General features: G+C 51.9%; 55 protein-coding genes (2 of these 55 only partly in view). 21 read left to right on the top strand and 34 right to left on the bottom strand.

The genetic code is table 11. The features are described from left to right. The 5 genes from G549_RS0112715 to G549_RS0112695 all read right to left on the bottom strand — a co-directional run. Positions 1-1,054, bottom strand: the 5' portion of a protein-coding gene (locus G549_RS0112715; protein ID WP_027835346.1) for a serine hydrolase domain-containing protein. The gene continues 119 nt to the left of window position 1, outside the view; 1,054 of the gene's 1,173 nt are visible here — the first part of the coding sequence; the start codon lies at positions 1,052-1,054; its stop codon lies beyond the left edge, outside the window. A 67-nt stretch (positions 1,055-1,121) separates the two neighbouring features. Further along, positions 1,122-1,430: an ArsR/SmtB family transcription factor gene (locus G549_RS20240; RefSeq protein WP_169449649.1), complete on the bottom strand. Its 309-nt coding sequence runs from the start codon at positions 1,428-1,430 to the stop codon at positions 1,122-1,124. After that, positions 1,427-1,846 carry a helix-turn-helix domain-containing protein gene (locus G549_RS0112705; RefSeq protein ID WP_027835345.1) on the bottom strand — a complete coding sequence of 140 codons (420 nt, stop codon included), beginning with the start codon at positions 1,844-1,846 and terminating at the stop codon, positions 1,427-1,429. Before G549_RS0112705 ends, G549_RS20240 begins: the two co-directional genes overlap by 4 nt. 51 nt (positions 1,847-1,897) lie before the next feature. Beyond that, positions 1,898-2,533, bottom strand: coding sequence for a Pr6Pr family membrane protein (locus G549_RS20235; RefSeq protein WP_156905553.1), 636 nt, complete (start codon positions 2,531-2,533; stop codon positions 1,898-1,900). A 257-nt stretch (positions 2,534-2,790) separates the two neighbouring features. Then, the gene (locus G549_RS0112695; RefSeq protein ID WP_027835344.1) at positions 2,791-4,317 is read right to left on the bottom strand and encodes a cryptochrome/photolyase family protein; all 1,527 of its coding nucleotides are present in this window, start codon (positions 4,315-4,317) and stop codon (positions 2,791-2,793) included. Between the two features lie 176 nt (positions 4,318-4,493). Here G549_RS0112695 and G549_RS0112690 point away from each other — a divergent pair, with 176 nt between their 5' ends. Genes G549_RS0112690 through folD form a run of 5 tightly spaced genes read left to right on the top strand, consistent with a single transcriptional unit; the run spans position 4,494 to position 9,453 of the window. Then, entirely contained in the window at positions 4,494-6,170 is a 1,677-nt protein-coding gene (locus tag G549_RS0112690) for a formate--tetrahydrofolate ligase (RefSeq protein ID WP_027835343.1), read from the top strand. 8 nt (positions 6,171-6,178) lie between these two features. Further along, entirely contained in the window at positions 6,179-6,883 is a 705-nt protein-coding gene (locus G549_RS21460) for a 5-oxoprolinase subunit B family protein (protein WP_051213773.1), read from the top strand. Beyond that, the gene (locus G549_RS0112680; RefSeq protein WP_027835342.1) at positions 6,876-7,778 is read left to right on the top strand and encodes a 5-oxoprolinase subunit C family protein; all 903 of its coding nucleotides are present in this window, start codon (positions 6,876-6,878) and stop codon (positions 7,776-7,778) included. Before G549_RS21460 ends, G549_RS0112680 begins: the two co-directional genes overlap by 8 nt. Further along, positions 7,775-8,551, top strand: a complete 777-nt coding sequence (locus G549_RS0112675) for a 5-oxoprolinase subunit PxpA (RefSeq protein WP_027835341.1) — start codon at positions 7,775-7,777, stop codon at positions 8,549-8,551. The genes G549_RS0112680 and G549_RS0112675 overlap by 4 nt, the downstream gene beginning before the upstream one ends. Then, positions 8,551-9,453, top strand: coding sequence for a bifunctional methylenetetrahydrofolate dehydrogenase/methenyltetrahydrofolate cyclohydrolase FolD (gene folD / locus G549_RS0112670; RefSeq protein WP_027835340.1), 903 nt, complete (start codon positions 8,551-8,553; stop codon positions 9,451-9,453). Before G549_RS0112675 ends, folD begins: the two co-directional genes overlap by 1 nt. A gap of 35 nt (positions 9,454-9,488) precedes the next feature. On the opposite strand, the gene G549_RS0112665 is transcribed toward folD, so the two are convergent. Next, positions 9,489-9,863: a hypothetical protein gene (locus G549_RS0112665; protein ID WP_246778376.1), complete on the bottom strand. Its 375-nt coding sequence runs from the start codon at positions 9,861-9,863 to the stop codon at positions 9,489-9,491. Positions 9,864-9,940: 77 nt separating this feature from the next. Between G549_RS0112665 and G549_RS0112660 the strand changes: the two genes are divergently transcribed. Further along, a complete protein-coding gene (locus tag G549_RS0112660; RefSeq protein ID WP_027835338.1) occupies positions 9,941-10,519 on the top strand; it encodes a TetR/AcrR family transcriptional regulator in 579 nt (192 codons plus the stop codon). Here the strand turns inward: G549_RS0112660 and G549_RS0112655 are convergent. The 6 genes from G549_RS0112655 to bmt are packed head-to-tail and all read right to left on the bottom strand — an operon-like array spanning position 10,516 to position 16,129. Next, positions 10,516-12,549 carry an ASKHA domain-containing protein gene (locus G549_RS0112655; protein WP_027835337.1) on the bottom strand — a complete coding sequence of 678 codons (2,034 nt, stop codon included), beginning with the start codon at positions 12,547-12,549 and terminating at the stop codon, positions 10,516-10,518. The genes G549_RS0112660 and G549_RS0112655 overlap by 4 nt on opposite strands. Before the next feature lie 8 nt (positions 12,550-12,557). After that, a complete protein-coding gene (locus G549_RS0112650) occupies positions 12,558-13,475 on the bottom strand; it encodes a methyltetrahydrofolate--corrinoid methyltransferase (protein ID WP_027835336.1) in 918 nt (305 codons plus the stop codon). A 9-nt stretch (positions 13,476-13,484) separates the two neighbouring features. Next, positions 13,485-13,781, bottom strand: coding sequence for a virulence factor (locus tag G549_RS0112645; protein ID WP_027835335.1), 297 nt, complete (start codon positions 13,779-13,781; stop codon positions 13,485-13,487). A 1-nt stretch (position 13,782) separates the two neighbouring features. Continuing rightward, positions 13,783-14,400: a DUF1638 domain-containing protein gene (locus G549_RS20225; RefSeq protein WP_051213771.1), complete on the bottom strand. Its 618-nt coding sequence runs from the start codon at positions 14,398-14,400 to the stop codon at positions 13,783-13,785. 16 nt (positions 14,401-14,416) lie between these two features. Continuing rightward, positions 14,417-15,103, bottom strand: a complete 687-nt coding sequence (locus G549_RS0112635) for a corrinoid protein (RefSeq protein WP_027835334.1) — start codon at positions 15,101-15,103, stop codon at positions 14,417-14,419. A gap of 27 nt (positions 15,104-15,130) precedes the next feature. Further along, entirely contained in the window at positions 15,131-16,129 is a 999-nt protein-coding gene (gene bmt, locus G549_RS0112630; protein ID WP_036222593.1) for a betaine--homocysteine S-methyltransferase, read from the bottom strand. Positions 16,130-16,367: 238 nt separating this feature from the next. On the opposite strand from bmt, the gene G549_RS21455 reads away from it, so the two are divergent. The 7 genes from G549_RS21455 to G549_RS0112595 are packed head-to-tail and all read left to right on the top strand — an operon-like array spanning position 16,368 to position 23,604. Next, positions 16,368-17,495 (top strand): septal ring lytic transglycosylase RlpA family protein, encoded by a 1,128-nt coding sequence (locus G549_RS21455; RefSeq protein WP_051213769.1) that lies wholly within the window; start codon positions 16,368-16,370, stop codon positions 17,493-17,495. A gap of 59 nt (positions 17,496-17,554) precedes the next feature. After that, positions 17,555-18,721, top strand: coding sequence for a D-alanyl-D-alanine carboxypeptidase family protein (locus G549_RS0112620; protein WP_027835332.1), 1,167 nt, complete (start codon positions 17,555-17,557; stop codon positions 18,719-18,721). Between the two features lie 9 nt (positions 18,722-18,730). Then, entirely contained in the window at positions 18,731-19,387 is a 657-nt protein-coding gene (gene tmk, locus G549_RS0112615; protein WP_027835331.1) for a dTMP kinase, read from the top strand. Next, positions 19,388-20,437, top strand: coding sequence for an AAA family ATPase (locus G549_RS21450; protein WP_051213767.1), 1,050 nt, complete (start codon positions 19,388-19,390; stop codon positions 20,435-20,437). 21 nt (positions 20,438-20,458) lie between these two features. After that, positions 20,459-22,009, top strand: coding sequence for a methionine--tRNA ligase (metG, locus tag G549_RS0112605; protein ID WP_027835330.1), 1,551 nt, complete (start codon positions 20,459-20,461; stop codon positions 22,007-22,009). Further along, complete coding sequence (locus tag G549_RS0112600; RefSeq protein ID WP_027835329.1) at positions 22,010-22,786, top strand: TatD family hydrolase; 777 nt, start codon at positions 22,010-22,012, stop codon at positions 22,784-22,786. It begins immediately after the preceding gene. Then, a complete protein-coding gene (locus tag G549_RS0112595) occupies positions 22,783-23,604 on the top strand; it encodes an MBL fold metallo-hydrolase (protein ID WP_027835328.1) in 822 nt (273 codons plus the stop codon). Before G549_RS0112600 ends, G549_RS0112595 begins: the two co-directional genes overlap by 4 nt. On the opposite strand, the gene G549_RS20210 is transcribed toward G549_RS0112595, so the two are convergent. The 3 genes from G549_RS20210 to G549_RS0112575 all read right to left on the bottom strand — a co-directional run bounded on the left by G549_RS20210 (position 23,597) and on the right by G549_RS0112575 (position 28,176). Next, positions 23,597-23,983, bottom strand: a complete 387-nt coding sequence (locus G549_RS20210) for a GNAT family N-acetyltransferase (RefSeq protein WP_051213765.1) — start codon at positions 23,981-23,983, stop codon at positions 23,597-23,599. The genes G549_RS0112595 and G549_RS20210 overlap by 8 nt on opposite strands. After that, positions 23,952-24,332 (bottom strand): hypothetical protein, encoded by a 381-nt coding sequence (locus G549_RS0112585; RefSeq protein WP_027835327.1) that lies wholly within the window; start codon positions 24,330-24,332, stop codon positions 23,952-23,954. The genes G549_RS20210 and G549_RS0112585 overlap by 32 nt, the downstream gene beginning before the upstream one ends. 256 nt (positions 24,333-24,588) lie before the next feature. Beyond that, entirely contained in the window at positions 24,589-28,176 is a 3,588-nt protein-coding gene (locus G549_RS0112575; RefSeq protein WP_027835325.1) for a hydantoinase B/oxoprolinase family protein, read from the bottom strand. A 138-nt stretch (positions 28,177-28,314) separates the two neighbouring features. Between G549_RS0112575 and G549_RS0112570 the strand changes: the two genes are divergently transcribed. The 3 genes from G549_RS0112570 to G549_RS0112560 are packed head-to-tail and all read left to right on the top strand — an operon-like array spanning position 28,315 to position 31,186. Next, complete coding sequence (locus G549_RS0112570; RefSeq protein ID WP_036222589.1) at positions 28,315-29,289, top strand: TRAP transporter substrate-binding protein; 975 nt, start codon at positions 28,315-28,317, stop codon at positions 29,287-29,289. A gap of 60 nt (positions 29,290-29,349) precedes the next feature. After that, a complete protein-coding gene (locus G549_RS20205) occupies positions 29,350-29,892 on the top strand; it encodes a TRAP transporter small permease (protein ID WP_036222774.1) in 543 nt (180 codons plus the stop codon). Next, the gene (locus G549_RS0112560) at positions 29,885-31,186 is read left to right on the top strand and encodes a TRAP transporter large permease (RefSeq protein WP_027835323.1); all 1,302 of its coding nucleotides are present in this window, start codon (positions 29,885-29,887) and stop codon (positions 31,184-31,186) included. Before G549_RS20205 ends, G549_RS0112560 begins: the two co-directional genes overlap by 8 nt. A gap of 5 nt (positions 31,187-31,191) precedes the next feature. On the opposite strand, the gene G549_RS0112555 is transcribed toward G549_RS0112560, so the two are convergent. Continuing rightward, positions 31,192-31,698: a winged helix DNA-binding protein gene (locus tag G549_RS0112555; RefSeq protein WP_036222587.1), complete on the bottom strand. Its 507-nt coding sequence runs from the start codon at positions 31,696-31,698 to the stop codon at positions 31,192-31,194. A 222-nt stretch (positions 31,699-31,920) separates the two neighbouring features. On the opposite strand from G549_RS0112555, the gene G549_RS0112550 reads away from it, so the two are divergent. Both G549_RS0112550 and mazG read left to right on the top strand, forming a co-directional pair. Next, complete coding sequence (locus tag G549_RS0112550; RefSeq protein WP_246778375.1) at positions 31,921-32,223, top strand: YciI family protein; 303 nt, start codon at positions 31,921-31,923, stop codon at positions 32,221-32,223. Positions 32,224-32,225: 2 nt separating this feature from the next. After that, the gene (mazG, locus tag G549_RS0112545) at positions 32,226-33,050 is read left to right on the top strand and encodes a nucleoside triphosphate pyrophosphohydrolase (RefSeq protein ID WP_027835320.1); all 825 of its coding nucleotides are present in this window, start codon (positions 32,226-32,228) and stop codon (positions 33,048-33,050) included. On the opposite strand, the gene hflX is transcribed toward mazG, so the two are convergent. The 9 genes from hflX to dusB all read right to left on the bottom strand — a co-directional run bounded on the left by hflX (position 33,047) and on the right by dusB (position 45,171). After that, positions 33,047-34,318 carry a GTPase HflX gene (hflX, locus tag G549_RS0112540; RefSeq protein ID WP_084634187.1) on the bottom strand — a complete coding sequence of 424 codons (1,272 nt, stop codon included), beginning with the start codon at positions 34,316-34,318 and terminating at the stop codon, positions 33,047-33,049. The genes mazG and hflX overlap by 4 nt on opposite strands. A gap of 125 nt (positions 34,319-34,443) precedes the next feature. Beyond that, the gene (hfq, locus tag G549_RS0112535) at positions 34,444-34,692 is read right to left on the bottom strand and encodes an RNA chaperone Hfq (RefSeq protein ID WP_027835318.1); all 249 of its coding nucleotides are present in this window, start codon (positions 34,690-34,692) and stop codon (positions 34,444-34,446) included. Between the two features lie 154 nt (positions 34,693-34,846). Further along, positions 34,847-36,274 (bottom strand): TrkH family potassium uptake protein, encoded by a 1,428-nt coding sequence (locus G549_RS0112530; protein WP_027835317.1) that lies wholly within the window; start codon positions 36,272-36,274, stop codon positions 34,847-34,849. A gap of 36 nt (positions 36,275-36,310) precedes the next feature. Continuing rightward, positions 36,311-37,687 (bottom strand): Trk system potassium transporter TrkA, encoded by a 1,377-nt coding sequence (gene trkA / locus G549_RS0112525; protein ID WP_027835316.1) that lies wholly within the window; start codon positions 37,685-37,687, stop codon positions 36,311-36,313. Between the two features lie 92 nt (positions 37,688-37,779). Continuing rightward, positions 37,780-39,159 (bottom strand): nitrogen assimilation response regulator NtrX, encoded by a 1,380-nt coding sequence (gene ntrX, locus G549_RS0112520; protein WP_027835315.1) that lies wholly within the window; start codon positions 39,157-39,159, stop codon positions 37,780-37,782. Continuing rightward, on the bottom strand, positions 39,159-41,465 hold the full coding sequence (locus G549_RS20200) for a sensor histidine kinase NtrY-like (protein WP_051213761.1): 2,307 nt from the start codon (positions 41,463-41,465) through the stop codon (positions 39,159-39,161). Before G549_RS20200 ends, ntrX begins: the two co-directional genes overlap by 1 nt. A 145-nt stretch (positions 41,466-41,610) precedes the next feature. Further along, complete coding sequence (gene ntrC, locus G549_RS0112510) at positions 41,611-43,065, bottom strand: nitrogen regulation protein NR(I) (RefSeq protein WP_027835314.1); 1,455 nt, start codon at positions 43,063-43,065, stop codon at positions 41,611-41,613. Continuing rightward, positions 43,058-44,173: a two-component system sensor histidine kinase NtrB gene (locus G549_RS20195; protein WP_051213757.1), complete on the bottom strand. Its 1,116-nt coding sequence runs from the start codon at positions 44,171-44,173 to the stop codon at positions 43,058-43,060. Before G549_RS20195 ends, ntrC begins: the two co-directional genes overlap by 8 nt. Continuing rightward, on the bottom strand, positions 44,170-45,171 hold the full coding sequence (gene dusB, locus G549_RS0112500; protein ID WP_036222584.1) for a tRNA dihydrouridine synthase DusB: 1,002 nt from the start codon (positions 45,169-45,171) through the stop codon (positions 44,170-44,172). The genes G549_RS20195 and dusB overlap by 4 nt, the downstream gene beginning before the upstream one ends. Before the next feature lie 201 nt (positions 45,172-45,372). On the opposite strand from dusB, the gene G549_RS0112495 reads away from it, so the two are divergent. Both G549_RS0112495 and G549_RS0112490 read left to right on the top strand, forming a co-directional pair. Then, positions 45,373-46,557 carry a bifunctional 2-C-methyl-D-erythritol 4-phosphate cytidylyltransferase/2-C-methyl-D-erythritol 2,4-cyclodiphosphate synthase gene (locus G549_RS0112495; RefSeq protein ID WP_027835312.1) on the top strand — a complete coding sequence of 395 codons (1,185 nt, stop codon included), beginning with the start codon at positions 45,373-45,375 and terminating at the stop codon, positions 46,555-46,557. Between the two features lie 3 nt (positions 46,558-46,560). Beyond that, the gene (locus G549_RS0112490; protein ID WP_027835311.1) at positions 46,561-47,064 is read left to right on the top strand and encodes a CinA family protein; all 504 of its coding nucleotides are present in this window, start codon (positions 46,561-46,563) and stop codon (positions 47,062-47,064) included. Here G549_RS0112490 and G549_RS0112485 read toward each other — a convergent pair. The 9 genes from G549_RS0112485 to eno form a co-directional block, all read right to left on the bottom strand. Continuing rightward, a complete protein-coding gene (locus G549_RS0112485) occupies positions 47,052-47,489 on the bottom strand; it encodes a type II toxin-antitoxin system RatA family toxin (RefSeq protein ID WP_027835310.1) in 438 nt (145 codons plus the stop codon). The two genes, G549_RS0112490 and G549_RS0112485, sit on opposite strands and share 13 nt — an antisense overlap. A gap of 9 nt (positions 47,490-47,498) precedes the next feature. Then, the gene (gene lipA / locus G549_RS0112480; RefSeq protein ID WP_027835309.1) at positions 47,499-48,455 is read right to left on the bottom strand and encodes a lipoyl synthase; all 957 of its coding nucleotides are present in this window, start codon (positions 48,453-48,455) and stop codon (positions 47,499-47,501) included. 54 nt (positions 48,456-48,509) lie between these two features. Continuing rightward, on the bottom strand, positions 48,510-49,961 hold the full coding sequence (gene lpdA, locus G549_RS0112475; protein WP_027835308.1) for a dihydrolipoyl dehydrogenase: 1,452 nt from the start codon (positions 49,959-49,961) through the stop codon (positions 48,510-48,512). Positions 49,962-49,982: 21 nt separating this feature from the next. Further along, positions 49,983-50,624, bottom strand: coding sequence for an SGNH/GDSL hydrolase family protein (locus G549_RS0112470; protein WP_027835307.1), 642 nt, complete (start codon positions 50,622-50,624; stop codon positions 49,983-49,985). A 17-nt stretch (positions 50,625-50,641) separates the two neighbouring features. After that, positions 50,642-51,988: a pyruvate dehydrogenase complex dihydrolipoamide acetyltransferase gene (locus tag G549_RS0112465; RefSeq protein WP_027835306.1), complete on the bottom strand. Its 1,347-nt coding sequence runs from the start codon at positions 51,986-51,988 to the stop codon at positions 50,642-50,644. Between the two features lie 13 nt (positions 51,989-52,001). Further along, positions 52,002-53,399 (bottom strand): pyruvate dehydrogenase complex E1 component subunit beta, encoded by a 1,398-nt coding sequence (locus G549_RS0112460; protein WP_027835305.1) that lies wholly within the window; start codon positions 53,397-53,399, stop codon positions 52,002-52,004. A 24-nt stretch (positions 53,400-53,423) separates the two neighbouring features. After that, the gene (gene pdhA / locus G549_RS0112455) at positions 53,424-54,437 is read right to left on the bottom strand and encodes a pyruvate dehydrogenase (acetyl-transferring) E1 component subunit alpha (RefSeq protein WP_425528542.1); all 1,014 of its coding nucleotides are present in this window, start codon (positions 54,435-54,437) and stop codon (positions 53,424-53,426) included. Between the two features lie 172 nt (positions 54,438-54,609). Then, the gene (locus G549_RS20190; protein ID WP_051213753.1) at positions 54,610-54,927 is read right to left on the bottom strand and encodes an FtsB family cell division protein; all 318 of its coding nucleotides are present in this window, start codon (positions 54,925-54,927) and stop codon (positions 54,610-54,612) included. Positions 54,928-55,058: 131 nt separating this feature from the next. Further along, on the bottom strand, positions 55,059-56,333 hold the full coding sequence (gene eno / locus G549_RS0112440; protein ID WP_027835303.1) for a phosphopyruvate hydratase: 1,275 nt from the start codon (positions 56,331-56,333) through the stop codon (positions 55,059-55,061). A 181-nt stretch (positions 56,334-56,514) separates the two neighbouring features. Here eno and G549_RS20185 point away from each other — a divergent pair, with 181 nt between their 5' ends. Then, positions 56,515-57,671, top strand: the 5' portion of a protein-coding gene (locus G549_RS20185) for a response regulator (RefSeq protein ID WP_051213750.1). It continues 64 nt past the right edge of the window; only the first 1,157 of its 1,221 coding nucleotides appear in the window; it begins with the start codon at positions 56,515-56,517; the stop codon falls past the right edge of the window.

The raw sequence follows: 57,671 nt of genomic DNA, 5'->3' as shown, positions 1-57,671 counted from the left end.
TATAGATCATTTGGCCCCAAATGCCGATGGCAGCAAAGTCTTGGGTGCGGCCTTCTGGCAGCCACCATTGGTGGTGATAACCCCAGGCATCATAGATTTGGCCGCGCTGTAGATAGGGTTCTGGTGCGGTCCGGATGTGATCGATCCAATCGGCATCGACGATTTGAGCATCGCCCACGCGCCCCATCTGACTGATCATCAAGCCAAAGCGGGCAAAGTCGCGCGGTGTGGCGTTAAGCGCCATAAAGCCAATCTCTGTGCCGTAAATGTCGGTGTTCCATGTCGCATCGTTGCCCATGCCGAGCGGCTGCCACAGCCTCGTTTCAACGAGCTCGCTGAGGCTTTTTTCATAAACAGCCATCAGCACCTGCGCCAACAGCTGTGTGTTGATGCTGGCATAGTAAAACGTCTCACCGGGCGCATTCTGGCTGCCATAGTTGGCCGTCACCGTTTTCAACGGCTGGAACTTCAGGAACAGGCGTTCGAATATGGTGTAGCTATCGGCGCTTTCATCTTCGTAGATTTCGGTAAACGCGATGCCGGAAGACATGTTCAGCACATGCTCAAGGCTGGCGCGGGCAAATCCGCTTTCGGCCATCTCCGGCAGATATTTCACCACCGGATCGTCAAAGCTGTCGATTTTGCCCTCCTGCCGCGCAATTTGCATCAGCGTCGCGACCACGGATTTAGCGACGGAGAAGGAGGTTGCACGGCTCTGCTGATCATATCCATGCCGATATTCCTCATGCACAATCGTGCCATCTTTGATCACCAGCAGCGATGTTGAGTTGGTGCGCGTGAGAAACTCTTCGCGCTGGCGTTGCGTGCCGTCGAACCGATAATTTGCCGCAATATCCCGCAACGCAACTGTCCACTCATGCCTATTGTCACCTGCCTTGATGGTGCGACTGGGAAACACTTTTTCCATATGTGCGAAATGGTGCAGGCGTTGGTCCGGAGAAAATAGTGTGAGCTTAGGCTCCAGATAAAGCGACCAAGTGCCAAAAACGATGGCGGCAAGAACCACCACAGTGCCAACAAACAACCTGCTCATACCTACACTCTTCGTAATTTCGGGAAAATACGAAATAATAGATATTTGAATGAATTGCAACCCAAACTCAACAGCAGGTCAGCCAGGTCTCAATATGGCGCAAAAACTGCGAAATGCCTTCTTTATTGACTTTATAGAACACAACATTGTCCGCACGGCGCGAGGTGAGAATGCCTGCTTTCTTCATCTGAGTCAGATGCTCAGAGACCGTGGAAATGGCAAGACCCGACTTTTCGGCAATTTCGCCCACTTTATGTTCACTCTTGTCCGTGAAGATTTCGAACAGAATCCGCTGTCGGTTTTTGTTGGCGAGTGCTTGGCAAAATTCCAACAAGGCGGCGTCAATTCCGCTCGAATTATTGAGATTATCCATCATAACTGCCGTCCCGATCTCTGCGTTTGGTGCCGCGGTGCACTGGCCACTTTCATAAGGCGTTGAAAAGTTAGGCATTGAAAATGGTCTTCATGCGGACACTCCGCTGCATGACGCAATCCGTCTCGCATGGCCTTTAGCTTTTCAATTTTCCGATCCAATTGTTCCGCTTTATGTTGAAGCTTTCCGCGATCTATCTTCACACTTTCTTTCGCCCCGAACATGTCTTTTATTTCATCCAGCGAAAACCCGGCGTTCTGGCCCAACGCAATAAGTGACAACCGCATTTCAGCGTCCGCATCAAACAAGCGCTTCAATCCTTTCCGCCCAACGGACTGGATGAGCCCCATTTCGTCATAATAACGCAGCTTGGAGGCGGGCAGGCCCGTCTTTTTAGACAGTTGGGCAATATCAATCATCAATAAGCTCCAGTTCACTTGAACTTGAGCTTATACAGTTTGGATGCAGAGCTAAAGTAATTTTGCCCGCGGCAATCGCCGTTCTAAAAGAATAAACAGGCTATAGAGCAGGCCGATGGACAAAAACAATGCAGCACTATTCAGCGCGGTGCGGCCAAATCCGAGTTCTGCCATATCCAAAAACGGGTAGGGGTATTCCCCAATCGCAAGGCCACGCGCCATGGCCCAAATCAAATACAGCACGGGCGGAAGGAGCATAGCAGGAATATCACCAAAGGTTGCGGCGTATTCACGGCGGAAAAGCACCCACCAAGCAAGATAAATTAGAGGTGTTATATAGTGCAGGCCGATATTGGCGATGGCGAAAAATCCTTCTGGCTGCCACAAGGGGGCAAGCACCAAATGATAAACAACCATCACAATCAAGATCAGCGCGGCCAACATGGTGCGCACATAAGCGCGTCGAAACCACGCAAAATGCGACCAGTCAAAGCGCGCAGAGATGTGCACTGCCAATACGCCGATATTGCTCAAAACGGTGAAAAAGGTCAGCAAAAACCATAACGCACCAAGCAGATTATCACCCAGTTCCAGCCGAGCCTGAATGGTGATGATAAATTGTAGCGTCAGGAAGCCGAAGCCTGCAAAAACACCGAACCAAGACAAAACGCGCGAAACACCAGACATCTCAATTTTCCAAACTAATAAAACTTTGCAAAGTTTATCCGGGATGGCGCCTTGCGCAAGCTCCGTTTTTGTTCGTGCACGAAGAAAAGCCATTGCATCAGGTGAGAGATCGCCGCCGCCAACTAGCGCAATTCATCATACTCAAGATCAACCTCCGATTCTCCGGCCAATGCGGCGGGTGGTCCGGCAAGATGTGAAAAATGGTGTATTCTGATTGCTGGCATAAATGCGCCTCTCACCGCATCAGCACAAGTTGCCTAGTCATCAAGCTGGCTCAGAAACCGTTCGGAATCGGAGGAGATCGCCTTGCGCTTTTCGTCGGTCATGCGGTTGAGCGTGCCATATGGATTGTTAAGGCGTGGATTGCCTTTCAGCTTTTCCTGATTGCGCGCAAAAAAATCCCAGTAGAGATAGTTGAAAGGACAGGCCTTTGGCCCGTTCTTTTGCGTCACCTTATAGGAGCAATTCTCGCAATAGTTAGACATGCGATTAATGTAGGCGCCGCTGGCCGCATAGGGCTTGCTGGCAAGCATTCCGCCATCCGCATATAGGATCATGCCCGTAACATTGGGCAGCTCAACCCACTCAAATGCATCGGCATAGACAATCAAGTACCACTCATTGACTTGTTTTGGATCTATCCCCGCCAGCAAGGCAAAATTGCCCAGCACCATCAAGCGATGAATATGATGAGCATATGCATTTTCTTTTGTTTCCAGAATGCACTGACGCAAGCAATTCATTTGCGTTTCGCCCGTCCAGAAAAACCAGGGCAAGTTCCGCTTTGCCTCCAGCGCATTTTCTTCAGCATATTCAGGCATTCTCAGCCAATAGATGCCGCGCACATATTCGCGCCAGCCCAAGATTTGCCGGATAAAACCTTCCACCGCATTGAGGGGCGCTTGCCCGTCATAATAAGCAAATTCGGCGCGTTTCACCACTTCATGCGGGTTGAGCAACCCGCAATTTAGATAAAAGCTTATGTGGCTGTGAAACATCCAGGGCTCGCCCTGAATCATCGCGTCCTGATAATCACCAAACCGGCTAAACCTTTCTTCAAAGAACTTATCCAAGGCATAAAGTGCCTGATCGCGGGTGACGGCGAAATAAAACGGTTCAAGATCGCCAAAATGATCGCCGAATCTGTCCGCCACCAGCGCGATACATTGCTGAGTTATCTCATCAATCTGCCCACGATAGGGCGCGGGCACATCCATGCCATCGCTGGGCGGCTTGCGGTTTTCTTGGTCATAATTCCACTTGCCGCCTTCGGGCTTGTCTCCATCCATCAATATCCGATTGTCTTGCCGCAACTGGCGATAGAAATATTCCATCCGCAGGCTTTTGCGCCCGTGGGCCCATTTCCTGAACCAGTCTGGCGACACGAAAAACCGATCATCCTCACGCATATCCACGTCAATATCGAACCGTTTGGACCAAGATTTGATCTCTTCCAACACGCGATATTCACCGGGTAAGGTGACAACCACTTTGTCAGGCGAAAACCGATCAAGAGCCCGCTTCACCTCGCCAGAAAACGATCCGGTATTCTTGGCATCGTCGAGCTGAACATAGGTAATCGGATACCCCTTTGCCTCAAGCTCATTCGCAAAATGCCGCATGGCTGAAAATAGAAATGCGATCTTCTTTTTGTGGTGCTTCACAAAAGTCGCTTCATCCCACACTTCGCACATCAAAATATGATCTTGAGCCGGATCGAACTCAGCCAGGCTGCTGATGTCGTGCGAAAGCTGATCACCGAGAATCAAGATGAGGTTGCGCATAGGTGGTCCTTGAGATCGAACTGAGCAAGTTTATGGCTGTTGCTTTGACTACGCTAGGGCAGCAAAGACAGATCAGGCAAAGGATTACCCGCAGTAACTCGGCTGTGCGCATTGGTGGGCTAGACAATTACAGTTCTAACGCGTTTAATCGGCTCAAAAAATCTGTGGGGACAGAAATGACATATAAATCAGATATTGAAATCGCGCGGGCAGCGCGCAAGCAACCAATTGCGCAAGTTGGTGAAAAACTTGGCATTCCATCAGACCATCTTTTGCCTTTTGGGCATGACAAAGCCAAAGTTTCTCAAGAGTTTATCAAATCCCAAGCCAATAAAGAGGATGGCAAGCTAATCCTGGTCACCGCCATCAACCCAACCCCTGCGGGGGAAGGCAAAACCACGACCACGGTGGGCTTGGGCGATGGGCTAAATGCCATCGGTAAAAACGCCGCAATTTGTATTCGTGAACCGTCGCTCGGCCCATGCTTTGGCATGAAAGGCGGTGCCGCTGGTGGCGGTTATGCGCAGGTCGTACCGATGGAAGACATCAATCTCCATTTCACGGGCGATTTTCACGCCATTACATCGGCGCACAATTTGCTGTCAGCCATGATCGACAACCATGTTTATTGGGGCAATGCCGAAGAAATTGACGTGCGTCGCATTACATGGCGGCGGGTGTTGGATATGAATGATCGCGCCTTGCGTTCGGTCGTCACATCTTTGGGTGGTGTCACCAATGGTTTCCCCCGGGAAGCCGGGTTCGACATCACAGTGGCATCCGAAATCATGGCCATCCTTTGTTTGGCAGAAGATCTGGAAGATCTGCAGCGGCGCTTGGGCAATATCATCGTCGCCTATCGTCGCGACCGGACGCCAGTTTATTGCCGTGACATCAAGGCAGATGGCGCCATGACGGTGTTGTTACAACAAGCCATGCAGCCCAACCTTGTGCAAACACTGGAAAACAATCCCGCCTTTATTCACGGTGGCCCGTTCGCCAACATTGCCCATGGCTGCAACTCTGTTATCGCCACCAAAACAGCACTAAAACTCGCCGACTATGTGGTCACAGAGGCAGGCTTCGGTGCCGATTTGGGCGCAGAGAAGTTCTTTGACATCAAGTGTCGCAAGGCGGGACTATCGCCCAACGCGGTGGTCGTGGTGGCCACGGTGCGCGCCCTTAAGATGAATGGCGGCTTGGCCAAAGACGAGTTGGGCGGTGAAAATGTTGAGGCGCTCAAAAAAGGGTGTGCCAACCTTGGACGCCACTTGGAAAACATCAAAAAATTTGGTGTGCCCGCCGTCGTTGCCATCAATCATTTCGTCACCGACACTGATGCAGAAGTTGAAGCTCTTAAAGCCTATGTTGAAGGACAAGGCGCGAAAGCGATTTTGTGCCAGCATTGGGAGCACGGCTCGGAGGGAACAAAAGCCCTGGCAGCGCATGTGGTCGACATGATCGACAATTTCGAAGGTCAATTTGCGCCGCTATACGCCGATGATTTGGGCCTTGCGGCAAAAATTGAAACCATCGCCAAAGAGATTTACCGTGCTGATGAGGTCGTGATCGATAAAAAAATCGCGACGCAATTGAAAAATTGGGAAAAAGCGGGATATGGCGCCTTGCCAATCTGCATGGCGAAAACGCAATATTCCTTCACGACAGATCCAAACGAACGTGGCGCACCAACAGGACATTCGATTCCAGTGCGCGAAGTGCGTTTATCGGCAGGGGCTGGGTTCATCGTGGCAATTTGCGGTGAAATCATGACCATGCCAGGCTTGCCGAAAGTACCATCGGCAGAAGCGATCAAATTGGATGAGGCCGGTCAAATAGAGGGGTTGTTCTAAGGCAATATATGAGTGAATCAGAACCACATACGCCGCCTCGCGCACGCATAAAATTGCAACCGCTGGGCGATAAAGCCATTCTTGTGGTTTTTGATACGCAATTGCGCCTGAACGCCAATCGGCAAGCCATCCAATTTACGCAATTGGTTCAAGAAAAATTGGCACCCTATATCGTGGGTGCCAATTCCAATTTGTTGTCCTGCTTGGTGCGGTACAATCCCAAACGCACCAGCTTTTCGGTGTTGCGACAAGAGCTGCAAATGCTGCTTGCTTCCTTTGATTTGGAAAAGGAACGGCCGCAAATCGGCACTGATCCAAAATTGATCACAGTTTCTTATGGCGGGGAGAATGGACCGGATTTCGACGCTGTACATCGTGATCTCAAACTAACTGGTCAAGATTTCATCGCCCAGCACACAGCCAATGTACTTGATGTGTTGGCCTTAGGGTTTTCCCCCGGGTTTGTGTATTTGGGTTTGCATGAAAATTGGCAGCACTATCCGCGGCGGGCGCAAATGCGCGAGAATGTCCCGCCGGGGTCAGTTTTGTTTGCCGCGGGGCAAACAGCGATCACCAGTGTGCCCATCCGCACAGGTTGGAGTGTGATAGGCCACTGCCATCTGAACAATTTCGATTTGCAGCGCGACCCGCCAGTGCAGCTTTGTCCCGGTGATGTGGTGCAATTTCAATCTGCGGAGGCCGATAATGTCTAAGATCGTGCTTCAGCGTGTATCTCCCCATTCAACCGTACAAGATGCGGGGCGTGACGATGGCCTCAAATATGGTGTTTCCGCCAGTGGGCCGATGGATCGTCCAGCCTTTTATCAAACTGTTCAACTGTTGGGTGAAGGCGCGCCAACCGCATTGGAATTCACCATGCTGGGCCTCGCCTTTAGTTTTCACGGCGAGCCGGCGATGATGGCGGCGGCGGGCGGCGAATTTATGTGCACCATCAACGGCATCCAGCAATCTTGGCCGCTTAAGGCGCAGCTTGAGGATGGCGACCAGGTCGACATCAAAACCGGACCATCTGGCATGTATGGCTATGTCCGCTTTGACCGGGACATCGACGCGCCAACAATATTGGGCAGCAAGGCCACCAATCTTGCGGCGCAAATTGGCGGACTTGATGGAAAACCACTCTCCATTGGCGATGTCATCCCGCTTGTTGATGGCGATAAAATCACCACGGACATAAACTATGGCGAAGTGCCTTTGATTGAACCGGATGCAGACATTGTCTTGCGCGTGTTGCCCGGCTTGCATGCGGACCTTTTGGGCAAGGGGTCATGGCAAAGCCTGTTCCAAAGCCCGTTTGAAATCTCCGCTTCAACTGATCGTATGGGCGTGCGCCTGAATGATCCTGATAACCGGTTTTCCGACATTGAAAAGCTCGGGCTGGTGTCTGATGCTGTGGTGCCCGGAGATATACAGATATTGGGTGAGGGCACGCCGGTGATTTTGATGCGCGACCATCAGCCCACTGGTGGCTATCCACGAATTGCAACATTAATCGATAAAGACCTTGACCGTGCGGCCCAATTGCGGCCAAACACCCGCATCAGATTTCAGTCCATCAGCTTAGAGAAAGCGCAGCAGCTCTTATGACGCAATCGCCCATCACCAGCATTGATCTAAATGCGGATTTGGGCGAGGGCGCCGGAACCGACGAAGCGCTAATGCCGCTGATTTCCAGCGCAAACATCGCCTGTGGCGGTCACGCAGGTGATGAGGAAACCATGGCACGTTCCATCGGTTTAGCTTTAGCCCACAATGTGTCGATCGGCGCACATCCGGGGTTTGAAGACAAAGAGAACTTTGGCCGTACCCGCCTCAACCTTTCATTTGATCAGCTCCGCGATCAATTGTTGCGTCAACTGGATCGGTTTCAATCTTTGGCAGCGGCACAAGGCACCAAAGCGCGTTACGTAAAGGTACACGGCGCACTGGCCAATATGGCCGCGGAGCAGGCTGAAACAGCAGATCATGTAATGCGCATTATCCGCGAGTTTGACCCAAATCTAAGCATCTTAGCGCTGGCCAATTCCGAACAGACCAAGGCGGCAAAGGCGCACGGTCTAAAGGTTTATGATGAAGCGTTTGCGGATCGCGCCTATACAGCTGACGGCCAATTGGCGTCGCGCAGCTTGGATGGCGCGGTATTGCATGATGTCCTGCACATCACAAAACACATTCAAAACATTGTTCAAAAACAGGGCGTAGTCGCCCTCGATGCGCAGTTTGTGCCCCTGCGCGCACAATCAATTTGTGTGCATGGGGATACCCCGGATTCAGTCGCCATTGTTGCGGCAATTGTTCAGGCCTTGGCCGAGCAAAACATTGAAATAAAATCGTTTCTAGATTCTCAAGGAGACACTTGATGACCGCCCAGATTATTGATGGCAAGGCATTCGCGCAGCAATTGCGCCGCCGCATTGCAGACCATGTTGAGCGCCTGAAAACCGAGCATGGGCTAACCCCGGGTTTGGCCGTTGTGATTGTCGGTGAAGATCCGGCGAGCCAGGTCTATGTGAATTCAAAGTCCAAGCAGACAAAAGAAGTGGGCATGAATTCATTCAAATATGAATTGCCCAAAGATACTGGCGAGGCCGAGCTGCTCAAATTGATTGATGAACTCAATGAGCGCGATGACGTCAATGGCATCCTCGTTCAATTGCCCGTGCCCGATCATATTGATGCTGATAAAATCATCAAACGCATTAGTCCCGCCAAGGATGTGGATTGCTTCACGCCGGAAAATGTGGGGCGTTTGGCCATCGGCCTGCCTGGCCCGGTTTCATGCACACCCTTGGGCAGCCTAATGCTGCTCCGCGATCAATTGGGCAAATTGGAAGGTATGAACGCGGTTATTATCGGCCGTTCCAACCTTGTGGGCAAACCCATGTCTCAGCTTTTGCTGCGCGACAATTGCACGGTCACCGTCGCCCATTCGCGCACTAAGGATTTGCCAGGGCTTTGCCGCACAGCGGATATCATTGTTGCCGCTGTGGGTCGGCCGGAAATGATCAAAGGCGATTGGATTAAACCGGGCGCGACCGTGATTGATGTGGGCATCAACCGTGTCGACGCGCCAGAAAAAGGCGAGGGCAAAACCAAGCTCGTGGGTGACGTTGAATATGCTGAGGCCGCGAAAGTGGCTGGCGCAATCACCCCGGTCCCCGGTGGCGTTGGTCCCATGACCATTGCTTGTTTGCTGGCCAACACCATCACAACAACCTGCTTGGCCAACGACCTCACACCACCAAGCGACCTTACCGCCTAGGACAGCTATATCAGGGCCGCTTTTGCGGCCCTTTCTTATGGACGCAACGCGCGCACATTGGCAAAAACGATATAGAGCGTGCAAAGCTGCCCGAAGACAACAGCGGGCCACACCAGCGGAAATTGCGGGTCCAAATATTTTTGCGGTCCAAATGACACCATTGCGAGCAACGCGGCCAATAGGCCCAATGCCCGGCCTGCCGCGCCATTCAGCGGCCCGATAATCAGAGCGCTTGCAGCAATGGACAGGCTTACCGACAAAAACGGACCGATGCCTGAAATTGGAATGATGGCAGGTGGATGCGGCGCAATTTGTGCATAAAGAGACCCCAGCATGACCAATTGTATAATGATCAAACCGGCGAGGGCGGCTGTAGTGTGTTTCGTCAATTGTGCGTTGAGCATAGACATAAGAACCTCAATAACGTAATTTTATGTACGGATAACAATAAACGTAATGATGTGTACGGAAAAATCAAGGAATTTTGGTGAAACGCGAAAATAAAGATGCGCGAATGGCTGAAATTGAGGCGGCGGCCTACGCGCTGCTCGCCAAATTCGGCTATGAAAACATATCGATGTTGAAAATCGCGAAAGCGGCCAAAGCGTCGAATGAGACACTCTATAACTGGTATGGTGACAAAAAAGGGCTGTTTGCAGCCATGATCCGCCGCAATGCCAGCGCGACCCTGTCTGCGCTTGACGACAGCACGCTCGACCAGGATGTCCCCGAAGTGGTGCTCCAACGCGCGTCAAAGACGTTATTGACCATGCTGATGAGTGCCAATGCAATTGCACTGAACAAGGCGGCAGCGGGCGATGCCACTGGTGAGTTGGGTCAGGTGCTCAATGAGGAGGGTCGACGTAAAGTTGCGCCAAAATTCCTGCCGCTGATAGAGCACCTCAATACGGCAAAACCCGCAGCGGAAACGCTGGAAATTTACCTATCGGTGCTGATCGGTGACTGGCAGATCAAGCGGGTGATCGGCGTGATGGCCGCGCCAGAAAGTACGGAAATTAGCTCGCGCATCGAGCGCGCGATCCGAGTGGTGCAAAACCTGAGCTAGCGTCTCTCGCGCCGACGTCCGCGCCGTTTTGGCTTATCGCCTGCTGCAGCCGTTTTTGAAACAAATGCGTCCATCTTGAAATGGGCACGTGTAAGCGGAAAGGCGTCGGTGCTGTTGGGAATGCCCATGGCATCAACAAAATGCTGTTGAAATGCGGGTTCCAGCGCGGTCTCGATCTTGGTCACCGTTTGCGCGGTGTCCTCAATGGAGCGGCGTTCGCCACGGCTGAGCAGCGCCCGCAAGGCACCTTGTCCGGCAGCGTTGCCAACGGCCCGTACATTTGCGACATCACAATCAGGCACCAACCCAAGCAACATCGCGTAGGCCGGGTCAATATAGGAGCCAAACGCACCAGCCAGTTTGATTTCACCCAGCGTTTGCAACTCGGCCTTGTCCATCAATAGCTTGACGCCAGCATAAAGCGCTGCCTTGGCCAGCTGGATTGCACGCACATCATTTTGCGTCACCACGAGCCGCGGTGTACCTTCGCGCACCACAAACGACCATGTACGGCCATTTTCCACCAACACCGCTTTTTCGGCGTCAGTTTCGGGCGCACGAATAATGCCATCATCAGTCAAAATGCCTGCCAACCGCATTTCGCCAATTATCTCGATGATACCTGAGCCGCAAATGCCCGTCACACCTGTGGTTTGCACTGACTCGTTAAAGCCATCTTCGTCGGACCATTGTTCCGTGCCGATCACTTTGTAGCGGCAGGAAAGATCGTCCCGATTGATGCGAATGCGCTCAATCGCCCCCGGCGCAGCCCGTTGTCCGCAAGAGGTTTCCGCCCCTTCAAAGGCAGGTCCCGTCGGTGAGGATGCCGCAAATAGCTGCTTGCCGTTCCAAAGCGCAATTTCCGCGTTCGTGCCCACGTCAACAATCAGTGTCGGGGCTTCGTTTTCCTGTGGCCGCTCCGCCAGCAACACTGCCGCCGCATCTGCGCCCACATGACCCGCGATCAGCGGCAGCAAATAGGTCTGCGTGCCCTTGGGCAGATCAAGACCGATCTCATGGGCCGGCACATGCACGGGGGTTGATTGCACCAACGCAAAGGGCGCTTGCCCGATTTCGGTAGGGTCCCAGCCCAAAAATAGATGATGCATCACCGGGTTCGCCACAAAAACGCAGTCCAGCAAATGCGAACGTTTGCGGCCAGAAATGTCCAGCAATTGTCCGATCAGCGAATTGACCGCATTGATAACGGCTTTGTTCAAATCGTCCTGACCGCGCTCGTTCATCATCACATAGGACACGCGTGACATGAGGTCTTCGCCAAAACGGATTTGCGGATTGGCAACTCCAGCGGAAGCGAGGATTTCACCCGTAGAGAGGTCGGTGAGGTGGGCGGCAATGGTTGTGGACCCAATATCCACGGCAATGCCGCTCATTTCATCACTTAGGCCTTCATAAAGGGCAACGATCTCAGGTTGAGGTCCATCCAAATGTACAGCGGCGGTCACTTCCCAATTGCCGCGGCGCAAAATCTTTTGCAGCTCCGCCTTTAAATGATGCTGAATGTGTAGGTTGCTGATGTCGAACTGCCGCTCAATCGCCTGACAAAGCCGATCGCCATCGCCCAGCGGATTATGCATATCTGGCTGGTCCAGCTCCACATAGCAAAGCCTGATCGCTGGATCGCGCAACATGCCCAACGTGTTGGCATCCTTGCGGATCGTTTGGCCGGCAACGCGGAACGCGTCGGGTATATCGATCACGATATCCCCCTGCAACGTGGCCGAGCAAGAAAGACGCATGCCCGGTTCCAGCCCGCGCTTTTGGTCATAGCGTTCTTCTTTAAAGCCCTTTGGGGATAAGCCTTCTTCGCTGCTTTCAATACCAAACTTGGCAAACTTGCCGCTCGCGACACTCACCTGGCATTTGCCACAAATGCCGCGCCCGCCACACACGCTTTCCACATACACGCCTAGCTCGCGAGCAGCATCCAATATGGGGGTGCCGACGGGAAAGCGGCCTTTGCGGCCGGAAGGCTGGAAAACAAGCAATGCATCTTGGGGCGCGGTCATAAAATCTCCTATCCGCGTGCGCGACGACGGCCTGAACGACGACGGCGGCCGCCAGCTTCGCCATCTTCACCCTCAGGGGCAGCGGGGCGGTTTGCGCGAAGCCATTCGCCACAATCCGGGTCAAAGCCATTCAACACATTGGCAGCGCGAATGGCTTCCATTTGTTCTTTGTGGGTTGCACCCATAATGGCCGAGGTCAAGCCGTGGCCAGCGGCCATGGCCAGAAAATGGCCCGTCATCAACTGGCGATTTGGAATGCCGAAGCCAACATTGGAGGCGCCACAAGTCGTGTTGACCTGCAATTCCTCGCGCAAGCGCCGCAACAATGCAAATACTTGACGGCCTGCATCATTCATCGCGCCTATGGGCATCACCAACGGATCAACCACCACGTCTTCCTTCGGAATGCCATGGTCTTGCGCACGCTCCACGATCTTTTTCGCGACCTCGTACCGCACATTCGGATCCGTCGAGATACCTGTTTCATCATTGGAGATGGCCACAACCGCCGCGCCATATTTCTTCACAAGCGGCAGCACACGCTCAAGGCTTTCGTCTTCACCCGTCACGGAGTTCACCAAAGGCTTCCCCTGATAAACCGAAAGCCCGGCTTCCAGTGCGTCAATAATGGAGCTATCGATTGAAATCGGCACATCGGTGATCGATTGAACAAGCTGAATACATTCGGCCAAGATTTTTGGCTCATCGGCCAGAGGCACACCCGCGTTCACATCCAACACATGAGCGCCGGCAGCAACCTGTGCCAGTGCGTCTTTTTCTACGGTGGAGTAATTATGTTCTTTCATCTCCGCCGCCAGCTTTTTACGGCCAGTCGGGTTGATCTTTTCACCAATCACGCAAAATGGCTGGTCAAACCCAATGATCACTTCTTTTGTCGGTGAGCTTAAAACAGTACGTACAGTCATGAGTGTCCCTTAGTGATTGCGGCCGCCATTTTGGGCCAATTGTGCAAGTGTTTTTGTCGGATATTGGTCTTCCAATTCGCTGGCGATGCGCTCAAGCGCGTCCTCCGGCGCTTCATCACCAATATCAATATCTTCGCGGCGCCATTCTTCTAGATAGCTGTCATCATCCGCAGCGCCTGACACCATGGCAGCTTTATCAACGGCCACCATAAACCGATCGGCGAGGGGGCGTTTTTTCGCTTTCCGACCCTTGCCGAAACTGAGTTGGGTGGGGATGTCGCGCCAATAAATAATCGTCAAATTCATGTCAGCTTACCTTGTTTAGAAAAGGTTCGAGTTCACCATATCCCGTGTCGCGTATTTCAAGCCGCAACCCCAGGCGCATTGCAGCGTGTAAGGCTTTCTCATTCAGTTTTGCATCATTCGATTGGCGCAGATACATCAAACGTGTGTAGTTCCCGAAATAGGCATCACGCAATTCAGGGTGGCGATCCAGCCCCAATGATTTAAAGACCAGCGTATCAAACTGCCGTACCAAATAGTCAGTCAGATAAAAGGTGCCGGGCTCGAGATCATGAACCACGTCAAATTCATCCAGGCCCAAAAAGAACGCGTAGCAATGTGCGCCTTCAAGCCGCGTGGCGCCGTATTTTTCGATCACGGGATCAAGTTTGCCCGCTGTGCCACAATCGGCATACCCGACCAACAATTGATCACATTGCGGCGCCAACTCAGCCAAAGCTTCATCAACGGCCGCTGGAATATCAATTGGTCGATTGTGCAAAGCGGCGGGCAGAAACTTCAATTGCCAATGATCGCCGTCCAACTGTTTTTGCAAATGCAAAATCTCACGCGCCAAAGCACCGCAGGAAACAATCCCTACGCTAAACTTCTCATGTTTTGCTTTAGCATTCTGATTTAGCATTTTGTTTTGTAACTATTTATGCTTGCTGGGTTAGGAGGCGTTTCGCCGTTTCAACAGCCACCGCCGCGTCTCTGCAATAGGCATCGGCACCAATGGCTTCGCCAAACTCTTCATTGAGTGGCGCACCACCAACAATCACGATCAGCTCATCGCGAATGCCTTTTTCTTTCAGCGTTTCAATCACCACTTTCATGTAGGTCATGGTGGTGGTTAGAAGCGCGGACATGCCCAAAATATCTGGCTTATGTTCTTCGATGGCGGCAAGAAACTGGTCCACATCTGTGTTGATGCCCAGATCAATCACCTCAAAACCAGCGCCTTCCATCATCATACCCACAAGGTTTTTGCCGATATCGTGGATATCGCCCTTTACTGTGCCGACAACCATCTTGCCCATTTTCGGGGCACCGGTTTCGGTGAGCAGGGGACGCAGAATAAACATGCCTGCCTTCATGGCGTTGGCAGCAAGCAACACTTCAGGCACAAACAAAATGCCGTCACGGAAGTCGTCACCCACGGTTTTCATGCCTTTGACCAACACTTTGGTCAAAATGTCATAGGGCGCCCAACCACGCTCAAGGAAGATGTTGACGCCTTCTTCGATCTCTTCTTTGAGACCGTCATAAAGGTCGTCTTGCATCTGCTCAGAAAGCTCTTCGTCGCTCAGTTCAGAAAGAATGATATCGTCTTCTTCATCCGACATATGTGTACCCTTAAATGCTGATGAACGTTACGAGCGGCGACGCCGACGGTTGCTACGCTCTGATTTTTTATCTGATTTCGGCGAAACCAACGGACCTAAAGTCTCGATAATCTCGGCAGCTGTTGGGGCGTCGCCACCATTGTGGGTGCGCACCGCGTCGGCCATGGCTTTCACATGTGCCGGGCTGTTGCCGCAACATCCACCAATAATTGAAACACCCAAATTCATCGCCAGTTTGGCGTAGTCGGCCATCAACTCAGGAGAGCCTGAATAGACCACCTTGTCTCCGGCAATTTTAGGAATGCCCGCATTGGCCTTGGCGACAACAGGAATGCCATCTGCATTGGCCACCATATCAATCGCTGCAACCAGCAGGTCAGAAGCACCAACACCGCAGTTTGAACCAAAAGCTGTTGGACGCGGGTCCTTCGCGGCCATCTGGCCCGCAAAAGCAGAAGGGGAGAGCCCCATCATCGTGTTCCCGGCTGTGTCAAAGCTTGCGGTCACAACATAATCCAGCCCGACTTTATTGGCCGCTTCAATTGCCGCGTCGATTTCCTCGGGCGAGGACATGGTTTCGATCCATGCCACATCAACACCACCCTGCTTCAGGCCCGTCACTTGTTCTTCAAAAGCTTCAACCGCGCCTTCATATGTCAACTCACCGAGCGGAAACAAAAGATCCCCCGTCGGGCCAACAGAACCTGCCACCACAATTTCGCGGCCTGATTTGGCCACCAAATCACCAGCGATCTCTGCGGCGGCTTTATTGACTTCAACAACCCGATCTTGAAGATCATGAAGATGCAGCCGACGGGCAGTTCCGCCAAAGGAGTTCGTCACCAAAATATCGGAACCAGCATCAATGAAAGACTGGTGCAACTTTTGAATCCGATCGATATGATCAAAGTTCCACGCCTCGGGGGCCTGGCCAGAATCAAGGCCCATTGGAATCAGGTTTGTGCCGGTGGCGCCATCCGCCAGCAAAATGCCTTTTTCCTTCAAAAGTTTGTTTAGCTTATTCATGCTGATCCTTCTTGGTCCGCTTGTGTTGTGGTGTCATATCATATTTGGGATATAAAGAAACCTTTATATCCTTAAAAAGTGAATTTTCCTTTATTTGGCCACATCTGTGCCGCATTCTTTCTAGAATAGGGCTAAATTAAATAATTCGAAACCATGTAGCCAATGCACGGTGGGCAAATCCTCTAAAAATGCGTTATGATATTTCGTACAATTTGAAGTTATAACCCGAATGCGCATAATGAATAAAACAAACAAAAATGTGCGCGCGATCGCCGCGCTCGTGATCAGCTTGCCCGTGTTGGCTGCCTGCGGCAACAGCAGCAGCTGGTTGAGCAAGAACATCAACACAAAGACCAAGTTCTCCTCCTCAGAATATGGGGTCGCTGCGTCACCGCGGCTGACCACTGGTTCAAAGGTGCGTAAAGGCGGCGGACGCTACCAAGTAGGTAAACCCTACAAAGTGGCCGGCCGTTGGTATCGCCCACAGGAAGATCCCAATTACGACAGTGTTGGTCGTGCGTCGTGGTATGGGCCAAATTTCCATGGCCGCTTGACCGCTAACGGCGAAATCTTCGATCAGAATCATTTGAGTGCTGCTCACCCAACATTGCCGCTGCCATCTTATGTGCGCGTGACCAATTTGGATAACGGCCGCTCTGTGGTCGTGCGGGTAAACGATCGTGGGCCATTTGCCCATGGGCGTGAAATTGATTTGTCCAGCCGCACAGCTGATGTTCTCGATTTCAAAAACCAAGGCACCGCGAAAGTGCGGGTGCAATATGTTGGTCGTGCGCCGCTTGAAGGCGACGATTCACGCTTCTTGATGGCCAGCATCAATGCACCAACCGAAATGGAGCGGAATGGCAATACCCGCCTGGCATTCGCCAATTCAGATCAATTGCAACCGATCCAAACAGCTGCTCTGGCACCACAAAATGTGCCAGCACCCCCATCACGCACGAGCTTGCAATCGCTTCAAGGCGGCAACAATGGCTTGGCCGGTGATGCAGCCTATGATTCCTTGTTCTCGTCTTATGCCGATACAACAAATGTTGTGAATGAGGCCCATGCGGCGGCTAACGTAATGGCCAGCCAAGATAATGGCTTGACGCAATGGCAGCAGAGCATGGATCTTGACGCGCGTAGCATCAACAAGACCCTCGGTTTTGAAACAGATCCGAACGCCGCCCATGAATTGGCTGTAAAATTTGCACAAATTGCAGCTGTGCGCACGGTTCCAGGAACGCAGAATGGCCGCAAAGGCTATGGCGTTTTGGTTGAAACATTGCGCCCCGGCGTCACCAAGCAAGATTTACTACAATTGACCCGGAGTCTTGGCCTCGACGAATTCCTCCTATATGAATAAGGCAATGGCGCCAATCATTTGGCGCCAATTCGTTGCCGTTTAGGGGAGGTAGTCAACTCATGTCCATTAAGAGTGCCCTTGCACGCATTTGCAGTTTTGGGGTGATCTTGGCATGGCTCGTTGGTCCAGCGTTTGCTCAAGTTGAGTTTGAAAGCCGTGCCAAATTTGCCATTTTGATGGATTATGCATCTGGTACCGTGCTTTATCAAAAGCAAGCGGACGAACCCATGGAGCCCGCATCCATGGCAAAACTAATGACGATTGCTGTTGTGTTTCAACGCCTTAAGTCTGGGCGGCTGGAGCTATCCGACGAATTCTTTATCTCAGAAAAAGCATGGCGCGAAGGCGGTGCGGGCTCAGGCGGCTCCACCATGTTCGCTGAGCTGAACTCCAAAGTCAGCGTCGAGAACCTGATCAAATCTGTCATTATTCAATCCGGCAACGATGCCAGCATCGCTTTGGCCGAAGGCATTGGCGGCACAGAGGAAAGTTTTGTGCGGGTGATGAACGAACTGGCGACAGACCTTGGATTGGACGATTCAAATTTTGAAAATTCAACCGGTTTGCCAGACGAGGACATGCTGGTCACCGCACGTGACCTCGCCAACTTGGCACGACACATTATCAAGACTTACCCCGAATATTACGATTTGTTCTCACAGCCCAATTTTGAATGGAATGGGATCAATCAAGGCAATCGCAATACATTGCTGGATGATGGCATCGGCGTGGACGGACTTAAAACCGGCCACACAGAATCTGCTGGATACGGCATCGTCGCCTCGACAACCGAAGGCGGGCGCCGATTGGTCGCTGTGCTGCACGGCATGGAAAGCAAGAGCGAACGTCGGGAAGAGGCACGAAAACTCATAACATGGGGCACCCGGACCTTTGAAAAGTTGGAAACGTTCAAGGATGGGGAAATCGTTGGTGAGATAGGTGTCTATGGCGGTGAGGTCCCAAATGTGGGGCTAATTGGTGATGGCCCGATTGATCTTTATGTGCCGAAAGGGTCGCGACGCTGCCTCAATGCGCGCATCGTTTATCAAGGGCCGATCATGCCGCCTGTGGATCGCGGACAATATCTTGCAGATTTACATGTGTATTGTGATGAGAATCTGATTCAAAAAACTCCGCTTTATGCGGCACGAACCGTTGAGCAAGGTGATATTGTGCGGCAAGCAACCGACGCATTGAAAGAACTGACCTTGGGTTGGCTCAATTAGAAAGAAATTATGCAGGCGCGATTTATAACATTTGAAGGCGGCGAGGGGGTTGGCAAATCAACCCAAATTCAACGCCTCGTCGCCAATTTGAATAAGCGCGGCGTGGAAGCGGTGCGGACGCGGGAGCCAGGTGGCACGCCTCGGGCCGAAGCTATTCGGTCTTTTTTGCTTCAAGGCAAATCAGAGGAGTGGGGCCCCAGCGCCGAAGCCATCCTCTTCGCCGCGGCCCGATTGGACCACGTTAATGCGATGATCCGCCCAAATCTGGAAAGCGACAAATGGGTTTTGTCGGATCGGTTTCACGATTCAACCCGCGCCTATCAAGGGCTAAATGGTGGTGTGCCAACCAAGCTCATTGGCGCGCTTGAGCAACTTGCGCTTGATGGCACCACGCCGGACATGACCTTGCTGATTGATATGGACCCGGAGCTGGCTTTTGAACGCGTGCGTAAACGCGCAGCGGAGGACGGCCTGGATTTGCCGCCTGATCGCTATGAGAAGGAAAACCTCGATTGGCACCGCCAACTTCGTCAAAACTTTCTCGATATTGCCAAGCATGAAACCGAGCGATTTGTGGTGATCGATGGCAACAAATCAGCCAATGATTTGGAGACCGCGATTTGGGCTGCGGTCGAAGACCGATTTGCCGATGAGTTCGAGAACTAGATGGCTGACCAAGAGCTAGACCTACAAGCGGACCAACTGTCCAACGCACCGCTGCCCGAACAATCGGCACATTTGTTCGGCCATCAGGGCCAGCTTGAACAACTCTTGTATGCTTATGACTCCCACAAATTGCATCATGCATTTTTGATTGCAGGGCCCAAAGGCATCGGCAAGGCGACTTTTGCCTATCATGTGGCGCAGCAATTGTTCGCCAAATCAGGCGACGAACCGCTGGAACGCATTCAAGACCAGATTCGCCAAGGCTCCTTTCCCAATCTGAAAGTCATTCGCCGCCAAAAAAATCCCAAGACCGGCAAGTTTGCGGCGCAAATCTCAGTGAATGATGTGCGCCAGGCGGTAAAATTCTTCCAAACGAGCGCTGCGCGCACCGGCGTGCGCATATGCATTGTTGACTGCGTCGATGATCTCAACGCCAATGCGGCAAACGCTTTGCTGAAAACACTGGAAGAGCCACCGCAAAACGCGATCTTTTTGTTGGTGACACACCGGGTAGGCGGGGTATTGCCCACCATCCGTTCGCGCTGCAACCTTTTGCCCCTCAAGCCAGTTTCCGATGAGGATGTGAGAGGCGTTGTGGAATCTGCAGGTCTCCATCTGGGCGCTGATGAATTCACACAAATACTCACAATTGCAAAAGGCCGTCCGCGAAAGGCATTCGAAGCACTCGAAGTGGCCGACAATCCGGCCTTAAGTGCTCTGTTTGCCTGGCTCGAAGCGCCAGACCAGCATAGTGAAACCGCGATGCTGGAACTGGCCGCCGCGCTGGCAGATCCGAAAGCTGAACAAGTGTGGCAATTGGCCATTGAAATGATCGACAATCACGTGGCCGCAATTGCAAAATATCTCAGCGCACAAGAAGCGCCGCGCGCCCTGCTTGCCAAAGCCCTAAGTGTGTGGGAAAAGACGCAAGAACTCGTGGTCGAGCAGGCCATTTTCAATCTTGACAAAAAACAGACCATTACCATGGTGCTCGAACATATTCGTATGTTAAATCAAGCTGCTATGATGAATGAGCATCAAACTGTTTAGACCCAAAAAGACCGAAGGCTTATGAGCGATAAATCCTATTATGTGACCACCGCAATCCATTATCCGAACGGCGTGCCGCACATCGGCCATGCCTATGAGATGGCGGGCGCGGATGCCATGGCCCGCTTCAAGCGTTTGGATGGGTATGACGTCAAGTTTTTGACCGGTACCGATGAACACGGCATCAAGATGGCCCAAACCGCCGCAGCCCGGGGCATCACGCCGCGCGAATTGGCCGATGAAAACTCCGCCCAATTCTTGCGCCTGGCCGATGCGCTGAATCTGTCGAACGATGATTTTATTCGCACCACCGAAGAGCGTCACAAAAAGGCATCACAAGCCATTTGGCAACGGATGAAGGCCAAGGGTGACATCTATGAAGATGTTTACGCTGGTTGGTATTCCGTCCGCGATGAAGCCTATTACGATGAAAGCGAATTGGTGGACGGAGAGGGCGGTGAAAAGCTGTCACCTCAGGGCACACCTGTTGAATGGGTGGAGGAAAAAAGCTTCTTTTTCCGCCTATCCGTTTACGGCGATAAATTGCTCGACTATTACGAGCAACATCCTGAATTCATTGGCCCAAAAGCCCGCCGCAACGAAATCACAGCCTTTGTGAAATCCGGCCTTCGCGATCTCTCCATTTCGCGCACCACTTTCGACTGGGGCATTCCCGTGCCTGATGCGCCAGAACATGTGATGTATGTTTGGGTGGATGCGCTCACCAACTATATTACAGCGCTCGGCTATCCGGATATCGATGGTGAGGATTTCAAAAAATTCTGGCCCGCCGATGCCCATGTGATTGGCAAGGACATTACCCGTTTCCACGCCATTTATTGGCCCGCCTTTTTGATGAGTGCGGATATTGCATTGCCGAAAAAGGTCTATGCCCACGGCTTTCTCACTGTAGATGGACAGAAAATGTCCAAGAGCCTCGGCAATGTGATTGATCCGTTTGATCTCATTGATGAATTCGGTTCAGATGCCACACGTTTTTACTTCCTGCGTGAAGTGAATTTTGGCAGCGATGGTGACTATAGCCACGAAAAGTGCGTCAACCGCTGCAACGCCGATTTGGCCAATGATTTTGGTAATCTGGCCCAGCGATCACTCTCCATGATTGCAAAAAACTGCGATGGGAAAGTTCCAACCCCGGGCGATTTTACTGACGCTGACCAGGCTTTGCTCGACAGCATCGCGCCTGCGCTTGAACAAGCACGCGAAGCAATTGATCAGTGCGCATTGCACGATGCTGTGGCAGCGATTTGGGATCGTGTCGGCGAAGCGAACCGTTATTTTGCCGGGCAGGAGCCATGGGTTCTGCGCAAAAGTGATCCGGCGCGGATGGAAACCGTACTCTATGTGACGGCAGAGGCTATTCGTCGACTGGCCATTGCTGCACAGGCCTTCACGCCTATTGGCGCGGCCAAGTTCTTGGATGCTCTGAATATTGATGCTGACAAGCGACAGTTTGCCAATATTTCAGACGCAGACAAGCTGCAACCCGGCGCAGAATTGCCCGCACCAACCCCCGTCTTCAAACGTTTTGAACATGAGGCCAAAGACTAAATGCTTGTCGATAGCCATTGCCATTTAGATTTTGATGCGCTGCAATCCGACATCGATGGCGTTATGCAACGCGCTAAGGAAGCTGGCGTTGAGCGCATGGTGACAATTTCCACGCGCGTTAAAAAGTTCGACACGATCAAAGCCATCGCGGAAGCATATCCGCACGTGTTTTGCTCAGTTGGCACACACCCGCACAATGCTGATGAAGAGTTGGACATTTCAGTCGAACAGCTTGTCGAATTGTCTGCTTATGAAAAATGTGTCGCCATCGGCGAAGCTGGACTCGACTATTTTTACGACAATGCACCACGCGAAGCGCAAGAAATCGGGTTTCGTCGCCATATTGAGGCGGCGCGGATCACGCAACTGCCCTTGGTTATCCATACGCGCGATGCGGAAGAAGACACAGCTCGCATCTTGAGCGAAGAAACGGAGAAGGGGGAATTCCCCTTCGTGTTGCATTGCTTTTCTTCGGGCGAAGACTTGGCGCTACACGGCATTGAACTGGGCGGCTATGTGTCGTTCTCAGGCATCGCCACGTTCAAATCTGCCGCTGCCATCGTTGAGACGGCCAAAAAACTGCCATTGAACCGCATTTTAGTTGAAACGGATGCACCTTATTTGGCGCCGGTGCCGCACCGCGGTAAGTCAAATGAACCTTCCTTTGTGCGCAACACGGCTGAGTTTATGGCCAATGCGCTCGAGCAAGACTTTGAGCAGTTTGCCAAACAAACCACTGAAAACTTTGATCATCTATTCAAGAAGGCGGTAAAGTGACCCAGAATAAGGAGCCAAAAATTGTCGCAACAATTCTCGGCTGTGGGTCATCTGGTGGGGTGCCGCGAGTTGGGGGAAATTGGGGCAATTGCGACCCCACAAACCCGAAAAATCGCCGCCGCAGATGCTCTTTGTTGCTGCAAGGCTATTATGAAGAAGGCGGTCCAACCACCAATGTTTTGATCGATACGGGCTGCGATATTCGCGAGCAATTGCTCGATGCCGGCGTGTCGAGCTTGGATGCTGTGTTTTACACCCACGAACATGCCGATCATTGTCACGGGATTGATGATTTGCGCGTCTTGGCTCTCAATGATCGCAAGCGTGTTGAAGTCTATGCCTCAAAATCCGCATATGCGCGCATCAAGTCGGCATTTGGATATTGTTTTACCGCACCGCCAGGTAGTCCTTATCCGCCCATATTGAACGCAAATGAGCTTGAAGCAGGCAATTCCGTTGCGATCAAAGGTGAGGGCGCGCCGATCCGCCTCAGCGCGTTTGATCAGGAACATGGCAACATTCGCGCGCTCGGTTTCCGTATAGGTAATCTTGCCTATTCCTGCGACCTTTCAGACATTCCCACCAGTTCTTATGAAGCATTGGAGGGACTTGATTGCTGGATTGTCGATGCGTTGCGCTATACACCGCACCCAAGCCATTTTAGTTTGGAAGATGCGCTCCATTGGATCGAGCACATGAAGCCCAAGCGTGCTGTGCTCACCAATATGCATATTGACCTTGATTTTCAAAAAGTTATGGATGAAACGCCGGGCCATGTGGAGCCGGCATTTGACGGGATGAAAATCCAAATTAGATAGGACTCTTTGGTGGCTTTAATGCTGAGATCAGGGTTTCTGTCGGCTCAAAACCAAGCTTTCGATACAAAGCAAGCGCATCACTATCCGCTTCAGCTTCCAAAACGATTCTAACGTGTCCAAAAGCTCGACGAACTTGTTGAATTGCCGCAATCAATAGCTGTGTGCAATAGCCGCGACGACGAAAATGGGGATGAGTTTCAATCTGTTGAAAGCGCGCAACCCCGTCAAAAACAAAAATGCCAAGATCTGCAACTAATTGGCCATCGCTGAAAGCGCCGAACCAAAATCCATTGCCTGCAGACACTAACTGTCTAAAGCGCTGAAATCGTTTCGAAATAAGTTCACGATCAGCAAGGTTTGCGTTCTCGCCAAGCATCATTTGTGCTGAGTTCCATCAGCGGTTCGGCGATTTCGGCAAACGACAAGCCGTGACACTGAACAAATTCAAATCCCATCCGATCGAACGCGTTGAGCGTTGCACGCGACGGCAACACATCGCTGTCCCACGCAATCGCGATGTGGTCACAATCAAAGCGCTGGTGGAACAACTCAACAAGCTGTGCGGCCGAACACGAAGAACCGGTTCGCGGCACAATCATATAGTTTCCCCAGAAGAAATTCGGCGCCGACGATGTGTGCACTGAGATTACATCACCACAATCCCGCCAAATCGCATCAGCTGGCAACAAGGCCAAATCAGACCTAAGAATGGGAGATGTCAAATTCATACGCTGATCATGGTGCAATGCTTGAACCAATAGAATGGGTTCATATCAAGGGGCCTGTGCAAACACGCATCCAAGTCGCGCTCCGCCAACAGCCAATCAGCCCTAAGCAAACTCATATCAAAAAATTCCATAATATATATTATCCGAATAACTGATATATTGAGCATGGCTGATATTATGGAGGCCCTCACGCACAGCAGTTGCAGCTGCGCAGGCAATAAACGAACCCGCGCAGCCATTCAGTTAGATGCTTTGGCTAACTTCGTCCAAAGCCGCCGCCAGATGGCGTCTGAATAATCACACCTTCACCGGCAGCGCATTCTATTTGCGTCCGTCCGTCTAGCTTGACCTCCGAACCATCTGCACAAATCTTAAAGTTTGCGCCAACTTGGCCATCCGCACCGCCATTTAGTCCCTTTGGCGGCACAACGCGATGCCCGCACAAAAACGAAACGTCCATAGGTTTGAGGAAGCGGATATGACGGTGAACACCATCGCCGCCCTTATGCGCACCCGTACCGCCCGTGTTGCGGCGAATATGGAAATCCTCCAGCAGCACTGGATAACGTGTTTCCAGAACCTCTGGATCCGTCAATCGTGTGTTGGTCATATGTGAATGAACAGCATCGGCACCATCAAAACGAGGGCCAGCACCAGTGCCGCCACAAATTGTTTCATAATATTGGTACTGATCATTGCCGAAATTGAAGTTGTTCATGGTGCCCTGCGCGCCCGCCATTGCTCCCATTGCGGCAAACAGACAATCGGTAACCGCTTGTGAAACCTCAACATTACCAGCCACAACCGCCGCCGGATATTCCGGGGTCAACATGGATTGTTTGGGCAGTCGCACTTCAATTGGGCGCATGCACCCCGCGTTCATAGGAATATTTTCATCCACCATACAGCGGAAGGCATAAAGAATCGCGGCGCGCGTGATCGGCTCAGGCGCATTGAAATTGTCCGGCTGTTGATCGCTTGTCCCGGCAAAATCAACAATGGCTTTGCCCTGCTCTTCATCCACGGTGATGGAAACCGATATCTGGCAACCCTGGTCAAATCCAACTATGGCAGTACCATTTTTTAGATTGGAGATTGCGCGTCGCACGCACCCTTCGGCATAGTCTTGAACAAAGCGCATATAGGCGTTCACCACCTCGAGGCCAAAACCGTCGACCATATTCAACAGTTCGGCGACACCCTTCTCATTTGCCGCAATTTGTGCCTTCAAATCAGCAATGTTTTGCTCAGGGTTACGACAAGGATATGTCCCATCCGTCAGCGCTTTTTCTATAAACTGGCTTTGGAATGTACCTTGTTTGACCAATATTTCATTGTCGAGAATGACGCCCTCTTCTTCAATGGAAGTCGCCAGTGGCGTCATGGAGCCCGGTGCGATGCCACCAACGTCTGCATGGTGTCCACGCGAAGCGACAAAGAAGAGTGGCGTGGTGCTGCCTTTTGAGAAAACGGGTGTCACCACGGTAATGTCCGGCAAGTGCGTGCCACCATTATATGGTGCGTTGGTCACAAAAACATCGCCCGGATTCATATCAGGATGTGCTTTGATAACGCTGGCGACGGAGCGATCCATCGACCCAAGATGCACCGGCGTGTGCGGCGCATTGGCTATCAAGGCGCCATGTCGATCAAAAATTGCGCAGGAAAAGTCCAAGCGTTCCTTGATGTTGGTTGAACGTGCCGTGTTTTGCAGCCGCACCCCCATCTGTTCAGCAATGGACATAAACAGATTGTTGAAAATCTCCAGCATGACCGGATCGGCCTCTTCTGCCGAAATATTGGCCGCGCCTTGCGCAACTTCTCGTTCGAGCACAATTAGGCCATTTGACTTGAGGTGAGCGCCCCACCCCGGCTCGACAATAATTGTGCCGATAGCTTCGATAATGATCGCAGGGCCAGATATTTTATGGCCGGGGCAAAGGTCGTCGCGTTTATAGACAGATGCTTCTTGCCAGGCCCCACCAGAGAAGAATTTGGTTTGATCAAACGCTTGCGCGTCATCATTTGCTGCCTGAAGGGTCGGCTCTTTATGATTTGATCGGCCACCTGCGGCTTCAACGTCGATAAACTCAATCACGATCTCCGCATTTGGTTCGATAAAACCGAAGCGTTCCTTGTGGATGGTTTCGAACTCAGCACGCATTTCCAACTCAGAACTCAACACAACTTCAATAGTTGAATCGGTGCCGCGATATTTAAGGTGTGCTGTTGCCTTTACCGTGCAGGAATCATCCGAAATGCCCTGCGCCGCCAGGTTCAACAACATATCGCGCCGCAACTGCTCATATAGATATTTTGTCTCTTTAAGCGCGTTCACGCTTAATGTCTGGCCAATTGCTCTTTGGGTTGCGGATTTAATATCGGCCAACCCCATGCCATAGGCAGAGAGAATGCCGGAGAATGGATGCACCAACACCGTGCGCATGCCGAGCCTATCGGCAACGGCGCAGGCATGTTGGCCCCCGGCCCCGCCAAAGCAGGTTAGGGCATATTTTGAAATTTCATAGCCGCGTTGCACTGAAATTTTCTTCACGGCATTGGCCATGTTTTCGACCGCAATCTTTAAAAAACCTTCTGCGGCCTCTTCCGATGATTCCAAGCCAGCCTGTTTTGCAATCTCAGCAAACTTGTCACGCACCAAACCTTGATCAAGGCGCTCATCCTGGTTGGGGCCGAAGATTGCGGGAAAGAACTCGGGCTGAACTTTATTGAGCATCACATTGGCGTCTGTCACCGCCAAGGGGCCGCCACGACGATAGCTTGCGGGCCCTGGGTTGGCGCCAGCTGAATGCGGACCAACGGTAAAGCGGCGCCCGTCAAATTCCAAAATTGAGCCCCCACCCGCAGCCACTGTGTGGATTTTCATCATCGGCGCGCGCATGCGCACGCCTGCAACTTCGGTCTCAAAGTCCTTTTCAAAGTCGCCATTGTAGTGTGCCACATCTGTGGAAGTGCCACCCATGTCAAAGCCGATGATTTTGTCAAACCCGGCCTGTTTGCTGGTTTCCACAGCGCCCACGATGCCGCCAGCGGGACCAGACAAAATCGCGTCCCGCCCGTGGAACATAGAAGCAGCCGTCAGACCACCGGACGACATCATAAACATCAATTTCAGATTGGTGTTTTCCGTATCCAATTCTGAAGCAACGCGATCCACATAGCGGCGAAGTATGGGCGAAAGATACGCATCCACCACCGTGGTGTCGCCACGGCCGACAAATTTGATCAACGGAGACACATCATGACTTGCGGATATTTGCGTGAAACCAATGTTCTCCGCTAAAGCGGCAGCTTGTTTTTCATGATCTGGATGCTGAAATGCGTGCATAAACACAATCGCGACCGCCCGGATGCCCGCATCATAAGCTGCTTGCAAGGCCAATTCCGTTGCCGCTGGATCAAACGCTTCAAGTTCTTCGCCCTGCGCGTCAAAACGGCCGGGCACTTCTGCAACCCGCTCATAAAGCAATTCAGGCTTTTTGATTTCGCGATCAAATAGCTTTGGACGCGCCTGATATCCAATTTCAAGCGCGTCAGCGAATCCCTTATTGGTCAGGAAAAGAACCCGATCACCTTTTCGCTCTAGCAACGCGTTGGTGGCGACCGTTGTCCCCATTTTTACAGTCGCAATCTGTTCGGAAGGGATTGCGCCGCCCTTTTCGATTCCCATCAAATCGCGAATACCTTGGAGCGCCGCGTCCGGGTAAGCCTCTGGATTTTCGGACAAAAGTTTGTGTGGAACCAGCTCGCCCTCTGGCGTACGTGCCACGATATCGGTGAAGGTTCCACCCCGGTCAATCCAAAAGTCCCACTGGCCACTCACAATGTCATCCTCCGATAAAAAATCCAAATTGCTATTGCTTTATTGATATTTTAATGACAAATTGTCAACGTTACATGACCACTTTTTTTCTGATGGCGAAGTGCTAGACTGGGAATTGGTGGAAACCAGGAGGAAGATATGAATAAGATTTTTCAGGCGGCAACAGCCGCTATTGCTTTGGGGATCGCGTCGACTTCAGCAGGTTTCGCTGAAGATTGGGATATGCCGACCCCCTACCCGGACAAAACATTCCACACCGTGAATATTCAGCAATTTGCTGATGACGTTCGTGAAGCTACAAATGGTGAATTGAACATCAAACTGCACACAGCTGGTTCGTTGATCAAGCATGGCGAAATCAAGAATTCCGTACGTAACCAGATTGTGCCTGCCGGCGAGTTTTTCTTGTCCTTGCTTGCAAACGAAGACCCCGCATTTGGCATCGACTCATTGCCATTGGTCGCGGTGAGCTATCAAGACGCGGCGCGCCTTTGGGAAGCCCAAAAGCCTGTGGTTGAAGAATTGTTGGCCAAGCAGCGCTTGAAGCCATTGTTCTCCGTGCCATGGCCCCCACAAGGTCTTTATACCAAAAAAGAAGTGAAAACTGTTGCCGATCTCAACGGTTTGAAATTCCGCTCATATAACGCAAACCTTGAAAAGTTTGCCACAATGGTCGGCGCAGCGCCAACACAGGTTGAAGCGCCAGATATTCCACAAGCCTTTGCCACTGGCCAAGTTGAGGCGATGATCACCTCACCGTCTACCGGCGCCAATTCAAAAGCTTGGGACTTCATTTCACACTACACACCAATCAACGCTTGGGTGCCTAAAAACATCGTGGTTGTGAATGTGGCTGCCTTCAATGCGCTTGATGAGGAAACGCAAGCTGCTGTTTTGAAAGCCGCTGCCGAAGCTGAAGAGCGTGGCTGGAACATGAGCCGTCGTGAAGCAGAAGAGAAAACACAAGTGTTGGCCGACAATGGCGTGACAATTGTGGAACCTTCACAAGAACTTAAAGATGGCTTGGCGAAAGTTGGCGTAGAGCTGCTCGCGGATTGGCGTGCAAATTCAACACCAGCAGCTGACGCTGTTGTTGACGCTTATTTCCAATAAGAATTCTATCAGTGGGCGGCAATTCCTTGCTGCCCACTCATCTTTTGGGGAGGATTGCGCGTGCGCAAGGCACTAGATCGAATATATCTCGCGGCGGGTGCTTTATCCGCCATTTGCATTTTGACCATCTGTGCGTTGGTCACGATGCAGGTTATTTTTAACCTCATCACAAAACTCCTAGGCACACAGTTCGCCTATACAATTCCATCATATGCTGATTTTGCAGGCTTCCTGCTGGCGGCCGCGTCATTCTTGGCGCTGGCCTATACGCTCAAGCACGATGGACATATCCGTGTGACGCTGTTTCGCGATTTTCTCAAAGGGCAGTTGGGACGCGCGGTTGAAATCTTTACGCTTGGCCTCTGTGCCGTTGCCGCCGCCTACATGACTTACGCCATGATCGGCCACCTGCACGAATCCATCTCATATGGCGATGTGTCCACTGGCATCATTCCGGTGCCCCTGTGGCTGCCCCAAAGCACTTTGGTGCTGGGCCTCGCACTGTTTACCCTCGCATTGGTCGACGACACAATTTGCGCCGTTCTAGGCATAGAACGTGCCGACCACTTAGATGATATCGAAGAGGAACATCACGATGTCTGAGTTGGCCATGATTCTTGTTTTGGTGGGGGCCTTGTTCGGCATGCTCGCCATGGGCATGTGGGTTGGTTTTGCGCTGTCCCTGACAGGGGCCTTGGGCATGTTTATGTTCACCTCCGCACCGTTGGGGCCAATCCTGGCCACCACATTTTGGGGCCACAGCCATTCTTGGGCGCTTGCGGCGCTGCCGCTCTTTATCCTGATGGGTGAAATTCTGCTGCGGTCGCGCTTGTCCGAAGACATGTTTTCCGGGCTCACGCCCTGGCTTGGCAAAGTGCCGGGTAAGCTCTTGCATGTGAACATTCTGGGCTGTGCAATTTTCGCCGCCGTGTCGGGTTCATCTGCCGCCACAGCTGCCACCATCGGCAAAATGTCTGTGCCGGAACTGCAAAAGCGCAACTATCCAGATAGTTTGATTTTGGGAACACTCGCAGGCTCGGCCACGCTTGGCTTGCTTATTCCACCCTCAATCATCCTGATTGTTTATGGGGTCTCAACCGAGCAATCTATCGCCCGCTTGTTTATCGCAGGCATCTTGCCCGGCATCTTGCTGGTCAGCATGTTTGCAGCCTTTGTCGCCATCACCGCTTTGATGAAACCAGAGATTTTCCCAAAGGAAGAGTTGAACTTTTCATTCCGGGAGAAACTGAGTGCATCTAAACGCCTTATTCCGGTCATCGCGCTGATCGCAGGTGTTATCGGCTCAATCTATGCCGGCATTGCTTCGCCAACAGATGCGGCCGCTGTGGGCGTTGTCCTGTCGTTGGTTTTGGCGTGGTCCAGCGGTTCGCTGAGTTGGAAGATGTTCCGTGAAAGCGTCATGAACGCCACCATCACCTCGTGCATGATCGCGTTCATTTTGGCTGGTGCCGCCTTCTTGACGGTTTCAATGGGCTTCACAGGCATTCCGCGCAATCTGGCCAGCTGGATCGACACTTTCAACCTTGGCCCCTGGGCCTTGTTGGCCGCCCTCACTGTGTTCTTTATCGTTCTGGGCTGTTTCTTGGACGGAATTTCCGTTGTGGTGCTGACAACAGCTATCATCATGCCAATGATCGAATCCGTTGGCATTGATCCGCTATGGTTTGGCATCTATCTGGTGATTGTGGTGGAGATGTCGCAAATCACACCTCCCGTCGGGTTCAACCTGTTCGTGATTCAGGGGCTGACCGGCCAAAATATCTTTAAGATCGCTATGGCCGCCCTGCCCTTTTTCTTGCTGTTGCTATTGGCAGTGGTGTTAATCACCATCTTCCCCCAAATCGTCACGGCTCTGCCGGGGTTGATGAAGGGCTAAACGCTTTAGAGTGAGGACGCTGCGCGCGAGGCTTGATCATAGAGCCCGCTCAGCGTCCTCATCATCGCCGCCATTTCACTAAGCTGATCCTTATCAACGTCCAGATGCTTCAAGCTGTCTAGCAAGCATTGTTCCCGCACTTCGCGGTATTTGTCGCACAACTCAAAGCCTTGCGTGGTCGTCGAGTAAAACATCTCTTTGCCGCGCTTTTCACCTTCGATCAAACCCGCTTTCAGCAGCTTTTTCAGCGCATAATTCACCGTATGGCTGTCATCAATATTGAGCAAAAAACAAATGTCTGTCAGCCGCTTTTGGCGCTCACGATGGTTCACATTGTGCAGGACCAGAATTTCAAGTGGTGACAATTCAGGATTGCCCGAAGCGATCATGCATTTGGTCATCCATCGGCTAAATCCATTATAGGCAATGATCAAACCATATTCGAATTCAGACAATTGCCAGCCTTCGGTGGAGGCCAAATGGCGTGAGGAAACAATACGACGCTTCTTCATAATAATACTTTCTAACTCGAACCACACAATATGTGGCCCTATACAATTATGTTTTCCCGCTATTTTACCGATAAAGTTTAAATAAATCTACCTCCTGCACCACACAATTGTCGGGCGTTTGGCAAAAGCCTCAGGCAAATAGCTTTTGGAAACAAGGGAATATGTACCTTGTTCTTATCAACGCTCTATGCTCAACATGTTTGAAAAAACATAGGATCAGACATGTCATTTTTGACCAATGATGCAAATCTGTTCGTAATCGAGCTGACTTATAAAGTGGCGCTCGACGCCGTGGAACCACATTTAGCCGCACACCGCGCGTTCCTTGATGTCCATTATCAGGCGGGACATTTTTTGGCCTCGGGGGCAAAAGTCCCGCGCGACGGCGGTATCATTCTCGCAACCGCTGCAAGCAAGGCTGATGTACACGAAATGATCGCGCAGGATCCGTTTCATCAACATGATCTGGCACATTACACCATCACCGAATTTGTCCCTTCCAAATCAGCAGACTGTTTGAAATAGCCATGAAACCCTCTCGCGATATCCAAGTCCTCATCGACATTATGGCGCGTCTGCGCAATCCCGACGGGGGATGCCCGTGGGATCTTGAGCAGGATTTCGACAGCATCAAACCCCACACAATTGAAGAAGCCTATGAGGTGGCAGAAGCGATTGAAAACAAGGATTTTGATGAATTACGGGACGAATTGGGCGATCTGCTGTTTCAACCGGTCTATTACGCCCAAATGGCGGCGGAGGAAGGCAAATTCGATTTTGGTGACATCGTCTATGGCATATCCGCCAAACTGATCCGACGGCACCCCCATGTGTTTGGCGATTTGAACACATCAGATCCTGTAGAAGTAAAAAAAGTTTGGGATGGCATCAAAGCGGAAGAACGGGCGCAAAAGGCGGCCCGAAACAAAGGCGCGGCGAAACCCCAAGGTTTCCTTAATGACATACCGCGGGGGCAACCAGCCCTCATGCGCGCGGATAAACTGGCCAAACGGGCCGCCCGCATAGGATTTGATTTTGCCGGGCCAGACCAAGCCGCAGAAAAACTGCATGAAGAGCTGAGCGAAGTACAAGAGGAAATGGCCAGTGGCGCGTCAAAGGAGCGCCTGCATGAAGAGCTCGGCGATTTGCTGTTCGCCGTCGCTTCCCTCGCCCGCAAGCTCAGCATTGATCCGGAAACCGCGCTGCAAGATGCCAACGCCAAGTTTATGCGCCGCTTCGCTCATATCGAAAAAGGCTGCGCCGAAAATGGCACAGCCCTTGAAGATGCCGATTTTGAAACGCTGCAGGCCCTTTGGGATGAAGCACGTCTCGCTGACAAAAAGCAGGATTAGTGCATCAGAATAAAGGGACCGAACTCCTCCAAAAAGCCTGACATTTTGTTCTTCGGAATGCGGACTTCGTAGACAATGGAAAGCTCGTCTTCACTGCTAAATTGATTTGTCACTTCGCCATTTTCAAAAAGCCAATGCGCCTTGCCGGCAGCCTCATGCGGCAGGATCACCCGCTGCAAGCGGCTGCTTTTGGCCAAAATGTCTTCAATCAAGCTGATCAATTCATCAATATTCTGACCCGTCACAGCAGAGACCTCAACCACCGGCACGTCACTCCGGTGTTGCGCCCGTGCCTGTTCCAACAGCGCCTCGTCAGCTTGGTCGATCTTGTTCCAAACCTCGATAAAGGGCACCTCTTCGGGTGTAACGCCCAGATCTTTCAACACGTCTTCGACATCCTGGGCCTGCGCCAAATGGTCAGGATTTGAGATATCGCGCACGTGCAACACTAAATGCGCGTCGGTCACTTCCTCCAAGGTGGAGCGAAATGCAGCGACCAAATCTGTCGGCAAGTCAGCAATAAAGCCCACTGTGTCGGAAAACACAACTTCGCGCTTGTGGGGCAAAACACGTCGCCGAACCGTGGTGTCGAGCGTCGCAAACAACATGTCCGCCTCTTTCGCTGTCGCACCCGTCAAATAGTTGAACAATGTCGACTTACCCGCGTTGGTGTACCCCACCAAAGAGATGATTGGATGCGGCACCACTTTGCGTGCCTTGCGTTGTTCTGTGCGCGTCTTTTTCACCTTGTCCAAACGCTGGGACAGCAATGTGATGCGGTCTTGCAATTGCCGACGGTCAGATTCGATTTGGGTTTCCCCCGGACCACCAACAAAGCCCAAGCCACCACGTTGCCGCTCAAGGTGGGTCCAGGAACGCACCAGCCGGCCTTTTTGGTAGGTCAGGTGTGCCAACTCAACTTGCAACACACCTTCACGTGTGGCTGCGCGTTCCCCGAAAATCTCAAGGATCAGCGCAGTACGGTCCAACACCTTGGCGCCGGTTTGTTTTTCAAGATTGCGCTGCTGGATCGGCGACAATTGGCAATCAAGCAAGAGCAACTTGATCTTTTCCTCTTTCACCGTTTCAGCAATAGCTTCCACATGCCCGCCACCAATAAAGGTCGCTGGCTTAATCTCGCGCACGGAAACCACAATTGACTGCACCAACACCAGATTGATCGCATCAGCGAGGCCTTCAAATTCGGCCTTTCGCGCTTCAATCGTGCGGCGATTGGGCTGTCGGGTAATGTCTGGTGTTACCAGCATTGCGCGCGTCGCAACTGTGCGTCGATCGATTAATGATTTCGGTCCACGCGCAAAATCCACACCTTCCTGCTGGTCAGTAAGGTGGTCGTTCTTTGATTTATTCAACTGTTTACCTGTCGGTCCTGTTAGCTTTTGTCCGCGTTTTCTGGGTCAAATAGCTGAACGGGTGCGCCTGGCATAATTGTCGAAATTGCATGTTTATAAACGAGCTGCGATTGCGCTTCACGTCTCAGCAACAAACAAAAATTGTCAAACCAGGTGATGACACCTTGCAGCTTTACCCCATTGACCAGAAACACAGTCACTGGAATTTTGTTCTTACGCACATTATTGAGAAAAGAATCTTGCAGATTTTGGCTTTTATCGTTGGGCATTTGGGCCTCTTTTTTTAAACGGTGCTGACGCGCAACTCAAAGTCAGTGCCGTGATTGATGCCACTTTTTAAGGTCGATACGCACCTTCAAAGCGGTCTAATTATTACGATGCCTCCCACCACTACTCGATGCGGCATGTGCTTTTTCTTACGGGCTACTGCCGCAGCAAATTCGCGATTGCTGCAAAGATGATAAGAATTTCAACTCGCCCTGCAAATGCAAATATAGTCATAAGTATAAGGGCTTGTCTACTGGGTTCGGCATCACCATTAAGTCCAAGCTCGGTCAATGAGGCGATGGAATTCAGGCTGCCCACGGCCAAGGAGAATGCATCACCAAAGCTATAGCCTAGGGCTGAAAACGCCAGCAGTGCGACGCTCAAGGACAATATGAACAAGAAGAAATAGCTCCAAACCGCCTTAACATTGCGTGCATCTAGGCTTTGACCGCCGATCTTGATGTTGGCCAAAACAGCATGTGGAAAAACCAACTGCCGGGCCTGATTGATCGATTGTTCAAGCATTGTGCCCAATCGGTGAAGCGATATACCGCCCGCTGTCGAGTAAGTCGTTGCCCCACCAATGGCCAACATCCACGCCAAAGTCAGCGGCACACCACTGCCCACATGTTCATTGTGCAATATGCCTGTTGTCGTCATCAGGGCAGTCACGTCGAAGAAGTTGGCCAACAATGTGGGATGATTGTCATTGCCAAAAATCGCGGCTTGGGCGGCAAACAACAATAAAGCGGTCACACAAACCAGGCCGATCAGCGCCATGCTTTCACGGTGTTCACTCAGTAGGTCGTAGCGTCGATTAACGATCATTTTGTGCCAGATGATCGACGTGCCACCGATCAGCATAAACACGATAAGCGTGATTTCCGCTGTGGAGTTGTTGAAAATGGACCCGCCTGAAAGCGTGGGCAAATAACCATTTGTCGAAAGGCTTGCAAATGAAGCGAGCAGCGCGGTCAACGGGCGCACCCCCTGCAACAACAAAAGCAAAAAGCAGGTAAGGGTCAGCGTGGCATAGGGCACAGCGACTTCACCGAGTGTGCGGAGCAATTTTGGGCTACCGCTGGTCGATCCGTGCAGCACAAAGCGCAAATCCCGGTTGGGCAAACCGCCAACCTGAAACGGAGCTAGGATGTAAACAATGATCGACAAGGTCAGGAAACCGCCATACCAGCCCAAAACACCGCGATAAGCACCCATGGCGCTGGTGATGGCTTGATCGGGCCGTGGCGTCACCCCAAGCGTTGTGGCGGCGGATACAGATTCGACCAGTGCCAGCACAAAAGGCTGACCCTCTAAAACGATGAAGGGCAAGGCACCAATCAGGCATAAGGCCAACCAAACGCACACCGATAGCAAAAACATGTCGCCACGCCGCAATCGCTTGATCTTGCTGTAAAGCGCCACGATTAAACCGCCAGACAACAGGCACAGCCCCACGCTGATCAACGCAAATCCTTCAACCGCCGCCCAATCGGAGCCGATGACGCCCACGATAAGGGGCACCAAAAGGCAAACGGATAGGCCAAAGACAATGATGGCAGCAAATACAATGATGGTTTGCATGAATGTTGGTTGGCGCGAACGGCCCCTTCCCGTTGGTTAGAAGAAGTCGATGCTGACGCGGAACATTTGCTCCACTTTGCGAACGGATTTGGCCAGCGCAAACACAATCACCAAATCACCCGCTTCGATGCGGGTGTCGCCATTTGGCATGTGCACTTCGCCACCACGAATAATCGCCCCAATGCGCACGCCTTCACCAAATTTGAAATCTTTTAGTGGCTTGCCCACCAATGGCGATGTTTCGAGCGCCTCGGCCTCAAGCAGTTCCGCTGCGCCATTATAAAGCGAATAGACGCCACGAATACGCCCACGCCGCACGTGACGCAAGATTTTGGATACGGTGGCTGCACGGGGGTTCAAAAAGGCATCAACATTGAGACGGCGCGCAAAACGCGGATATTGCGCTTGGTTCACCAACGCGATGGTCGTTGCACCGCCCATCTCACTGGCCAGCACGCATGACAAAATGTTGGTCTCGTCATCATTGGTGAGGCCCAAAAACATCTGGCATTGCTCAATGCCCACTTCACGCATGATCTCATCGTTCAGCGTCGAACCGTAAACAACGATGGATTTTTCAAGCCTTTCGGCGGCTTGCTGCGCCTTAACGCGGTTGGTTTCGATCAAACGAACAGAGATGCCATCGCGGCTCTCTTCAAGTCGACGGGCCACATATTGCCCCACATTCCCCGCACCCGCGATCACAATCTTGTCCGGCAATTCTTCTTTCCGGCCAAACATGGAAAGCACACGGTTCACTTGATCCTTGGCCACACTCACTATGGCCTCGTCCCCTGCGATCATAAAATCATCAGACTTCAGCGCCAGCATTTCACCGTCGCGGATAACGCCCATCACCATCGCTTGCAGGTTGGGGAACAATTCGGTCAATTGATGCAAAGGTGTGTCAATAATCGCGCAGTCTTCTGCCACCGGCACGCTCAAGACCAGTACCTGGTCATCATCAAATGACACAATATCACTGGCGCCAGGATAGGCCATACGCTGCAAGATCAACTCACCCACCTCAACTTCGGGTGAAATGATCACATCGATCGGCAAATGATCCCGGGCAAACAGATTCGAGAATTCAGACCGCAAATAGTTCTGGGCACGAATACGGGCAATACGAATAGGCACATCAAAGATGGAATGCGCCACCTGACAGGCGGTCATGTTCACTTCATCCACCTGGGTCACCGCGATCAGCATATCAGCCTCGCGCGCGCCCGCTTGGGCCAAGATTTCAGGATGAGAACCGTGACCATGAATGCCACGTGCATCTAGCGTGTCACGCACCCGCTGCACCAGTTCAGCATTGCTGTCGATCACAGTGACTTCAATGCCTTCTTGCGACAAACGCTCGGCAATGCCGTAGCCCACTTGTCCTGCACCGGAAATAATCACGCGCATAGAATAGCCCTTTTGCTAAATCAGCTCGTCTATGTGTGCCGCGCTGTGCGTAAAATTACAAGCCCCGACTGTAACCAATATCGGACGAATGCTCAAAGACCGAGCGATTTAAGTTTCCGGTGAAGCGCACTACGTTCCATGCCAACAAATTCGGCTGTTTTGGAAATATTGCCGCCAAACCGTTCAATTTGCGCCGTCAAATATTGCCGTTCAAACACTTCCCGCGCTTCTCTGAGCGGCAAGGACATTAAATGTGCGCTGCCTTCATCATCCCCCACGGTTGGCAATACTTCGCCAATATCGTTGGGCAACATCGCCGCGGTGATTTCCCCGTTTTCGGGAAAACTGTCGCGGTGCAAAATGATCAAACGCTCTAAAGAGTTGCGCAATTGCCTGGCGTTGCCGGGCCATTCCTGCGCCTGCAACACCGCCATCGCATCGTCAGCAACTGTGAGGCTTTTGATGTTATGGCTCTCCGCAATCATGTGCAGCAGTTGGCTCACCAGCGGTGGAATGTCTTCCCGACGCTCTTTTAGGGCTGGCACATTGAGCGGAATCACCGCGAGACGATGAAACAGATCGCTTCTAAAACGCTGATTGTCGACCATCTGCTTGATGTTGGACGAACATGACGAAACCACCCGCACATCAACAGCCACATTTTGCTGGCCATTCACCCGCTGAAATTTGTTTTCCACCAACGCACGCAGCAAATTGGTTTGGATTTCCGGGGGCAAAAATTCAATCTCAGACAAAAACAAAGTGCCGCCGTGCGCGCGTTCAAACGCCCCGCTCACAATGGTTTTGCCACCCTCGCTCAGCACCTCTTTGCCAAACAAGGTCTCAGCCATCTCATCAACGTTCAGCATGGCCAGCTTCACCTCGATAAAAGGCGCCGCCGCGCGGTGCGAACTATCATGCAATTGTCGCGCACAAAGGCCCTTGCCGGTGCCGGACGGACCCGCAAAAAACACCCGCGAATTTGTCGGGGCGCAACGCTCGATCTGCGCACGGATGTTCGCCAAGGCTGAAGATTGACCAACCAATTGAGCATGCTGCACACCGGAGCGTTGGCGCAAATCTTCCACTTCTGTCTTGAGGCGGTCCGCCTCCATGGCGCGCTTGGCCACCAGCAACAAGCGATCCATTTTGAAAGGTTTTTCAATATAGTCGTAAGCGCCGCGGCGAATGGCGGACACGGCCGTTTCCACATTGCCGTGACCAGAAATCATCACCACGGGCAAATCGCTGTGCCGTTCCATCAACGCGTCGAGCAGCTGCAAACCATCAAGGCGCGAGCCCTGCATCCAAATGTCCAAAAAGACTAGGTTGGGACGACGACCCTCGATCGACTCCAACGCCGAATCTGCATCATGCGCAATGCGTGTTTCGTATCCTTCATCCTCCAAGATACCCGCAATAAGCTCGCGAATATCCTCCTCATCATCCACGATGAGTACGTCCAATGCCATCAGGCTGTTCCCTTCAGTTTCTGATCAGTTGGTTCGGTTTGACCAATGACTTGCGGTTTGTTCTTATTTTCTGGCGAGTTTGTGGCAGGCGGTTCAAGTTGTTCAGCTTTTTGCTTTTTCGGCAAAGTGAAAGCAAACACCGCCCCCACCTGTCCGTGCGCATCAGCAGGCGCATCGTAAAGGTCGACGCGACCATTATGCTGTTCCACAATTTTCGATACAATCGCGAGCCCCAGGCCCGTACCCTTGTCGCGTGTGGTGTTATAGGGTTCTAACAATCTTAGGCGATTTTCCTTTGGCCACCCTTTGCCATTGTCACTCACTGTGACCTGATAGTGATCGCCTACATCTTCAACACCGACATAGATCGTCGGATCCTGTATTTTCCCGCCTTGCGACTCAATCGATTCTGCCGCGTTTTTGATCAAATTGGTCAAAACCTGCGACATCAATCGATCGTCAAACTGGGCCACCATTTCGCCATCGGGAATTTGTGAATGCAGGGCAATGTCAGGATGGCGAACGCCTTCACTGAACACAGCCTGGCGAACTGTTTCACCTAAATCATATTTTTCAAAACTCGCGGATGGCATACGCGCAAAGGTGGAAAATTCGTCGACCATCCGGCCAATATCACCAACTTGGCGAACGATGGTGTTGGTGCACTTATCGAACACTTCATAATCGTCAGCCAGCTTATCCTTATAGCGGCGGCGCAACCGCTCGGCGGAGAGTTGAATTGGCGTCAGAGGGTTCTTAATTTCGTGCGCAATGCGTCGTGCCACATCCGCCCAAACGCTTGTGCGCTGCGCCGCAATCAGGTCAGAAATATCATCCAAGGTGATCACGTAGCCTTTGGAGCTATCAATCGTCCCCTCACGCGTAATCCGCACTTGGTAAGTACGCTCTTCGCCCTGACGGTTATTCAACACGATCTGTTCTTGAATTTGCCCGCTCTTGTTGCTTTGCGCCTGATCGAAGATTTTACCCAATTCAACGGCCATCTCGTGCAACGACGCGCCAATCATATCTTTTTCGTCGATTTCAAATATGGAAGACGCCCGGCCGTTCACAATGGTCACATGGCCGTCGGGATCGAGGCCAATAATGCCAGCAGACACGCCTTCAAGCACCGCTTCAGTAAATTGCCGGCGCTGGTCAATGGTTTCGTTGGCGGAGATTAGCGCCCCGTGCTGTTCGGACAATTGTGAGGTCATGCGATTGAACCGAGCGGAAAGGTCACGCATATCGCCCGTGGTGCCTTTGGTGGGCACCCGAACATTCAAGTCACCCGTAGACACCCGGTTTGACGCAATCATCAGATTTCGAATTGGCGCGACCAGCCGATTGGCGAGATAAATGCCCACCCAGACCGCGGCCAGCAACACAACAATTGCCAAGCCGATATACATGATCGCAAAGGTGATCTGAAACACCAGTCGGTTTGATTCATATTCGCGATATTCATTCACATTTTGCTCGGTCAGGCGCATATATTCGAGGACTTCAGCCTCCACGCCCCGCGCCACAAACAAATAGTGATCAGGATAATTATCAAGCTTTATAACACCGCCGACAAAGGAGAACTTGCGCCCGGGCCGGATAAGCTCAATGGTATTCTCATCAACTCCAGTGAGCAGGTCATCCGGCAATTGCGGCGGTGTTCCGGCAGCATTAATCTGCGCCCGCTCAACAATCTCACGGTCACCATTGAGAATGAAAACATAGGGCAATGACCGAACTTGGGCCAAAGTTGTGAGAATGCGCACATAGTTCTCTCGGTTCTCTTCGAACACATCAGACACGCGTTCCAGCTCACCAGAAATGCCAATAATGTCATTGCGCAACACATTGGCATGTTCCTGCAAATAAGACTGCGCAACTTGGTTTGAGCTTTCCACCATGGCGCGCGACCGTTCAGAAAACCAGTGATCCAAACCTTGGTTCAGCGCGAACGTGGCAATCAACGCAACGATGAACGCGGGCACTGCCGCCGCTACGGCAAACATGCCGACCAGTCGAACATGCAGTCCAGAGCCTGCTTGTTTGGAGATGCGGGCCCGCACGAGAAGGAAACCTTCGGTGATCAGCAATGCAATCACCAGCACCACCAGCACCGCATTAATCAACCAAATGATGGCCCAAACGCTGGGCTCTGGTTCAATTGCTGTTGCCCCGGTGAGCACCAGGAATGAGGCCACCGCACTCACAACCGAAGCGAGCACCAAAACAACCCCAAAAACCCGGAGCGCACGGTTTTGCCTCAACGACAATTGTTTGATTTTGGGTTGGATGGTGTCGTTCACAAAGTTCGCCTAAGCATATTACAAAATTGGCATCACAGCCCTAACGCAATAGCGCCCTATTGCGGTAAAACTGTGACATATTTATCAACAGGTTGGCGCAAAACTGCAGCAGTGGCAAGGTGTTTGTGGCAAAAATGTTACAGCGCTATCGGCCGTTGCCCTGTTTATTGACGTGTATATGGTGGGCCTGGATCTTCTTCCGCAGGGTATTCCGGTTCAATCCCAGTAATTCGGAAGCACGAATTTGATTTCCATTACAATTATTTAATGTGATTTCTAAAAGTGGAACTTCAATTTCATCAATGATGCGCTGATAAAGCCCATTGGCGGGGAGTTCAGGCTGCGCTTTGGCAAATAACGACAATAAATGGCGCTCGACCATCTCACCCAAATCATCACTTTGTGCAGGCGAATTATTGAGTTGTGGGGCCGCCTCGCCAACACTTAGTTCTTGCCGAACGGTCTCTGCGGAAATGACTTCATCTGGATAAAGGGCCACAAAGCGCTGCACCAGATTTTCAAGTTCCCGCACATTGCCGGGCCAATTATGTTGCCGCAACAGGTCCAGTGCCGATTTTTCAAACGCCTTGACCGGTTCGCCGTCTGGCGTAAATTTCTGCGCAAAATGCTGGGCCAAATCAGCCACGTCATCCGCCCGCTCGCGCAACGCCGGCATGTGCAATTGCACCACGTTTAGGCGATAAAACAAATCTTCGCGGAACAGGCCTTGTCGGATCATTTGATGTAGATCTCGGTGTGTCGCGGCAACAATACGCACATCCGTTTCAATCGTATCCCGACCGCCAACGCGGGTAAACTCGCCCTCTTGCAATACACGCAATAACCGTGTTTGCGCCGCCATCGGCATGTCGCCGATTTCATCCAGGAACAACGTGCCCCCCGCGGCCCGTTCAAAATGACCAATGGAGCGCCCATGCGCGCCGGTAAACGCACCTTTCTCGTGGCCAAACAGCTCAGATTCGATCAAATCTTGGGGGATGGCGGCCATATTGATGGCATTAAAGGGGCCGCCCTTGCGCTTGCCAAAATCATGCAGCGCCCGCGCCACCACTTCTTTGCCGGTGCCGCTCTCGCCAGAAATCATCACCGTAAGGTCTGTTTGGATCAGCCGCGCCATGGTCCGATAAACCTCTTGCATCGGCCCAGATCGGCCCACAAGCGGCATTTCTTCATCATTTGGCGCTGCGGCCAAGTCTTTCTTCTTCTGGCTGTCTCGCTCGGCCAATGCTTTAGCGACAGTTGACGTGAGTTCCCCCAAATCAAATGGCTTCGGCAAATATTCAAACGCCCCCGCTTCACTGGCGCGTACCGCTGTCATAAAGGTATTTTGCGCGCTCATCACAATAATCGGCAAGTCCGGACGCGCCTTCTTGATGCGCGGCAAAAGGTCAAACGCACTGCCATCAGGCATCATCACATCTGTGATCAGCAGGTCGCCATCGCCCCGAGCAATATGGTTCCACATGGTGGACAAATTGCTCATGGGGAACACTTCATAGTCGGCGCGGGTCAGCGCTTGGCTCAGCACCATTCGTATGGATGCATCATCGTCCGCCACCAATATTGTGCGTTCACTCATTGCGCATTGCTCCCTTTTTCGCCCTTTTGGGCTTTGAAATTGGCAAGAGGGTGCGCATTTTCGTGCGGCCACCTGCACTATCCGCATCCACAATGCCGCCATGCACGCCCACCAATTTCGCCACCAGCGCAAGGCCCAAGCCACCGCCAGTTTGTTTTGATGTGACAAATGGATCGAAAATATGCGGCAATATATCCTCGGCGATGCCGCCGCCATTATCTTCAACGCAAATCTCAAGCGGCAGTGACATGCGGTTGCCTGTGCCCGGAATGCCAATCGAAATACCCGGGCGGTAGGCCGTGCTAACCACAATCTCCCCCTTATCCTGTCCGACAATGGCCTCAGCGGCGTTCTTAAACAGGTTGAGATAGATTTGAACCAGCTGATCCCAGTTTCCCAAAACAGGCGGTAAAGAGGGGTCAAAATGCTTTGAAATGGTCATGCCTTTGGCAAAGCCATTTTGCGCAATCAACTCCACATGGTTCAGCACTTCATGAATATTGACGGAGGTGAATTCAGGCTGGCGTTCGTCGCCAAACTCCTCCATCCGATCCACCAGCTTCACAATGCGCCCCACTTCTTCCTGCACCAATCGTGCAAGCGGACGATCTTTTTCTTCTGCCGACTGCTCCAGCAGTTGCGCCGCGCCTTTGATGCCCGAAAGCGGGTTTTTGATTTCATGCGCCAGCATCGCCGCCAGGCCAATCACAGACCTTGCCGCGCCGCGCGATGTGAGCTGCTTGTCGATCTTGTCGGCCATCGTGCGCTCAATCAGCGTCAAAACAGTCAGGCTGGAATCATTCGCCATCGGCGTGGCGTGCGCGTCCACCAACCGTTCCTCTGGCATATTGATGTTGGCGATAGGGATGCGATGTTCCCGAGACCCTGCGTCGCGCCCCCGCACCCGATCCAAAAGATTGAGTAACGGCGAAGATGGGGCCACCAAATCATCTACTTGTTGACGCTTCAAGCGACTTTCCGAAGTGGAAAAGAAATCCTGCGCCGCATAGTTGGCCATGATGATCTTGTTGTCTGTGTTACAAATCAAAATGGGATGGGCGATGGCTTGAAAAGCGGAGTGCGCCAGTTCTATCGATGTGGCGTTCATGCGGCAGTTGCCTCTACTTGATCAAAGATCGTTGCCAAAATGTCAGGTACATCCGCGCTTTTGTCGGCTGTCAAAAGCTGCTTTCGCGTTGCCCCATCAATTGCTGCGCCTTCATGCTCCAACACTTCTAAATACCATCCCAAATGCTTGCGCGCACAACGCACGCCCAATTGCTCGCCATATTCGTCAATCATCATGGCGTAATGCTCAAGGATCAGCGCGAGACGTGCCTGACCTATTGGCGCAGCTTCCGGTGTGCGGCCCGCGAGGGCATCGCCCACCTGCCCCACCAGCCAGGGCTGGCCTTGCGCCCCGCGCCCGATCATCACCGCTTGCGCACCAGACGCCGCAAGCGCGTCGCGCGCGGCGTTCAAGTCAACAATGTCGCCATTGACCACAACCGGAACCTTCACGGCATCCACAACCTCGCGGATAGGCGCCCAGCGCGCCTTACCTTTGTAAAATTGTTGGCGCGTCCGCCCGTGCACCGTCACCATTTGCACCCCGCACGCTTCTGCGTCTTTGGCCAATTGTGGCGCATTGAGGTTCTCATCGTTCCAGCCAAGCCGCATTTTCAGCGTCACAGGCCGCGTTGTGGCCGCCACCACCGCTTCGATGATCTCAACAGCCTTATCCGGCACCCGCATAAGCGCAGACCCGGCATAGCCATTCGTTACACGCTTGGAGGGGCATCCCATATTGATGTCGATAATGTCCGCGCCAGCATCCTCAGCAATTTTGGCGCCTTCGGCCAACCAATGCGGTTCGCAGCCCGCCAATTGAACGATATGTGGCAATTTCTCTGGCCGCCCCAAACGTCGCGCCATATCCTTATGTCCATTGGTCAAAGCAGCGCTGGCAATCATTTCTGACACCACCATGCCCGCACCAAACCGGGCGGAAATGGTGCGAAAGCTTTTGTCCGTTATGCCGGAGAGCGGCGCCAGGAAGGCGTTATTGGGCAGCGTATGGTCGCCAATCTTAATGGGAGAAAGCATATTCGCTCATTTTTTAAGCAGTTTTGTAGTCTGCTTAATTTGTAGACAGAATCGGATGTTTTTGCAACCAATTTGCTGAAATTTCGACCATTCCTTACAAATAAGCGGCAAAACCGGGCGCACGAGTAGTTGGCGCTTTCATCCTCTTGCAGTTCATTTCAATGCCAGTTAAACCCAAGATGACCACTTTCAGGATGAATTATGACACCCCAAGCTCCTAAGGTTGCCGTTATCATTGTTGCCGCAGGTTCGGGCAGCCGAATGGGCAGCACCGAAATGCCGAAGCAATATCAGAACTTGGCTGGCAAGCCCGTGCTCACCCGCACCACCGAAGCATTTGTTCAATCGAATGCCGTGCAGAAGGTGCTGCCAGTGATCAATGATAAACATGAAACAATGTTTGCCGATTTGGGGCTGAACGATGCAAAGCTGCTGCCTCTGGTCTTTGGCGGTGCGGATCGTCAGACGTCCGTTTTTAACGGCCTCAACGCATTGAAGGATGAAGCCCCTGACATTGTCCTCATTCATGACGCCGCTCGCCCATTTGTCTCCAAGGAGCTGATCGATAAATGCATCCAGACCGCCGCGACGTTCGGCGGCGCCCTACCCGCGCTGCAAGTGACCGACACGTTGAAAAAGGCAAACAAGGACGGTTCCGTCGAACAAACGCTGGACCGTACGGCCCACTATTTGGCGCAAACGCCCCAAGCGTTCAAATATGAGCTCATTTTAAAGGCACACCAGTCGGCCGCGACGGCGGATACAACTTTCACTGATGATGCATCAATCGCTGAATGGGCCGGCTTGAATGTCAAAATTGTCGACGGCGAGCCGAACAACTTTAAAATTACCATCCCTCAAGATTTGGACCGTGCGGAAATGAGTTTAGCAACACCAATGGAAACACGTGTGGGCACGGGCTTTGATGTCCACGCTTTTGAAGCGGGTGATCATGTCATTTTGGGCGGCATTCAAATTCCACACACCGCAAAACTAAAGGGCCATTCCGACGCTGATGTTGGGCTGCACACGCTCACAGATGCGCTTTACGGCGCCATGGCAGATGGTGATATCGGCCAGCATTTCCCCCCATCGGAAATGGAATGGCATAAGGCAGATTCAGCCCAATTCTTAGAACATGCCGCTTCGCGATTGCACGAACGTGGCGGTCGACTTGTACATTTAGATTTGACACTGATCTGCGAAGCCCCCAAAATCGGCCCGCATTGTGAAAAGATGCGCCAGCGCATCGCGCAAATTGCTGATGTTTCAATGTCCCGTGTCTCCGTAAAGGCCACAACAACGGAGAAATTGGGATTTACAGGCCGCAAGGAAGGCATTGCGGCACAAGCGGCGGTCACCATTGAGGTGCCAGTAAAGGATTAGACTATGCTTGAAGATGATGTGCTGCACCTTGCGCAAATCACCATTGAGCAATTGATTTCCAAACAAGCAACGATTGCGACAGCTGAAAGCTGCACAGGCGGTTTGATCAGTGGCGCGCTCACGGCAGTGCCTGGGTCATCAGAAGCGGTGTTTGGCGGTTATGTCACTTATTCCAACGAGGCCAAAATCCAAATGCTTGGCGTGCCGTTGCATTTGTTGGAAGATGTTGGCGCTGTTTCAAAAGAAGTTGCGTGTGCCATGGCAGAAGGCGCTCAGCGCATCTCCGGGGCAACCATCTCCGTTGCTGTCACTGGCATTGCGGGGCCCGGCGGTGGGACGCCTGAAAAGCCTGTCGGCCTAGTGCATTTCGCCTGCGCCGATGAAGATGGCTCATGCCATATCGTGCGTAATTTCAAAGAGATGGAACGCGACGAGGTGCGTGAAGAAACAGTTCGTGTTGCCCTAACGCTGGTTTTGGCGCGTTTGGATCAGCGTCACTTGCCGTAAAGCTCATCAGCGCGCTTCACAAACGCGTCCATGATCTCTTCCTGCTTGGTGGCGAACAATGGCTCCGCCACCGCTGCAATCAGACGATTTGAGAGCTTGAAGTCGACCTTAAACTGGATATGTGTGCCCTCGCCCTCTGGCAAAAATTGCCAGACAGAGCTGAGATGCGAAAACGGCCCATCCACCGCGGTCGCGGCAATGCGCAGATTGCCCCGATCCATTTCCACCCGACTTTCATAGTCCTGCGAAATTGGACCAAAGCTAATGCCCATGCGCGCATAGCAATCATAATCGCTACCGCCTGGTCGCACCTGCATGTTTGAACAATTGGGCACAAAGCTGGGGTAGCGTCGCAAGTCCGCGACCAGATCAAACATTTGCTCTGGGGTGTAGGGCACATGCCGATCAAAGGCGATTTTGGTCATCAATAAGGCCTATCTCTTGGCGTCACGTGCCTTGCGCAGCTTCTCGAAATCATCACCCGCATGGTGCGAAGATCGTGTGAGCGGCGATGATGACACCATCAAAAAGCCTTTGGTATATGCGATACGCTCAAAAGCCTTAAACTCGTCTGGCGTCACAAAGCGGTCAACCTTGTGGTGCTTCCGGCTCGGCTGCAAATATTGCCCAATGGTCAAAAAGTCCACATCAGCAACCCGCAAATCGTCCATCAACTGCAAAACTTCGTTCCGCTCTTCGCCCAAACCAACCATGATGCCGGATTTGGTAAACATCTGCGGATCCAGCTCTTTCACTTTTTGAAGCAAGCGAATGGAGTGGAAATAACGCGCACCGGGACGCACGGTCAGATAGTTAGAAGGCACAGTTTCCAGATTGTGATTGAACACGTCCGGCTTGGCCGCCACCACGGTTTCCAACGCCCCCTCTTTACGCAAGAAGTCCGGCGTCAAAATTTCAATTGTGGTCTCGGGTGATGTATCGCGGATGGCCTTGATGACATCAGCAAAATGCTGCGCGCCACCATCTGCCAAATCATCGCGGTCCACTGAGGTGATCACCACGTGCTTGAGTTCAAGCGTTTTTACCGTGTTGGCCACATTGGCAGGTTCATTCGTGTCTAGCGCCGTGGGCAGGCCTGTGCGCACATTGCAAAAGGCGCAAGCACGGGTGCAAATCTCACCCATAATCATCATGGTAGCGTGCTTTTTGTCCCAACATTCGCCAATGTTGGGACATCCCGCTTCTTCACAAACCGTAACAATTGAATTGTCTTTTACGATTTTGCGGGTTTCATTATAGCCTTTGGACCCTGGTGCTTTTACCCGAATCCAATCTGGCTTGCGCAACACCTCATTGTCTGGTCTATGCGCCTTTTCCGGGTGCCGCACGTCTGATTTGGCCTGTTTTGTCGTGTCCAGCAATGTAACCATGATAATTCCTTAAACCCGTTTTGCCCTCTTAATGGGGCTAAAATTGTTCATGCCCTATATATTGAGGGCGCGATCATAGGCGTCAAGTACGCTCTCTTTCATCATTTCGGACAATGTGGGGTGCGGGAAGATTGTATGCATCAGTTCTTCCTCAGTGGTTTCGAGGTTCATCGCCACCACAAAGCCTTGAATGAGTTCAGTCACTTCCGCGCCAACCATGTGCGCACCGAGCAATTCGCCAGATTTCGCATCAAAAATGGTTTTAACCAAACCATCTGGCTCACCAAGCGCAATCGCCTTGCCATTACCCACAAAGGGGAAGCGCCCCACGCGGATCTCACGGCCAGTTTTGGTCGCCGCTTCTTCCGTTAAGCCAACAGACGCCACTTGCGGTTCGCAATAGGTACAGCCCGGAATCTGGTTTTTCTCCATCGGGTGCACGTCCATGCCAGCAATTTTCTCAACACAAAGCACACCTTCATGTTCAGCCTTATGCGCCAGCATTGGCGGTCCGGCAACATCACCAATCGCATAGATGCCATCAACATTGGTCTTGCAATAGCCATCAGCGACAATGAAACCTTTGTCAGTTTTGACACCCAGTTCCTCAAGCCCGATATTCTCCACATTGGCTTGCACGCCAACAGCAGAAATCAGCTTTTCCGCCTCAATGGTTTCTTTGCGCCCATCTTTCAATTCGATATGCGCCTTCACGCCACCTTTGCCATTTTCAACCTTGGCCACTTTGGCTTCCGTCAAAATCTTGATGCCGCGCTTTTCAAAGCGCTTGCGGGCATGGGCAGAAATCTCTTTGTCTTCGACAGGCATAATTTGCGGCAGCAACTCAACAACAGTTACCTCAGCACCCATTGAAGCATAGAAACTTGCAAATTCAATGCCGATCGCGCCAGAGCCCATCACCAAAAGTGATTTTGGCATTTCTTCCGGCACAAGCGCTTCAAAATAGGTCCAGATGTTTTTGCCGTCCGGCTCAATGCCGGGTAAAATGCGGGGCCGCGCGCCAGTTGCCACAATAATGTGTTTGGCTTTGTATGTCCCGTGAGGCAGCACGCCTTTTGGTGCAGGCACACTGGGCTCCATCGCCTTTTTGGATGAAGGGCCAACCTCAACTTCGCCGCCCTTTTTCAGCTTGGCCTCACCCCAAATAATGTCGATTTTGTTCTTTTTCATCAAAAACGACACGCCATTGTTCATGCGGGCCGCGATTTGGCGCGAGCGTTTCACCACGTCAGAAATCTCGAACCCGAATTCACTCGCTTTCAAGCCGTAATCCTTGGCGTGCCCCATGTGCGAATAAATCTCAGCACTGCGCAGCAAAGCTTTGGTGGGAATGCAGCCCCAATTGGAGCAGATGCCAGCCATATGTTCGCGTTCGACAACGCCCACCTTCATGCCCAATTGTGACGCACGAATGGCCGCAACATAACCGCCAGGTCCACCACCGATTACAATCAGATCATATTGATTTGCCGACTCATTTGCCATGGGAATTGCCTTTCATCAAAGCTATTTTGAGGTCAAAAGGTCACCCACCACAGGGATAAGTGCCTCGCCTAATTTTTTTGTATTTTCTTGGTCCAGATGAAACCCATCCATTGGGTCTGGTATCACATGTTTTGCAGCGTCGAAAAACGCTACATCATTCTCTTCAACCACCAGCTTGTATGCGTCCGCATATTGCCGCGATAAACTGGAAGCCCCTTGCATCACATGATTGGCAAATCGATCGCCCCCACGCTCTGCCAGCGGAGGCGACACCACCAATATTTGCGGCACCGCATGATTTGCCTTGTAGGGAAATGTTTTGATAATTGAGATCAATCGCCCGATGCCCGCAGCGGAGCCAGCAGCGTTGCCGCAGATATGCTCGCGCATATCGTTGGTGCCCAGCATGATGATAACCAAATCAAGCGGCTCATGCGTGGCCAATAGACTCGGCAGCATTTTAGCGCCATTACGCTCGGACGCTGCCGAATGATCGTCAAATACAGTCGTGCGACCATTCAAGCCTTCGGCAATCATGTGCACAGAGAAATCGAGGCCATCAGCCAACACATTGGGCCAACGCACCTCAAAAGGATGCCGCGTCTCCGACGCCGCGTCATATCCCCATGTCAATGAATCGCCAAAAGCGAGAATGTTTTTCATTTGATCCTTTTGCGGCCCTAAGCCAACATCATCACCGGATTTTCAATCAACGATTTGAACACGCCAAGCACTTCAGCTCCCAGCGCCCCGTCAACTGACCGGTGGTCACAAGACAAGGTCACTGTCATAAAGTTGCCAACAGTGATCTCGCCATCTTCCACAACCACCCGTTCTTCGCCCACGCCGATGGCCAAAATAGTGCCATGCGGTGGGTTGATGACTGCAGAGAAATCTTTGATGCCGAACATGCCCAAGTTCGAAACCGCTGTTGAACCGCCTTGGTATTCATGCGGCGCGAGCTTTTTCGATTTGGCGCGCTTGGCAAAATCTTTCACTTCGGCTGAAATCTCGCGAAGGCTCTTGGCTTCGGCCTTTTTCACAACCGGGGTAAACAAACCGCCTGGCACTGCAACCGCAACCGCCACATCGGAATGGTGATGCAGCAAAGTGCTCTCGCCGGCCCATGTGGCGTTTGCTGTTGGAATTTGTTGCAAAGCAATGGCCCATGCCTTCACAATGAAATCATTCACTGAAAGCTTATATTCCGGCTTGCCATTTTCGTCTTTTTTGGCTTGCGCGTTGATATTGGCGCGGGCTTCCAAAAGATTGTCCAGCTTGCAATCCATCGACAGATAGAAGTGCGGCACAGTTTGCTTGGCTTCGGTCAAGCGTGCAGCAATGGTCTTGCGCATGCCATCGTTTGGCACGGCGTCATATGTGCCATCCTCATAAAGCGCAGTAACTTGCGCATCGGACATGCCAGTCGCCAATTGTGTGCCTTGCTGAGCCGCAGGTGCAGCTTGCGGCACACCTTCTTCCAAGGCCTTTTCAATATCGCGTTTCACCACACGGCCTTTTGGGCCGGATCCGCTCAACGCACTGATATCGATGCTGTTTTCTTTTGCCAACCGACGGGCCAAAGGCGACGCGAATTGACGGTTGCCGTCTTTTTTTGGCGCAGCCTTATTCGCAGGCTCTGGAGCCGCTTTAGCCTCAGGTTTGGCCTCTTCCTTAGCCGCAGGCTTTTCCTCAGACTTCTCTTCAGATTTTGGCGCTTCCTTTTTCTCCTGTGGCGCAGCAGAGCCTGCCCCTACATCAGAAGGAATATCGTCGGCGCTTTCGCCCTCTTCCAACAAAACGGCGATCACGCTGTTGACTTTAACGCCCTGTGCGCCTTCCTCAACGAGAATTTTGCCAACAGTGCCTTCGTCAATGCTTTCGACTTCCATGGTGGCTTTGTCTGTCTCGATTTCGGCGATTACATCACCGGCCGATACAGTATCGCCTTCTTTCACCATCCATTTCGCCAAATTGCCTTCTTCCATGGTGGGCGAAAGCGCGGGCATGGTAATATTGATTGTCATCCCTCATTACTCCCTAAACTTGGCGATAAGTTACGGTGTTCACCGCTTCAATCACTTCTTTTGTTGATGGCAGCGCCAGTTTTTCAAGATTGGCAGCATATGGCATCGGTACATCTTTGCCTGTCACCCGCACAACCGGCGCATCCAGATAATCAAATGCCTCATCCATCAAACGTGCGGCAATTTCAGAACCGATTGATCCTTGTGGCCAACCTTCTTCAACAGTCACACAACGACCTGTTTTCTTTACTGATTCAACCACAGTGGGCATATCCAATGGGCGCAGTGTCCGCAAATCGATCAACTCGACGTCAACGCCAGATTCAACCAGCTTTTCCGTCGCTTCCGTTGCATAGCGCATACCCATAGAGTGCGACACGATGGTGACATCCGCCCCTTCGCGCACCACTTTGGCTTTGCCCAATGGCACAGTCCAATCGTCAAGCTTTGGCACATCAAATGATTGACCGTACAAAAGCTCGTTCTCAAGGAACACAACCGGGTTTGGATTGCGGATCGCTGATTTCAGCAAGCCTTTTGCATCAGCCGCGGAATAAGGTGACACAACGATCAACCCTGGAATATGCGCATACCAAGCTGAAAAGTCTTGGCTGTGTTGCGCACCCACACGCGCCGCCGGGCCGTTCGGGCCACGGAACACAATCGGTGAACTCATTTGCCCGCCAGACATGTAGCGGGTTTTCGCTGCAGAGTTGATGATCTGGTCAATCGCCTGCATGGCGAAGTTGAAGGTCATAAACTCAACAATAGGTTTAAGCCCTGCAAATGCAGCGCCAACGCCCAACCCGGCAAAGCCATGCTCGGTAATCGGTGTATCGATCACGCGCTTAGCGCCAAATTCCTGCAACAGTCCTTGGGTGACCTTATAAGCGCCTTGATATTCGGCAACTTCTTCACCCATCACAAACACATCGCCATCTGCGCGCATTTCTTCGGCCATCGCATCGCGCAACGCTTCGCGCACGGTGGTGGAAACCATTTCGGTGCCTTCAGGCACTTCAGAATCAGCTTGTGCTTCAAAAACCGGCGCTGCGGGAACTGAAGGCTTTTCTTCTTCGCTTGGCCCAGATTCTTCGGGATCTTTTTGCTTTGGCTCTTCGCTGGCTTCAGGTTCTGATGTGTCGACTTTAATGTCGTCGGCACTCTCACCTTCTTCAATCAACACCGCAATCACGCTGTTGACCTTCACATTCTGCGCGCCTTCTTCCACAACGATCTTGCCGATGGTGCCCTCATCCACGGCTTCGACTTCCATGGTGGCCTTGTCGGTTTCGATCTCGGCGATCACGTCACCTGCGGATACGGTGTCGCCCTCTTTAACGAGCCACTTGGCCAAATTGCCCTCTTCCATCGTCGGCGACAATGCAGGCATCAAAATTTCTACTGACATCTATATTCTCCTGATTTCGCTGACTTAAACGGTGATCTCGGTGTAGAGCTCTTCTGGATCAGGCTCTGGATCATTGGTGGCAAAATCGGCTGCTTCAGAAACAACGGCTCGAACATCCTTGTCGATATCCTTGAGCTCGTCTTCCGTCGCCCAATCATTTTCCAGCAAACGTGACTTCACCTGTTCAATCGGATCACGCTCTGAACGCATGGATTGCACTTCGTCTTTCGAGCGATATTTCGCTGGGTCAGACATGGAGTGGCCACGATAACGGTAGGTGAGCATCTCTAGGATGTAAGGCCCTTTGCCTTCTCGTGCATGGGTGATCGCGCGTTCAGCGGCGTCACGCACCATGCGCACATCCATCCCATCGACCTGCTCGCCAGGAATATCGAACGACGCGCCACGCTGCGACAAATCGGTGGTCGCGGCAGAGCGCTCAACGCTCGTGCCCATGGCATATTTGTTGTTCTCAATGATGTAGACAACGGGCAAATTCCAAAGCTTCGCCATATTGAAGCTTTCATATACCTGGCCTTGGTTGGACGCACCGTCACCAAAATATGTGAGGCTCACTGTGTCTTCACCGCGATATTGCGCCGCAAACGCCAAGCCTGTGCCCAAGCTTACTTGAGCGCCCACAATGCCATTGCCGCCATAAAAGCGCTCTTCTTCAGAGAACATGTGCATGGAGCCGCCCTTGCCCTTCGACAAGCCGCCTTTGCGCCCAGTCAATTCAGCCATCACAGCCTTGGGGTCAAGTCCAACAACAAGCATGTGACCATGGTCACGATACCCTGTGATAGACGCATCGCCTTTTTTCGAGGCCATAGTGATCCCGGTGACAACGGCTTCTTGGCCGATGTAAAGGTGGCAAAAACCGCCAATCAGGCCCATACCGTACATTTGTCCCGCTTTTTCTTCAAAGCGACGGATCAAAAGCATTTCCTTATAGGCGTGTAGCTCTTCTTCCTTGGTGAACGCGGGCATATTGGCCTTTGTGCTTGCTTTGGCCGCCGCATCGGTCTTTTTAGGCATTGAAATCTCCATCTGGACCCGATTGTTCCGTATCTATGACACAGTTTAGTTTGGATGAAACGCAAAACAAAGCTCTCAAAAACACGCCAAATGCATGCTTGTGCATTGTTTTGATTGAAGAAAATCTAGTTAACTCGAAATCGGTTAAATGCAATAATTAACCGGATTTAAGTTATTCTTGGTCGATGGCAATCAAAACGTCATCCGGGTTACTCCATCCAAGAAGTCCCCTCGCACGTTCACTTAGCATATCAGGATCTAATCGATCAGCAACCAACAAAGAATTTCGATTCTTGGCCGTTTCGATGCGATAATCCAACAATTGGTTTTGCACCGTTAGCTGGGCTTTGCGTTGAACCAGCTCTCTTTGAGAATTAACGCCATATTGGCCGTTTAGCGCATGATGCGCCAGATAGCCTTGAAAGCCGAGCAATAGCGCAGCAATCAGCAGCTTGTTGGTCAAAGAAGGTTTTTTGAGGCGGGTGGGCATAACAACCTATAATTACGCAAAACTAAACTGGCTGGACTATACCAAACAAGCCGTTAACACCTTCTTTCAAAAATAAAGGGATGCCACATTCGTGACACCCCTAAATTCAGTTTCAGTCGTAAGGTCGGCTGTTAGCCTTTCAAAATGCTTTTGCCTGCATAGGCAGCAGCAAATCCAAGCTGCTCTTCAATCCGGATAAGCTGGTTATATTTAGCCAACCGATCAGAACGTGCTAAAGAACCCGTCTTGATCTGCCCACAGCCAAGCGCAACGGCCAAATCAGCAATGGTCGCATCTTCGGTTTCGCCTGAGCGGTGCGACATCACTGAGGTGTAGTTGGCCTTGTGCGCCATCTCCACAGCATTTACCGTTTCAGTCAATGTCCCAATTTGGTTGACCTTCACTAGGATTGAGTTGCCAACGCCCATTTTAATGCCAGAACGCAACCGCTCGGAATTGGTCACGAACAAATCGTCACCGACCAACTGGCATTTGTCGCCAATTTTGTCTGTGAGTGTTTTCCAACCTTCCCAATCATCCTCGGCCATGCCGTCTTCGATGGAGATAATCGGATACTCAGCCACCAACTTGGCCAAATAGTCGACCATTTCACCGGCATCGAGCACTTTGCCCTCGCCTTTCAAATGGTATTTATCATCTTTGAAATATTCAGTGGATGCGCAATCGAGCGCCAAATGCACGTCTTCACCCGGCTTGTATCCAGCTTTTTCGATAGACTGCATGATGAAATCAAGTGCCGCAGTGGTCGACGACAAGTTAGGCGCAAAGCCGCCCTCATCACCCACATTGGTGTTGTGGCCTTCGTCGCTCAACCCCTTTTTAAGGGTATGGAAAACCTCAGAGCCAATCCGCACTGCGTCCGCAATGCTTTCCGCGCCCACTGGCATGATCATAAATTCTTGCACGTCAATTGGGTTATCCGCATGCTCGCCACCATTGATGATGTTCATCATCGGTACGGGCAACAAATGAGCGTTAGACCCGCCAACATAGCGATAAAGCGGCAAAGCAGATGATTCTGCGGCAGCTTTGGACACAGCCAATGAAACGCCCAAAATTGCGTTGGCGCCAAGCTTTGCTTTGTTGCTGGTGCCGTCCAAATCAATCATCACCTGGTCGATTGAGCGTTGGTCCAGTGCATCCATGCCCTGAATTTCGTTGAAAATATGAGTATTCACCGCATCAACAGCTTTCATGACGCCCTTGCCCTTATAGGCATCGCCGCCATCGCGCAGCTCCACAGCTTCGTGGGCCCCAGTGGAAGCACCAGAGGGCACAGCAGCACGGCCGAAGCTGCCATCATCCAAAACTACATCAACTTCAACAGTTGGGTTGCCGCGGCTATCAAAAATCTGACGGCCGGTTACATCAATAATGGCAGACATCAAGAAAACTCCTTCAAATGGTTTGTGAGTTGGTCGCTGTCATAACTGCAAAATTAATGGTTGCAAAGTCCACTTCGTGAAAGTCGGCACGCGAAACCGATATATTTGAACATTTATCGCGCCGTTCTGTTGCAATTTTTTATTTCATCGTTATTTTACGATAAAAGGATGGTGAGCACTTATGACGGACAATTCAAACTGCAATCAGCGGCAAACCGCCAATTGGCTAAACCAGCATTGCCCATGCCAATCGCTGGCGCCAGCAAAGCTGCCTGAATTCGCCCAAAACTTCTTTGCCCCAACCCCATTGTTCCTGTCCCGCGCACAATTGGAGCGTGCGGAACACGCCATTTCAGTGGTGCAGGCCCAAATCGATAAACCGGCTTTTCAGGCCAAAATCCTCGAAAAAGCCCCCAAGATTGCCAAACACCCGGTCACAAATGCGGGCATGTTTATGAGCTATGACTTTCATTTGGCCGAAGATCAATTGAACCTCATCGAGATCAACACCAACGCCGGTGGCGCGATGCTGGTCGATAAGCTGCAGCAGGCGCAAGACATCTGTTGCTGGAAAGAGACGCCGCTTCATTGGCCAGGGTTTGATGGATTTGTGCAAAACATGTTCGAAACCGAATGGACCTTGTCGGGCCAGAACCGCCCCTTAAAGACCATTGCCATCATCGATGAAATGCCGAAAGAGCAGTTTCTTTATGAAGAGTTTCAACTAACCGCCAACCTGCTTGCAGACGCTGGCTATAAAGTGTTGATCGCAGATCCGGCTGATCTGCATTGGGATGGACAATCGTTGCTGGTAGACGGTGAACGCATCGACCTGGTGTACAACCGTTCGACAGATTTTTATCTCGAAACGCCCACTCACCAAGCGCTGAAACAAGCATATATGGCCGACCAGATTGTGCTTAGCCCCAATCCGAAACATCATGCCCTTTACGCCAGTAAGGCCAACTTGGCCTATCTGGCGGACACAAACTTTCTTGAAGGCCTAAACTGTTCGGCAGGCGAACAATCACTATTGATCGATTTGATCCAAGCGCAGTTTGTCACAGCGGCCAATGCCGATGAATTGTGGGCAAAGCGCAAACAATATTTCTTCAAACCTTTGGATGGTCACGCTGGCAAAGCGGTGTTCCGCGGCGACAAGGTCACCAAGAAAAGCTGGGCGTATATAGTGTCTACCCCCTATATCGCGCAGCGCAATTTTAAGCCAGCGTTGCGCCTGACCAAAAATGAAAGCGATCTAACGCCCCTCAAATCTGATTTGCGGTTTTACACCTACCGCGGCGAAACGTTCGCCGCTGCCGCACGGCTTTACGCTGG

Origin of the sequence: Maritalea myrionectae DSM 19524 (genome assembly GCF_000423365.1) — a bacterium.
In the GTDB taxonomy this organism is placed as follows: domain Bacteria; phylum Pseudomonadota; class Alphaproteobacteria; order Rhizobiales; family Devosiaceae; genus Maritalea; species Maritalea myrionectae.
This window is presented reverse-complemented; position numbering and strand designations above follow the sequence as displayed.

What these genes read in the sequence shown, in the direction of transcription:
- G549_RS20240 (WP_169449649.1), bottom strand. Translation starts at nt 1,430, where the DNA reads ATGATGGATAATCTCAATAATTCGAGCGGAATTGACGCCGCCTTGTTG.
- G549_RS0112705 (WP_027835345.1), bottom strand. Translation starts at nt 1,846, where the DNA reads ATGATTGATATTGCCCAACTGTCTAAAAAGACGGGCCTGCCCGCCTCC.
- G549_RS20235 (WP_156905553.1), bottom strand. Translation starts at nt 2,533, where the DNA reads ATGTCTGGTGTTTCGCGCGTTTTGTCTTGGTTCGGTGTTTTTGCAGGC.
- G549_RS0112695 (WP_027835344.1), bottom strand. Translation starts at nt 4,317, where the DNA reads ATGCGCAACCTCATCTTGATTCTCGGTGATCAGCTTTCGCACGACATC.
- G549_RS0112690 (WP_027835343.1), top strand. Translation starts at nt 4,494, where the DNA reads ATGACATATAAATCAGATATTGAAATCGCGCGGGCAGCGCGCAAGCAA.
- G549_RS21460 (WP_051213773.1), top strand. Translation starts at nt 6,179, where the DNA reads ATGAGTGAATCAGAACCACATACGCCGCCTCGCGCACGCATAAAATTG.
- G549_RS0112680 (WP_027835342.1), top strand. Translation starts at nt 6,876, where the DNA reads ATGTCTAAGATCGTGCTTCAGCGTGTATCTCCCCATTCAACCGTACAA.
- G549_RS0112675 (WP_027835341.1), top strand. Translation starts at nt 7,775, where the DNA reads ATGACGCAATCGCCCATCACCAGCATTGATCTAAATGCGGATTTGGGC.
- folD (WP_027835340.1), top strand. Translation starts at nt 8,551, where the DNA reads ATGACCGCCCAGATTATTGATGGCAAGGCATTCGCGCAGCAATTGCGC.
- G549_RS0112665 (WP_246778376.1), bottom strand. Translation starts at nt 9,863, where the DNA reads ATGTCTATGCTCAACGCACAATTGACGAAACACACTACAGCCGCCCTC.
- G549_RS0112655 (WP_027835337.1), bottom strand. Translation starts at nt 12,549, where the DNA reads ATGACCGCGCCCCAAGATGCATTGCTTGTTTTCCAGCCTTCCGGCCGC.
- G549_RS0112650 (WP_027835336.1), bottom strand. Translation starts at nt 13,475, where the DNA reads ATGACTGTACGTACTGTTTTAAGCTCACCGACAAAAGAAGTGATCATT.
- G549_RS0112645 (WP_027835335.1), bottom strand. Translation starts at nt 13,781, where the DNA reads ATGAATTTGACGATTATTTATTGGCGCGACATCCCCACCCAACTCAGT.
- G549_RS20225 (WP_051213771.1), bottom strand. Translation starts at nt 14,400, where the DNA reads ATGCTAAATCAGAATGCTAAAGCAAAACATGAGAAGTTTAGCGTAGGG.
- G549_RS0112635 (WP_027835334.1), bottom strand. Translation starts at nt 15,103, where the DNA reads ATGTCGGATGAAGAAGACGATATCATTCTTTCTGAACTGAGCGACGAA.
- bmt (WP_036222593.1), bottom strand. Translation starts at nt 16,129, where the DNA reads ATGAATAAGCTAAACAAACTTTTGAAGGAAAAAGGCATTTTGCTGGCG.
- G549_RS21455 (WP_051213769.1), top strand. Translation starts at nt 16,368, where the DNA reads ATGAATAAAACAAACAAAAATGTGCGCGCGATCGCCGCGCTCGTGATC.
- G549_RS0112620 (WP_027835332.1), top strand. Translation starts at nt 17,555, where the DNA reads ATGTCCATTAAGAGTGCCCTTGCACGCATTTGCAGTTTTGGGGTGATC.
- tmk (WP_027835331.1), top strand. Translation starts at nt 18,731, where the DNA reads ATGCAGGCGCGATTTATAACATTTGAAGGCGGCGAGGGGGTTGGCAAA.
- G549_RS21450 (WP_051213767.1), top strand. Translation starts at nt 19,388, where the DNA reads ATGGCTGACCAAGAGCTAGACCTACAAGCGGACCAACTGTCCAACGCA.
- metG (WP_027835330.1), top strand. Translation starts at nt 20,459, where the DNA reads ATGAGCGATAAATCCTATTATGTGACCACCGCAATCCATTATCCGAAC.
- G549_RS0112600 (WP_027835329.1), top strand. Translation starts at nt 22,010, where the DNA reads ATGCTTGTCGATAGCCATTGCCATTTAGATTTTGATGCGCTGCAATCC.
- G549_RS20210 (WP_051213765.1), bottom strand. Translation starts at nt 23,983, where the DNA reads ATGATGCTTGGCGAGAACGCAAACCTTGCTGATCGTGAACTTATTTCG.
- G549_RS0112585 (WP_027835327.1), bottom strand. Translation starts at nt 24,332, where the DNA reads ATGAATTTGACATCTCCCATTCTTAGGTCTGATTTGGCCTTGTTGCCA.
- G549_RS0112570 (WP_036222589.1), top strand. Translation starts at nt 28,315, where the DNA reads ATGAATAAGATTTTTCAGGCGGCAACAGCCGCTATTGCTTTGGGGATC.
- G549_RS0112560 (WP_027835323.1), top strand. Translation starts at nt 29,885, where the DNA reads ATGTCTGAGTTGGCCATGATTCTTGTTTTGGTGGGGGCCTTGTTCGGC.
- G549_RS0112555 (WP_036222587.1), bottom strand. Translation starts at nt 31,698, where the DNA reads ATGAAGAAGCGTCGTATTGTTTCCTCACGCCATTTGGCCTCCACCGAA.
- G549_RS0112550 (WP_246778375.1), top strand. Translation starts at nt 31,921, where the DNA reads ATGTCATTTTTGACCAATGATGCAAATCTGTTCGTAATCGAGCTGACT.
- mazG (WP_027835320.1), top strand. Translation starts at nt 32,226, where the DNA reads ATGAAACCCTCTCGCGATATCCAAGTCCTCATCGACATTATGGCGCGT.
- hflX (WP_084634187.1), bottom strand. Translation starts at nt 34,318, where the DNA reads ATGCTGGTAACACCAGACATTACCCGACAGCCCAATCGCCGCACGATT.
- hfq (WP_027835318.1), bottom strand. Translation starts at nt 34,692, where the DNA reads ATGCCCAACGATAAAAGCCAAAATCTGCAAGATTCTTTTCTCAATAAT.
- G549_RS0112530 (WP_027835317.1), bottom strand. Translation starts at nt 36,274, where the DNA reads ATGCAAACCATCATTGTATTTGCTGCCATCATTGTCTTTGGCCTATCC.
- trkA (WP_027835316.1), bottom strand. Translation starts at nt 37,687, where the DNA reads ATGCGCGTGATTATTTCCGGTGCAGGACAAGTGGGCTACGGCATTGCC.
- ntrX (WP_027835315.1), bottom strand. Translation starts at nt 39,159, where the DNA reads ATGGCATTGGACGTACTCATCGTGGATGATGAGGAGGATATTCGCGAG.
- ntrC (WP_027835314.1), bottom strand. Translation starts at nt 43,065, where the DNA reads ATGAGTGAACGCACAATATTGGTGGCGGACGATGATGCATCCATACGA.
- G549_RS20195 (WP_051213757.1), bottom strand. Translation starts at nt 44,173, where the DNA reads ATGAACGCCACATCGATAGAACTGGCGCACTCCGCTTTTCAAGCCATC.
- dusB (WP_036222584.1), bottom strand. Translation starts at nt 45,171, where the DNA reads ATGCTTTCTCCCATTAAGATTGGCGACCATACGCTGCCCAATAACGCC.
- G549_RS0112495 (WP_027835312.1), top strand. Translation starts at nt 45,373, where the DNA reads ATGACACCCCAAGCTCCTAAGGTTGCCGTTATCATTGTTGCCGCAGGT.
- G549_RS0112490 (WP_027835311.1), top strand. Translation starts at nt 46,561, where the DNA reads ATGCTTGAAGATGATGTGCTGCACCTTGCGCAAATCACCATTGAGCAA.
- G549_RS0112485 (WP_027835310.1), bottom strand. Translation starts at nt 47,489, where the DNA reads ATGACCAAAATCGCCTTTGATCGGCATGTGCCCTACACCCCAGAGCAA.
- lipA (WP_027835309.1), bottom strand. Translation starts at nt 48,455, where the DNA reads ATGGTTACATTGCTGGACACGACAAAACAGGCCAAATCAGACGTGCGG.
- lpdA (WP_027835308.1), bottom strand. Translation starts at nt 49,961, where the DNA reads ATGGCAAATGAGTCGGCAAATCAATATGATCTGATTGTAATCGGTGGT.
- G549_RS0112470 (WP_027835307.1), bottom strand. Translation starts at nt 50,624, where the DNA reads ATGAAAAACATTCTCGCTTTTGGCGATTCATTGACATGGGGATATGAC.
- G549_RS0112465 (WP_027835306.1), bottom strand. Translation starts at nt 51,988, where the DNA reads ATGACAATCAATATTACCATGCCCGCGCTTTCGCCCACCATGGAAGAA.
- G549_RS0112460 (WP_027835305.1), bottom strand. Translation starts at nt 53,399, where the DNA reads ATGTCAGTAGAAATTTTGATGCCTGCATTGTCGCCGACGATGGAAGAG.
- pdhA (WP_425528542.1), bottom strand. Translation starts at nt 54,437, where the DNA reads ATGCCTAAAAAGACCGATGCGGCGGCCAAAGCAAGCACAAAGGCCAAT.
- G549_RS20190 (WP_051213753.1), bottom strand. Translation starts at nt 54,927, where the DNA reads ATGCCCACCCGCCTCAAAAAACCTTCTTTGACCAACAAGCTGCTGATT.
- eno (WP_027835303.1), bottom strand. Translation starts at nt 56,333, where the DNA reads ATGTCTGCCATTATTGATGTAACCGGCCGTCAGATTTTTGATAGCCGC.